Origin of the sequence: Sphingomonas sp. T1, from assembly GCF_902506585.1 — a bacterium.
Lineage (GTDB): Bacteria > Pseudomonadota > Alphaproteobacteria > Sphingomonadales > Sphingomonadaceae > Sphingomonas > Sphingomonas aerolata.
In genome coordinates this window covers 1-45,849 of the sequence record NZ_LR733910.1, presented here as the reverse complement: position 1 = coordinate 45,849, position 45,849 = coordinate 1, and the positions used below count along the sequence as shown (strand labels likewise).

Annotated in this window: 49 protein-coding genes, 2 pseudogenes and 1 other annotated feature; of the genes and pseudogenes, 16 read left to right on the top strand and 35 right to left on the bottom strand. The window is 61.7% G+C overall.

Annotation, left to right across the window (positions count from 1 at the left end):
• Positions 1-162: 162 nt before the first annotated feature.
• The 4 genes and pseudogenes from GV027_RS21980 to GV027_RS20535 all read right to left on the bottom strand — a co-directional run.
• Positions 163-240: pseudogene (locus GV027_RS21980) on the bottom strand (hypothetical protein); the annotation flags it as partial.
• A 9-nt stretch (positions 241-249) separates the two neighbouring features.
• Positions 250-486 carry a conjugal transfer protein TraD gene (locus tag GV027_RS20545; protein ID WP_082446661.1) on the bottom strand — a complete coding sequence of 79 codons (237 nt, stop codon included), beginning with the start codon at positions 484-486 and terminating at the stop codon, positions 250-252.
• Positions 487-499: 13 nt separating this feature from the next.
• Positions 500-829, bottom strand: a complete 330-nt coding sequence (locus GV027_RS20540; RefSeq protein WP_056405867.1) for a conjugal transfer protein TraD — start codon at positions 827-829, stop codon at positions 500-502.
• Positions 829-1,101 (bottom strand): hypothetical protein, encoded by a 273-nt coding sequence (locus GV027_RS20535; protein WP_156360282.1) that lies wholly within the window; start codon positions 1,099-1,101, stop codon positions 829-831. The genes GV027_RS20540 and GV027_RS20535 overlap by 1 nt, the downstream gene beginning before the upstream one ends.
• A gap of 155 nt (positions 1,102-1,256) precedes the next feature.
• On the opposite strand from GV027_RS20535, the gene traA reads away from it, so the two are divergent.
• Complete coding sequence (gene traA, locus GV027_RS20530; RefSeq protein ID WP_159513454.1) at positions 1,257-4,178, top strand: Ti-type conjugative transfer relaxase TraA; 2,922 nt, start codon at positions 1,257-1,259, stop codon at positions 4,176-4,178.
• A 62-nt stretch (positions 4,179-4,240) separates the two neighbouring features.
• Positions 4,241-4,936, top strand: a complete 696-nt coding sequence (locus GV027_RS20525) for a DUF6118 family protein (RefSeq protein ID WP_183937714.1) — start codon at positions 4,241-4,243, stop codon at positions 4,934-4,936.
• A gap of 370 nt (positions 4,937-5,306) precedes the next feature.
• Here the strand turns inward: GV027_RS20525 and GV027_RS20520 are convergent, their stop codons facing one another.
• The 15 genes from GV027_RS20520 to GV027_RS20450 form a co-directional block, all read right to left on the bottom strand.
• The gene (locus tag GV027_RS20520) at positions 5,307-6,224 is read right to left on the bottom strand and encodes an NAD(P)/FAD-dependent oxidoreductase (protein ID WP_159513453.1); all 918 of its coding nucleotides are present in this window, start codon (positions 6,222-6,224) and stop codon (positions 5,307-5,309) included.
• 76 nt (positions 6,225-6,300) lie between these two features.
• Complete coding sequence (copM, locus tag GV027_RS20515; protein ID WP_056060065.1) at positions 6,301-6,675, bottom strand: CopM family metallochaperone; 375 nt, start codon at positions 6,673-6,675, stop codon at positions 6,301-6,303.
• A gap of 59 nt (positions 6,676-6,734) precedes the next feature.
• Positions 6,735-7,421: a ZIP family metal transporter gene (locus GV027_RS20510; RefSeq protein ID WP_056405873.1), complete on the bottom strand. Its 687-nt coding sequence runs from the start codon at positions 7,419-7,421 to the stop codon at positions 6,735-6,737.
• Positions 7,409-7,813: a hypothetical protein gene (locus GV027_RS20505; RefSeq protein WP_056060068.1), complete on the bottom strand. Its 405-nt coding sequence runs from the start codon at positions 7,811-7,813 to the stop codon at positions 7,409-7,411. Before GV027_RS20505 ends, GV027_RS20510 begins: the two co-directional genes overlap by 13 nt.
• A complete protein-coding gene (gene fliE / locus GV027_RS20500) occupies positions 7,810-8,166 on the bottom strand; it encodes a flagellar hook-basal body complex protein FliE (RefSeq protein WP_056405875.1) in 357 nt (118 codons plus the stop codon). Before fliE (GV027_RS20500) ends, GV027_RS20505 begins: the two co-directional genes overlap by 4 nt.
• Before the next feature lie 59 nt (positions 8,167-8,225).
• Positions 8,226-10,709, bottom strand: coding sequence for a heavy metal translocating P-type ATPase (locus tag GV027_RS20495; RefSeq protein ID WP_056405877.1), 2,484 nt, complete (start codon positions 10,707-10,709; stop codon positions 8,226-8,228).
• Positions 10,702-11,319 (bottom strand): cation transporter, encoded by a 618-nt coding sequence (locus GV027_RS20490; protein WP_056060071.1) that lies wholly within the window; start codon positions 11,317-11,319, stop codon positions 10,702-10,704. The genes GV027_RS20495 and GV027_RS20490 overlap by 8 nt, the downstream gene beginning before the upstream one ends.
• Complete coding sequence (locus GV027_RS20485) at positions 11,316-11,693, bottom strand: hypothetical protein (protein ID WP_056060075.1); 378 nt, start codon at positions 11,691-11,693, stop codon at positions 11,316-11,318. Before GV027_RS20485 ends, GV027_RS20490 begins: the two co-directional genes overlap by 4 nt.
• Positions 11,693-12,268 carry an SRPBCC family protein gene (locus GV027_RS20480; RefSeq protein WP_056405879.1) on the bottom strand — a complete coding sequence of 192 codons (576 nt, stop codon included), beginning with the start codon at positions 12,266-12,268 and terminating at the stop codon, positions 11,693-11,695. The genes GV027_RS20485 and GV027_RS20480 overlap by 1 nt, the downstream gene beginning before the upstream one ends.
• Positions 12,255-12,596 (bottom strand): DUF190 domain-containing protein, encoded by a 342-nt coding sequence (locus tag GV027_RS20475; protein ID WP_056060080.1) that lies wholly within the window; start codon positions 12,594-12,596, stop codon positions 12,255-12,257. Before GV027_RS20475 ends, GV027_RS20480 begins: the two co-directional genes overlap by 14 nt.
• Positions 12,593-15,838: an efflux RND transporter permease subunit gene (locus GV027_RS20470; RefSeq protein WP_056060082.1), complete on the bottom strand. Its 3,246-nt coding sequence runs from the start codon at positions 15,836-15,838 to the stop codon at positions 12,593-12,595. The genes GV027_RS20475 and GV027_RS20470 overlap by 4 nt, the downstream gene beginning before the upstream one ends.
• Before the next feature lie 3 nt (positions 15,839-15,841).
• Entirely contained in the window at positions 15,842-17,005 is a 1,164-nt protein-coding gene (locus tag GV027_RS20465; protein ID WP_200912159.1) for an efflux RND transporter periplasmic adaptor subunit, read from the bottom strand.
• Positions 17,005-18,375 (bottom strand): TolC family protein, encoded by a 1,371-nt coding sequence (locus GV027_RS20460; RefSeq protein ID WP_159513452.1) that lies wholly within the window; start codon positions 18,373-18,375, stop codon positions 17,005-17,007. The genes GV027_RS20465 and GV027_RS20460 overlap by 1 nt, the downstream gene beginning before the upstream one ends.
• A 65-nt stretch (positions 18,376-18,440) precedes the next feature.
• Positions 18,441-18,881, bottom strand: coding sequence for a hypothetical protein (locus GV027_RS20455; RefSeq protein WP_156360277.1), 441 nt, complete (start codon positions 18,879-18,881; stop codon positions 18,441-18,443).
• Positions 18,882-19,179: 298 nt separating this feature from the next.
• Positions 19,180-19,437 (bottom strand): hypothetical protein, encoded by a 258-nt coding sequence (locus tag GV027_RS20450; protein WP_156360278.1) that lies wholly within the window; start codon positions 19,435-19,437, stop codon positions 19,180-19,182.
• 56 nt (positions 19,438-19,493) lie between these two features.
• Here GV027_RS20450 and GV027_RS21975 point away from each other — a divergent pair, with 56 nt between their 5' ends.
• From GV027_RS21975 to GV027_RS20415, 7 genes are all read left to right on the top strand, one after another.
• A complete protein-coding gene (locus GV027_RS21975; protein ID WP_156360279.1) occupies positions 19,494-19,868 on the top strand; it encodes a TFIIB-type zinc ribbon-containing protein in 375 nt (124 codons plus the stop codon).
• Between the two features lie 494 nt (positions 19,869-20,362).
• Positions 20,363-20,599, top strand: coding sequence for a hypothetical protein (locus tag GV027_RS21320; RefSeq protein ID WP_082441325.1), 237 nt, complete (start codon positions 20,363-20,365; stop codon positions 20,597-20,599).
• 659 nt (positions 20,600-21,258) lie between these two features.
• Positions 21,259-21,708, top strand: a complete 450-nt coding sequence (locus GV027_RS20435; protein ID WP_056059997.1) for a DUF411 domain-containing protein — start codon at positions 21,259-21,261, stop codon at positions 21,706-21,708.
• A gap of 64 nt (positions 21,709-21,772) precedes the next feature.
• On the top strand, positions 21,773-22,732 hold the full coding sequence (locus tag GV027_RS20430) for an IS481 family transposase (RefSeq protein WP_056059999.1): 960 nt from the start codon (positions 21,773-21,775) through the stop codon (positions 22,730-22,732).
• Positions 22,733-23,037: 305 nt separating this feature from the next.
• Positions 23,038-24,006, top strand: a complete 969-nt coding sequence (locus tag GV027_RS20425) for a magnesium and cobalt transport protein CorA (RefSeq protein WP_062346062.1) — start codon at positions 23,038-23,040, stop codon at positions 24,004-24,006.
• 196 nt (positions 24,007-24,202) lie between these two features.
• Positions 24,203-24,517 carry a hypothetical protein gene (locus GV027_RS20420; protein ID WP_156348781.1) on the top strand — a complete coding sequence of 105 codons (315 nt, stop codon included), beginning with the start codon at positions 24,203-24,205 and terminating at the stop codon, positions 24,515-24,517.
• 108 nt (positions 24,518-24,625) lie between these two features.
• The gene (locus GV027_RS20415) at positions 24,626-24,952 is read left to right on the top strand and encodes a TFIIB-type zinc ribbon-containing protein (RefSeq protein ID WP_082441332.1); all 327 of its coding nucleotides are present in this window, start codon (positions 24,626-24,628) and stop codon (positions 24,950-24,952) included.
• A 454-nt stretch (positions 24,953-25,406) separates the two neighbouring features.
• On the opposite strand, the gene fliE (GV027_RS20410) is transcribed toward GV027_RS20415, so the two are convergent.
• From fliE (GV027_RS20410) to GV027_RS20365, 10 genes are all read right to left on the bottom strand, one after another.
• Positions 25,407-25,757, bottom strand: a complete 351-nt coding sequence (gene fliE, locus GV027_RS20410; protein WP_056060013.1) for a flagellar hook-basal body complex protein FliE — start codon at positions 25,755-25,757, stop codon at positions 25,407-25,409.
• A 118-nt stretch (positions 25,758-25,875) separates the two neighbouring features.
• On the bottom strand, positions 25,876-27,333 hold the full coding sequence (locus tag GV027_RS20405) for a phospholipase D-like domain-containing protein (protein ID WP_159513451.1): 1,458 nt from the start codon (positions 27,331-27,333) through the stop codon (positions 25,876-25,878).
• A gap of 13 nt (positions 27,334-27,346) precedes the next feature.
• On the bottom strand, positions 27,347-27,952 hold the full coding sequence (locus tag GV027_RS20400; RefSeq protein WP_082446657.1) for a DedA family protein: 606 nt from the start codon (positions 27,950-27,952) through the stop codon (positions 27,347-27,349).
• An 83-nt stretch (positions 27,953-28,035) separates the two neighbouring features.
• Positions 28,036-28,539: an MgtC/SapB family protein gene (locus GV027_RS20395; protein WP_082446662.1), complete on the bottom strand. Its 504-nt coding sequence runs from the start codon at positions 28,537-28,539 to the stop codon at positions 28,036-28,038.
• Between the two features lie 49 nt (positions 28,540-28,588).
• Positions 28,589-28,765 carry a hypothetical protein gene (locus tag GV027_RS20390; RefSeq protein ID WP_162235360.1) on the bottom strand — a complete coding sequence of 59 codons (177 nt, stop codon included), beginning with the start codon at positions 28,763-28,765 and terminating at the stop codon, positions 28,589-28,591.
• Positions 28,766-29,169: 404 nt separating this feature from the next.
• The gene (locus GV027_RS20385; protein ID WP_056405860.1) at positions 29,170-29,847 is read right to left on the bottom strand and encodes a carbonic anhydrase; all 678 of its coding nucleotides are present in this window, start codon (positions 29,845-29,847) and stop codon (positions 29,170-29,172) included.
• The gene (locus GV027_RS20380; RefSeq protein WP_236559434.1) at positions 29,844-31,379 is read right to left on the bottom strand and encodes a SulP family inorganic anion transporter; all 1,536 of its coding nucleotides are present in this window, start codon (positions 31,377-31,379) and stop codon (positions 29,844-29,846) included. Before GV027_RS20380 ends, GV027_RS20385 begins: the two co-directional genes overlap by 4 nt.
• 221 nt (positions 31,380-31,600) lie before the next feature.
• Positions 31,601-31,945: a hypothetical protein gene (locus GV027_RS20375; RefSeq protein ID WP_156360280.1), complete on the bottom strand. Its 345-nt coding sequence runs from the start codon at positions 31,943-31,945 to the stop codon at positions 31,601-31,603.
• A gap of 290 nt (positions 31,946-32,235) precedes the next feature.
• Positions 32,236-32,727 carry a hypothetical protein gene (locus tag GV027_RS21620; protein WP_236559433.1) on the bottom strand — a complete coding sequence of 164 codons (492 nt, stop codon included), beginning with the start codon at positions 32,725-32,727 and terminating at the stop codon, positions 32,236-32,238.
• 146 nt (positions 32,728-32,873) lie between these two features.
• On the bottom strand, positions 32,874-33,641 hold the full coding sequence (locus GV027_RS20365) for a hypothetical protein (RefSeq protein WP_236559432.1): 768 nt from the start codon (positions 33,639-33,641) through the stop codon (positions 32,874-32,876).
• Positions 33,642-33,891: 250 nt separating this feature from the next.
• On the opposite strand from GV027_RS20365, the gene GV027_RS20360 reads away from it, so the two are divergent.
• Positions 33,892-34,158, top strand: coding sequence for a hypothetical protein (locus GV027_RS20360; RefSeq protein ID WP_056060022.1), 267 nt, complete (start codon positions 33,892-33,894; stop codon positions 34,156-34,158).
• A 117-nt stretch (positions 34,159-34,275) separates the two neighbouring features.
• On the opposite strand, the gene lpdA is transcribed toward GV027_RS20360, so the two are convergent.
• A complete protein-coding gene (gene lpdA / locus GV027_RS20355; RefSeq protein WP_159513449.1) occupies positions 34,276-35,670 on the bottom strand; it encodes a dihydrolipoyl dehydrogenase in 1,395 nt (464 codons plus the stop codon).
• Positions 35,671-35,798: 128 nt separating this feature from the next.
• Between lpdA and GV027_RS20350 the strand changes: the two genes are divergently transcribed.
• The 3 genes from GV027_RS20350 to GV027_RS20340 all read left to right on the top strand — a co-directional run bounded on the left by GV027_RS20350 (position 35,799) and on the right by GV027_RS20340 (position 40,092).
• Positions 35,799-37,030, top strand: a protein-coding gene (locus tag GV027_RS20350; RefSeq protein WP_409349186.1) for an IS3 family transposase whose coding sequence is annotated in 2 segments (ribosomal slippage) — positions 35,799-36,096 and positions 36,096-37,030 — 1,233 coding nt in all. Because the reading frame shifts where the segments join, the coding sequence is not laid out codon by codon here.
• Positions 36,083-36,199 (top strand) — a sequence feature (AL1L pseudoknot). It overlaps the preceding gene by 117 nt.
• Before the next feature lie 453 nt (positions 37,031-37,483).
• Positions 37,484-38,926 carry a TolC family outer membrane protein gene (locus tag GV027_RS20345; RefSeq protein WP_082441329.1) on the top strand — a complete coding sequence of 481 codons (1,443 nt, stop codon included), beginning with the start codon at positions 37,484-37,486 and terminating at the stop codon, positions 38,924-38,926.
• A 590-nt stretch (positions 38,927-39,516) separates the two neighbouring features.
• The gene (locus GV027_RS20340; RefSeq protein WP_056060027.1) at positions 39,517-40,092 is read left to right on the top strand and encodes a recombinase family protein; all 576 of its coding nucleotides are present in this window, start codon (positions 39,517-39,519) and stop codon (positions 40,090-40,092) included.
• 76 nt (positions 40,093-40,168) lie between these two features.
• On the opposite strand, the gene GV027_RS20335 is transcribed toward GV027_RS20340, so the two are convergent.
• From GV027_RS20335 to GV027_RS20325, 3 genes are all read right to left on the bottom strand, one after another.
• Positions 40,169-40,621 (bottom strand): hypothetical protein, encoded by a 453-nt coding sequence (locus GV027_RS20335; protein ID WP_056060030.1) that lies wholly within the window; start codon positions 40,619-40,621, stop codon positions 40,169-40,171.
• A 63-nt stretch (positions 40,622-40,684) separates the two neighbouring features.
• Positions 40,685-40,999 (bottom strand): helix-turn-helix domain-containing transcriptional regulator, encoded by a 315-nt coding sequence (locus GV027_RS20330; protein ID WP_056060032.1) that lies wholly within the window; start codon positions 40,997-40,999, stop codon positions 40,685-40,687.
• Positions 40,999-41,334, bottom strand: coding sequence for a type II toxin-antitoxin system RelE/ParE family toxin (locus tag GV027_RS20325; protein ID WP_311725824.1), 336 nt, complete (start codon positions 41,332-41,334; stop codon positions 40,999-41,001). The genes GV027_RS20330 and GV027_RS20325 overlap by 1 nt, the downstream gene beginning before the upstream one ends.
• Before the next feature lie 272 nt (positions 41,335-41,606).
• Here GV027_RS20325 and GV027_RS20320 point away from each other — a divergent pair, with 272 nt between their 5' ends.
• The 3 genes from GV027_RS20320 to GV027_RS20310 are packed head-to-tail and all read left to right on the top strand — an operon-like array spanning position 41,607 to position 43,546.
• On the top strand, positions 41,607-42,254 hold the full coding sequence (locus GV027_RS20320) for a ParA family protein (RefSeq protein WP_056060036.1): 648 nt from the start codon (positions 41,607-41,609) through the stop codon (positions 42,252-42,254).
• A gap of 4 nt (positions 42,255-42,258) precedes the next feature.
• On the top strand, positions 42,259-42,549 hold the full coding sequence (locus GV027_RS21845) for a ribbon-helix-helix domain-containing protein (RefSeq protein WP_311725827.1): 291 nt from the start codon (positions 42,259-42,261) through the stop codon (positions 42,547-42,549).
• 43 nt (positions 42,550-42,592) lie between these two features.
• The gene (locus GV027_RS20310) at positions 42,593-43,546 is read left to right on the top strand and encodes a replication initiator protein A (RefSeq protein WP_056060039.1); all 954 of its coding nucleotides are present in this window, start codon (positions 42,593-42,595) and stop codon (positions 43,544-43,546) included.
• A 583-nt stretch (positions 43,547-44,129) separates the two neighbouring features.
• Here the strand turns inward: GV027_RS20310 and GV027_RS20305 are convergent.
• A pseudogene (locus GV027_RS20305) lies at positions 44,130-44,879 on the bottom strand (type IV secretory system conjugative DNA transfer family protein); the annotation flags it as partial.
• A gap of 89 nt (positions 44,880-44,968) precedes the next feature.
• A complete protein-coding gene (locus GV027_RS20300) occupies positions 44,969-45,499 on the bottom strand; it encodes an AAA family ATPase (protein WP_056405863.1) in 531 nt (176 codons plus the stop codon).
• Between the last annotated feature and the right edge of the window lie 350 nt (positions 45,500-45,849).

Here is a 45,849-nt window from a genome sequence, read left to right as displayed (position 1 = left end):
ACCAGCCTCGGCCTCCTTCAGGATGCCGATGATCTGCTCTTCCGAAAACTGCTTCCGCTTCATCTGTCCGTCCCTTTCCGGGGTCGGACTCTAGCTCCAACTGGAGGAAAAAACGGGGGTCACGTCACGGGCAACGTCTTCCAGCGTTCCCATGTCGGCCAGTGCCTGTTCGAGATAGCGGGTGTTCCACAGGATGATCGCGGCGACCAGCAGGTTGAGGCCGGAGGCACGGTAGGACTGGTTACGGGGTCACCCCTCAGCAAGCGAGCCAGAAGGTGCATCGGCCTCAGAATCGAACGCGCGTTTTCCGCGTCTTTTCCACAGCGCCAGCATATCGCCAGAATCGTCGCCGCGACCACGCCCGGCGAGATCAAGCAACGCGCCGTAAAGGGTGGCGCGATCATCGTCTGTCAGCTCGACCAAGCCAGCTTTCTGGACCAGTCCGCCCAGCTCAATCAGGTGGCGTGTTCGTTCGCGACGTTGCACGACCCAGCTCCTGCTATCCGTTCGCCGTTCCGCCGCTTCCGCTCGCAGCGTCGCCGCCCGGTTCAATCGTAGCGCCCGATCCGTCGATTGCAGCAACGCCGCCACCTTTGCGCCCACGCCGCTGAAAGAACGCCGCGCCCTTCGATCGCCACGCCTCCTTTGCCGCAGCGTCTTTCGATCCAATCGCATCGAGCAGGACGCCGGTAAGGGTTTGCGCATCCAGCGCATCGGCACCTGTAGCGGCAACGAGCTGGCCGAGCTGTTCGACCCGCTTCGCCTTGAGCGACCGAGCCTTGTCGTTCAGCGCCCTCAGCTCGGCATCGTAATCGCGAACCTTACGCATCACGAGTTATCCTCATCCAGTTCCTCCAACGCAGCTGGAATATCCGACCACAGCGAACCCGCTGTGCCATCCACATCGATGCCGGGCGGTGCTTTCCCCTCCCAAACAATGCGCCAGCCATAGATTACCCCATCTTCACGCCATGCCGTTGTGACTGGTGTTTTCGTCACGCTGAAGGGGTGCTTCCTGAGCGTACCCACATCGATCCCCAGCGCATTGGCAATATGCTCATTGCGATGATGCTTCATCGCACCCTTATGGGGATGGCTCATCAAATTCTCTCCCTGCTGTAGGCAGTTTGCCAGAGTGTATGGAGAGATCAAGCAGGAAGCAGCACGAAGTCAATCATGAGGAGCGTAGCGAGTGATGAGTGCGCGCTTATACGTCGTTGCCGACGTGCGCTAAGTAAGGCAATGTGCGGAGCATCATGGCGATCTACCATTTTTCCGCCAAGGTTGTGAGCCGCGCGAACGGATCGAGCGCCGTTGCGAGCGCCGCCTATCGTTCCGCGTCCGAGCTGCACGATGACCGTCTGAACCGCGATCACGATTTCAGCAACAAGGCCGGTGTGATCCACTCCGAGGTGATGTTGCCGGAGGGCGCACCGGAGCGTTTAAACGACCGCTCGACCTTGTGGAACGAAGTGGAGGCCGGTGAGAAGCGCAAGGACGCGCAGCTTGCCCGCGAAGTGGAGTTCTCGATTCCGCGCGAGATGAACGAGAAGCAGGGTGTCCAGCTCGCACGCGATTTCGTGAAGAAGCAGTTTGTCGATCGCGGGATGGTCGCAGACCTGAACGTGCATTGGGACAAGGCGAAGGACGGCACGCCGAAGCCGCACGCGCATGTGATGATGACGATGCGCGACGTGGGACCGGACGGCTTCGGGAAGAAGAACCGGGACTGGAACAGCACCGAGCTGTTGAAGGACTGGCGCGAGGCGTGGAGCGCGCACGTCAACGAGCGCATGGCCGAGCTGGGGCTTGAGGGTCGGATCGATCATCGCTCCTATGAGGCGCAGGGGATTGGCCTGGAGCCGCAGCACAAGATCGGACCCGCAGCATCGCGCCGGCCGGAGCAGGGACTTGAGGCGGAGCGGATCGAGGATCACACGCGCATCGCCCGTGAGAACGGCGCGAAGATCATCGCCAATCCTAATGTCGCGCTGGACGCGATCACGCGCAGCCAAGCGACGTTCACCACCCGCGACCTTGCGACGTTCGCGTTCCGCCACAGCGACGGCAAGGATCAGTTCGACCAGGTAATGGGGGCGGTACGGGCGTCGCCCGAGCTGGTCGCATTGGGGAAGGACGGGCGGGACCAGGAGCGGTTCACGTCGCGCGACATGATTGCAGTAGAGAACCGGCTTGAGCGGGCCGGCGACGAGCTGGCGGGCCGGGGCGAACACAGTGTCGGCGATCGGCAGCGTGACGCCGCGATCGGCGCGGCCGAGGCGCGGGGGCTTGTCCTGTCCCGCGAGCAGCGCGACGCGTTCGATCACGTCACCGGCGACGCAGGGCTGGCGTCCGTCGTCGGCTACGCCGGCAGCGGCAAATCTGCGATGCTGGGCGTCGCGCGCGAGGCATGGGAGGGGCAGGGCTACACGGTTCGTGGCGCGGCATTGTCGGGCATCGCGGCCGAGAACCTTGAGGGCGGGTCCGGCATCCGGTCCCGCACCATCGCCAGTCTTGAACACGCATGGGGGCAGGGGCGCGAGCAGCTAGGCCCTAGGGACGTGCTGGTGGTGGACGAGGCCGGCATGATCGGCTCGCGCCAGATGGAGCGGGTGCTGTCGCAGGCGCGCGATGCCGGGGCCAAGGTTGTCATGGTCGGCGACCCCGAGCAGTTGCAGGCGATCGAGGCGGGCGCGGCGTTCCGCAGCGTCACCGAGCGCCACGGCGCGGCCGAGATCACCGAGATCAGGCGGCAGCGCGAGGACTGGCAGCGCGACGCCACCCGCGCGCTGGCGACCGGGCGCACCGGCGAAGCGATCCACGCCTATGACGGCAAGGGCATGGTCCACGCGGCCGACACCCGCGAGCAGGCGCGGGGCGAACTGGTCGACGGGTGGGATCGCGCGCGCCAGGCCGAAGCCGGAAGCACCCGGATCATCCTCACCCACACCAACGCCGAAGTGCAGAGCCTCAATGGCGAGGCGCGCGACCGGTTGCGCGCGAGCGGCGACCTTGGCGACAACGTGACGGTGAAGGCCGAGCGTGGCGAGCGGCAGTTCGCGACCGGCGACCGCATCATGTTCCTGCGTAACGAACGGGGTATGGGGGTGAAGAATGGCACGCTCGCCACGATCGAGCGGGTATCGCCCGAGGGCATGGCGGTGCGCCTCGATGACGGGCGCGGGGTCGCGTTCGACACCAAGGATTACGCCCATGTCGATCACGGCTATGCGGCGACGTTTCACAAATCGCAGGGCGTGACGGTCGATCGGGCGCATGTCCTCGCCACCCCCGGCATGGACCGCCACAGCGCCTATGTCGGCATGTCGCGGCATCGTGACGACGTGCAGCTCCATTATGGCCGCGACGACTTCGCCGATCAGCGCCAGCTTGTCCGCACGCTCAGCCGCGAGCGGGGCAAGGACATGGCCGGCGATTACGCCAAGCCCGAGCAGGACCAGGCCCGCGCGTTCGCCGATCGGCGCGAGATCCGGTTCCCGGAACGCGCGCGCCAGATGGTCGAGAAGGTCCGCGACAAGGCCAGGGGCATGTTCGCCGGCTTCCGGCCGAAACCGCCGCTGGAGAAAGCGGCGTCGCCAGTGCTTGATCGCGGCGGGCTTTCGACCGCTGGCAAGCCCGACCAGGCCAAGGCGATCGAACGCTATGCGCGTGCCGTGGGCGATATAGGCCGGATGCGCGACAAGGGGCTGCCGGTGCTGCCGCATCAGGAAAGCGCCTTGCAGAAAGCCGGTGAGACGCTGGACGCGAGCCGTCCCCATACCGCGCGTGATCTTGCATCGGCGTTGGCGCGCGACCCGAAGCTGATCGAGCAGGTGGCGGGCGGCAATACGACCGGTGCCGCGCGCGCGATGGCCGAAGAGCAGCGCGTGCGGCTCGATCCGGAGGCGCGCGCGGACCGGTTCGTGGAGGGTTGGCAGAAGATGCAGCAGGCGCGGGCGGGCATGGAGCGGGCCGGCGACAGCGCCGGTGCCGAGCGGTTGCGCGAGCGGATGGAGAAGGCCGCGGGTGGCCTGCACCGCGACCCACAGCTCGAATCCGCGTTGCGCGCCCGCGCGCCCGAGCTGGTACTGAAAACCGAGCGCGAGCGGGCGATCGGCGATGCCCTGTCGTCGTCGCTTGATCGCGGGCGCGATCGGGACCGGGGGATGAGCCGGTGAGAGTTCGTGCCTTCGGGTATGATCCGGTTTGTGCTTTCGTGCGGTAAAAGGAGAAGCAATGCATGGGTGACGATCACGAACTAGATGCCGCAGCGGAGGCGTTCGAGGGCGTGCGTGGCGAGCTTGCATTGATGCGCCGCGCCGTCGAGCGACTGGCAGCTGAACGTGCCGAAGTGCCGGAATTCCCCGATTACAGCGAGACGCTGGGGAAGATGGCGAAAGCGCTTAACGCGACCATGCAGAATGTCGGCGTGCTGGCGAAGGCGGCCGAGGACAATGTCGCGCCGCGCTATGTCGCCGACAGGATCGTCGCGGCCGGCGCCCATGCCCGTGATGAGGACCGGCGCTTGATCGCGACCGCCGGCGAGAAGATGGACAAGGCGACCACCGCCTTGCACGGCATCGGTGGTTATGCCCGCCGCGCGGACGAGCAGCGCCGGACCCTGTGGCAGGTCGGCGCCGGGGCGTTCCTGGGCGGGGCGCTGCTATGGATGATCGTGCCGGGGATCGTCGCGCGCGAGTTGCCGGCGAAATGGCAGGTGCCCGAGTGGATGGCGGTGCGCACGCTCGGCCTGCCGAAATGGGAAGCCGGTCAGCGGCTTATGCAAGCCGCAGCACCGGATGCTTTTGCTAACATCGCGGCGGGTGACCGGATTGTCACCGCCAATCGCGTTATTTTGCAGGCGTGCAGAAAACGCGCGAACAAGGGGCGCACGCCGGTGCGATGTACGATTAGTGTTGATCCGTTGAAACAATGAACTGGTACTGGCGATTGGATGTCAATCTGCAGGACCCCGTCGGCGCCGTAGATACATTACAGCGTTTAGCGCCACTTGCTTCCTAAGTGCCGCCAAATCCGGAAACCAATGCGAAAAAATCGACTCGATAATCGAATAAGCAAAAATATAGTATTTGGATGCCGAAATCCTGACCGGCGCAACGTGCGGGCACATGCCAATAGCATCTTCGCGCTGGCAATCCATACGCCGGCTGGGACCGCCAGCTCCCACCAGTGGATGGGATGGCGGATGAACGGAGGCGAGTATTTCATTGTCAAATTAGACAGTTCGCTGATCGACACAACATAGCCTCATTCCATGGCAGTTATCAAGGACTAATAATCTTATTTCAGTGGGTATGGCCATCGAGCTTGCGTAGGTCGTTATGTAAAGCGGTTGCGGCGATAGCTGCATGACCCATGGCGACGCTTATCTGATCTAGCGCCATAACGATGTCACCAGCAGCGTAAACACCCGAGATGCTAGTGCGCTGTTTGGTATCAACTACAATACAGCGATCATCGCTAAGCTCGACCCCGAGCTGCTTCGCAAGAGCATTATTGCTGTCCGAACCCAACGCCGGGTAGATCGTATCGAACTGCATTTCGGTCGCATCGGCTAGACGCAGCGTTACGTGTTCTCCAGAAAAGTCGATTTGTTCGAGTGCACTTGGCGCGAAAGCGATGCCTGCCCCCTCCAGCGCGCCGCGGTCGGAAGCGTCGAGTTCGAAATCCTCGTTCGCCACCAGTGTTATTCGGTCGGAGAACGTGCGAAGGAACAGCGCCTCAGCGACGCCATGCGTGTCCGCACCGATGACACCGATAGCCTGGCCAGTCGCTTCATAACCGTCGCAGATCGGGCAGTAGCGCAGCAGGCCGCGATCCAGTGCGTCGCGATGGGCCGCGGCGTCGATCGAGGGGCGACGGTTCTCGACACCCGTTGCGATCAGGATCGATCGCGTGGACAGGGTTATTCCCACCCCGCGAGCGTCGAAGTCATTGGCGTTTTGCGCTACTGCATCAATGCGGGCAGTCACAATCGTAGCACCGTAGCGCTCGGCCTGTTCGCGCATCCGTTGTAGAAGATCATCACCAGCGATCCCGTCCGGAAAACCGGCGTGATTGTGCGAACGCGGTATCCATTTTGCCCGGCTATTTCCCTCATCGACCACGATGACGCGCCGATGACAGCGTGCAAGGTAGATTGCGGCAGTCAATCCCGCTGGTCCGCCGCCGATGATGAGCGCATCGCATCGAGCTTCTGTCACGCCATCCGTCCCATCGGAGCCCGAGGGGCAGAGGGCGCGAGGGGTAGCGAAGCGTTGTCGAAATGACTGCGAGCCGTCATCGAGAGCCCTTTTCAGAAGCTTGCCGTTCGGCAAGCCAAGTCTGCATCGTCTTGATCTCTGCCTGTTGGGTTCGGATTACTTCCTCCGCCATCGCACGAATTTTTGGATCTGTTCCATTAGCGATTACGGCACGCGCCATCTCCACTGCACCTTCGTGATGGGGAATCATGCCTCGCAGGAAGTCGGTGTCCGGATCGCCCGTGGATGGCACGACCATGCTTGTCTTATCGTGCGGAGGGTTCGCCCCGTGCATCGCATCGGTCAAACCCAACTCTTTTGACGCGAACTGGTAGGGAGGCTTTTCTGCGGAACAGGCGGACAGAGCCATAGCAACACTGAGAATGAGCCAGCGCGCCTTGATGAGCGACATTCTTTTTTCCTTATTAAAATAGTCGGTTCCTGGATCGAACCCGCGTGAACGATGCCTACTCAAAGTGCGATTTCCTCGATGAGAAGAAGCGTCAGGAAGCCGACGAAGAACATCGCACTGATCAGCGGCGTGTCCGGCTTCTCGTGTGCTTCGGCTAGCAACTCTTCGGTGACGAGGAACAGAAGCGCCATCAGGCCGAAGCACAGGAAGCCGGCGACCACCGGGGGTGACAAGCCAGCGACCGGGATCGCCAGCAGCGCGCCGATCGGCAGCAGCAGCGCGAGTCCCACCACGGTAAGGATGATCCTGAGTTTAGAGGTGATGGATTCAGCGAGTTCCGTCGTCAGCGTCACGCCGAGGAACAGCACCTCCAGCGTGAGCGCGACGGTGAGCAGAACGCCCGCCTTGGCGCCGGCGACGAACGCAAGGCCCAGCACCAATCCGTCGACGACGATGTCGATCCCGACCGCGGATATCAATGTGACCGGTCCGGCCGCGCGGGCCTCGTATGCTTTCAGTCCCAGCATGACCGCGACCCCGGCCGATCCGCCGATGAACGTCGCCAGCGGCGACCCGGCGTGCAGGACCTGAGGCAGGATTTCGGTCGCCGCAGCGGCGAACACGACACCTGCCGCGAGGTGCTGCATGGCAGATATGAACGCGTCGCCCGGCCTGCGCCAAGTCGCGAACGCACCGCCGAGGATAACCGCGAGGACCGGAATGATGGTATAGCTCAGCGCCAGCATGATTTTCCCCTGAACGACAGATGTTCGTTGCCACCCTTTTGCCCGATCCGCTCGAGGTGGAGCAGATCCTTGCCGATCGCGACCGTCAATCTTCCATCGACTGCGCGCGCACGTCCGCGTGGCACGGTCAGCGTTTCACGGTCCTCTGGCGCTGAACCGACCAGATCGACAACGAAGCTGTCGGCACTCAAGCCAGTTAGGATCGATGATCCATCCTCACAGGTGAAGACATGCATCTGCATCTTGGAACCGGGCGCCGAGGTGTTGTGCGCCTCGCCATCGGCATCCGCATCTGGGGACGAGCACGCCGCGGCGAGCAAAGCGATTAGCACCACGCCCGCACGCCTGACGAACACGCTTCCAGACAGGATTCCACGGCTGATCTGTGTCATCCGAGTGGAATGCTCATGATGTCCCTGTAGGCCGACAGGAGCTTGTTCCTGACCTGAAGCGTCGCCTCGAATGACACAGAAGCGCGGTTCTGCATCAACGCTACAGTGACGATGTCAGTGGTCTCGCCCCGATCGTAGCGCTCGGTGGCCACATCCTCCGCTTCCTGCGCTTCGTTCACCTTGCCGACGATGTTCTTGAGGGTGTCCCCGAATGTCGCGGGCGCTTCGGTCCGCGGCACGGCCGTAGCTGCACCCGGCGCCGCAGCAGGCGACGCCAGGCGGTTGAGCGTCTGACTGCGTGCGAGGATCTGCGCACGAACGGCTAGGACGCCGGAGACGGTGGTATCGGACATCTCAAACGGTCCTTCCTAACCTGCGGAGACCGCATCGGATGGACGCGGTCTCCAGGACATCAGGCGGTCCGCGACGCGGCGAACCGATCGCGATAGGCGAGCAGCCGCAACGCGTTCACGACGACAAGCAACGTCGACCCTTCGTGCATGGCGACGGCTGCCCCGATCCCGAGACCGAAGATCGTCGCGGGCACCAGGATCGCCACCACGCCCAGACTGACGAAGACGTTCTGCCGGATGATCGACCGGGTCTGCCGCGACAGGCCGACCGCAAACGGGAGATGGGCGAGGTCGTCCGCCATCAGCGCCACGTCGGCAGTCTCCAACGCGACGTCGGAGCCCGCCGCGCCCATCGCGATCCCGACGGTCGCATTCGCCATCGCGGGCGCGTCGTTCACGCCGTCGCCGACCATCGCCACCTTGCCGTCGCTGCGCAGCTTCTTGATCGCCTCGACCTTGTCTTCCGGCATCAGGTCGCCCCATGCCTCGTCGATACCAACCTCGCGGGCGATTGCCTCAGCGACCGTCTGGTTGTCGCCCGAGATCATGATCATGCGCTTGATGCCGAGCGTGCGCAGCATCGCGAGCGTCGCCTTGGCTGCCGCACGGGGCGTATCCATCAGCCCGATCACGCCCAGATCGACGTCACCGCGTCGCACGACCATTGTCGTCCGCCCGCCCGCGCGGAGCCGTTCGACCGCGGCCATCGTTTCTTCGGCCAATGCAGCGAGACCGTCCTTGCCGAACATCTCGGCCTTGCCGATCGTGACAGGATCGCCCTCCAGCGTCGCGCGGACGCCACGGCCGGTCAGGCTTTCCAGATCGCTAGCCTGTGGCAACGCGGCGTCGTTTAGGCGTGTCTTGCCGTCCTTGACGATCGCCGCAGCAAGAGGGTGATCGCTCAGGGCTTCCACGGCGACGGCCGTGATAAGAAGCCGGTCATCGGCTACCCCCGCCATAGCGACAACATCGGTGATCCGAGGCTGGCCTTCCGTGAGCGTGCCGGTCTTGTCGAAAGCGATGGCGGTCAGCGAACCGAGGTTCTCCAGCGGCCCGCCGCCCTTCACCAGCACACCGCCGCGCGCGGCGCGAGCGACACCCGACAACACGGCGCTCGGCGTTGCGATCGCCAGCGCGCAGGGGCTGGCGGCGACGAGGACTGCCATCGAGCGGTAGAAGCTGTCGCGGAAGGGTTCATCGATGACGACCCACGCGAACAGCAGCAGGACGGCCAGACCCAACACCACCGGCACGAACACGCGCTCGAACCGGTCGGTCATGCGTTGCGTCGGTGACTTCTGCGTCTCAGCCTCGCTGACCATCTTCACGACTTTGGCGAGCGCGCTTTCGGTCGACAAGCGCGTGACCTCTATCTCGATCGCCCCGCTACCGTTGATCGTGCCGGCGAACACACGGCTGGCGGCATCGACGCGGTCGGGATCGGCCCGGGCCTGATCCGCATCGTCGACGGCGGTCTTGTCGACCGGGATACTCTCGCCCGTCACAGGCGCCTGGTTGATACTGCTTGAGCCCAGTGTCAGGAAGCCGTCGGCGGGCAGCCGCGCATTGGGTTTGACAACGACGATGTCGCCCATCACCAGCGTATCGACTGAGACCTCGCTGATCCGGCCTTCCCGGCGAACCAGGGCTGTTTTCGGCGCCAGCTCGGCCAGTGCCTCGATCGCTCGCTTGGCGCGGCCCATCGCATAATGTTCGAGGGCATGGCCAAAGCTGAACAGGAACAGGAGCAGCGCGCCTTCCGCCCAGGCGCCGAGCGCGGCCGCCCCCGCCGCGGCGACCAGCATCAGCGTGTCGATCTCAAACCGGCGCATTCGCAGATTATCGATCGCCTCGCGAACGGTGAAGAAGCCGCCCAGAACATAGGCGATCAGGTAGCAGGCGAGCGGCAGCCAGGACGGTGCCCCGACAACCAGTTTCTCGATCGCGAAGCCGACGCCGAGGACGGCACCGCAGCCGAGCGCGAAGAACAGCTCGGTGTTCGGTCCGAGGATACCGCCATGACTGTGGTTGTGTCCCTCCTTGCCGTGATCGTGTTCGCCCGGACCATGATCGTGACCCGCGTGATCGTCGTTCGAGGTTTGGGAAGCGGGCGCGTCACGATCGGCAACGGCGCTGCGGATGGTGGCTTCGTCGGTGCGTTCCCGGTCGAACTCGACCTGCACACGACCACCAGCAGCGACATCGGCTTCCAGTACTCCAGGCATGGCCTTTAATCGATCGGCGAGGGTACGCGCGCGCCGTTGATGCATGGCCGCGATGTCGAACATCGCGTGACCATAGCGCGCACCGATTTGCGCGCCTGCGCCAGACGCTACCTTGCGAATGCGAAAGAGTGAAAGCCGGTCTGGATCGTAATGAATGCACAATTGCGCCGGCGTCTCGCCGCTGGCGGGGACGACATGGGCTTCGCTGACGCCTTCGCGGTCTACCAACCTCTGTACAAGCCGCGTGACGCAGGCGTCCGCGGCATCCGGCACGTCGGGCAGGATGACGGCAAGGTCGAGCCTGGTTTTCTCAGCCATTCTGATTGTCCTTGGTTAGGCGCGCATCCTGTTTCGCGTCGCGCAGGATCTTGATGCCGCCCCACAATTGGATGGCGGCCGTCGCCAGCCCGACCACGAGGTCCGGCCAGTTCACGCCCAGCCACATGACCAAAGCGCCGGCGATGACAATGCCGCCGTTCGAGATGAAGTCGTTAAGGCTGAAGGTCGTCGCCGCGCGCAGGTTGACGTCCTTGTTCTCCAGCTTCTGCAGGAGGCGCAGGCAAAGATAATTGATTATACCCGCGACGATCGACATGCCGATCATGGTCGGACCGATCGGATCGCTGCCCTGCGCGAAACGGCGCGCGACATCGATGAGGACCGCGACCGCGAACAGGAGCAGCATGATGCCGGACACCCCGGCCGCGAGTTGCTTCCAGCGTGCGCTGCGCGTCAACGCGACGATGCTGAGCCCATAGACCGCGGCATCGGAACCGTTGTCGAGACCATTGGCGATCAGCGCACTGGAATCGCCGATCAGTCCCGTAGCGACGAATGCTACAGCAAGCGCCGCGTTGAGGATCAGGACGATCCAGAGCGTACGTCGCTGACGATCTGTCGCGCCGGCATCTAGAGTGGGATCAGTCATAACTGGGTCGCTTTCTGGCAAAGCATCGGACGTTTGCCGGGTGCCTCGACTTTGATTTGGTTGCCCGAAAACGTCGCAGTCTCCGCATCTCCGACGTATTGGAGGCCCTGCAACGGTGCCGTCAGAACGGCCGCGGGCGCACTCGCATCGCGCCGTAACTCGATGGTGAGCCCCTGATCCTTGAAGTCGACCAAGAGCGTCTGATCATCGTCGCATCGATAAAGGTGGCGACCTGGCGTACCGCTTGTCACGGCACTGTCGCGGGCGTGGGTCTCCTGCTCGGTTGGTGGCATCTTCGGGGATTGTTCAGAGCAGGCAGACAGCGCCATCATCGAAGCCAAGCTCAGGGTTGCAACCTTGCTGCAAAGTGGCATCAATTATGCCTCCTGGTTTTCTTGCCACCATGCCGGACAGGTAAGAGCCGTGGTTTCGGATTTGGCCGCACTGCTAGCGACCGAAGCCGCCGGTCCAGGCATCGATCCGACTGGACAAGCCCTGCCTGCAGCTTCTTACGCAGGAGCGCCGTCCATATGCCATTGAGTAAACCGTGAAAACGCAAGCTATGTCGCAGGCGAGTGCCAGCCGGATCGCTTTCTAGTTCGTACAGTTCTTCGAATAACAGCACTTTTGCTACACCCGCAGTCCACGCAAAGACGACGGGCTTTTCGACACGGGTGATGTCAGCCGTCGTCGTGACAGGCTTCCCAAGCCCCCCGATGCGGAAGCTGTACGTTGCCTCGCCGCCCTCGACCGCTTCACCCGCGAGTTGAACAAACGGCTTCCATTGCGAATGCGCGGCGAAGTCCGTGAGGACCGACCAGACGCGCAGCGGCGATGCCGTCAGGATCACGACATTCTCGATCGCGGCGCGCGCGGCATTCGCCGGGCGCGCACCATCAGGCGAAGCGCCAACTGGACCGATCGCGCCGCCATGCTCAACGTCCGTCATCGTCCGCGTCCGCGTCGGCATGGAGGTCGATGATTTCCACTGCCTCCAGCGTTATCAGGCCGATTCCCTTCAGGTCGCGCAAGCCCGTCATGAAGGTCCGAAGTTTCGCGTCGTCGTCGACGATCTCGATCACCACCGACCGGTCGTTCTCGAGGATATGACGACGGTGTGTGTGCGCCGATCGCCCGATCCCGATCATCGCCTCGATCACCGTCGCACCGCCGAGACGGGCGTCGCGCGCCCGCTCGGCAATGAGTTCGAAGACCTTGCGGTCCCCAAAATACGCATTCTCGTCGGTATATACCCGCAGCAGCTTCATCATGGTCATGCCGTGGCCTCCTCGTGTGCGTCGGTCGGTCGGTCGTCATCCTTTGTTCGTTTGCCGGACGTCGCCCCCAGGACGACCTTGGCGATGGCTGGAAGCACCAGCAGGGTCAGGATGGTCGCGGCAACGAGGCCACCGATTACGGTCACGGCGAGCGGCTTCTGCACTTCCGCGCCGGTGCCGTGAGCGAGTGCCATCGGCACGAAGCCGATGGCGGGCACGAACCCGGTCATGATCACCGCCCGCATCTTCTCGGCCATGCCGTGTCGGATAGCCTCCGCGACGGGTAGTCCGGCTTCGCTGCTTTCCCGGATCGCGGTCATCACCACGAGGCCGTTCAGGACCGCCACGCCGGCGAGACAGATGAACCCGACGGCCGCGGACACCGAGAAGTTGATCCCGGTTAAGGCGAGCGTGAACACGCCGCCGGCGAGCCCCAGCGGCACCGCCAGGAACACAGATGCCGCCCGCCCGAACCCGCCGAGCGCCATGTAGAGCAGCCCGAAGATTGCGAGGAAGCAGAGTGGTACGACGATCGACAGCCGAGCCGAGGCCGCCTGCAGGTTCTCGAACTGCCCCCCCCATTCGAGGTAGTAGCCGGCCGGCAGCTTCACTTTCGCGATCTTTGCCTGCGCTTCTGCCACGAACGAGCCGGCATCGCGTCCGCCAAGGTTTACCTGGACGACAACACGACGCTTTCCGTTCTCCCGGCTGATCTGGTTCAGCCCCTCGGTCAGCCGGATTTGTGCTACCTGCGCAAGCGGCACCTGTGCCCGGGGACGTCCTTCGACTTCCGGCAGCAGCACTGGCAGCGACCGAATGTCGTCGAGGTTGGCACGCGTCGCCTCGGGCACGCGCACGGTGACGTCAAACCGACGATCGCCCTCGTATACCAATCCCGATTCACGTCCGCCCAGGCCCGCCGCGATCGTATCGGATACATCGCGCACCGTGAGGCCGAGCCGCGCGATGGCCGCACGGTCGAGCTTCACGTCGAGCGCCGGCGCGCCACCGACCTGTTCGGCCTTGACGCTTGTGGCACCAGGGATGGTCTGCAGGACACGCACCATCTCATTCGCAGTCTGCGACATCTTGTCGAGATCGTCACCGTAGAGCTTGATCGCGACGTCGCCGCGGACGCCGGCAATCAGCTCGTTGAAGCGAAGCTGGATCGGCTGGCTGACCTCGTAAAGGTTACCGAGCAGTCCGCCCGTCGCTTTTTCAATCTTGGCGACGACATCGGCTTTGGTTGTGCCCTTTGCCCATTCCTCTGATGGTTTCAGAATGACGAAGCCGTCCGAAACGTTCGGCGGCATCGGGTCGGTCGCGACTTCCGCAGTGCCTGTCTTGGAGAACATCAAGGCGACCTCGGGGATTTTCGTTACCGCCGCCTCAACCTTGCGCTCCATCAAGAGCGATTGTTCGAGACTGACCGAGGGCACGCGCGTGGACGCGAATGCCAGGTTTTTCTCATCAAGCTGAGGGATAAATTCCGATCCCAGCAACCCGAACGCAGGGATTGCCGCCAGGAAGAAGGCCAGTCCGCCGATAATAAACGGCCACGGCCGCGCAATCGCCTGATCCAGCAGTGGAAGATAGCCCGCCTTGGATTTGCGGATCAGCCACACGTCCTTTTCCGCGACCTTGCCGCTGATCAGGATAGCGACCAGTGCGGGAACAAGCGTGATCGCCAGCAAGAATGCCGCCACCAGCGCGAGCATGATCGTGATCGCCATCGGCGAGAACGTCTTGCCTTCGGTGCCGGTGAAGGTCAGCAGCGGGGCAAACGCGAGCAGGATGATCGCTTGCCCGAAGACGGTCGGCTTGATCATCTCCTGCGCCGCCCGCATCGTCTCTTCCAGCCGTTCCCGAAGCGCGAGCAGCCGGCCTTCATGTTCCTGTCGATGCGCCAATCTGGCGAGACAGTTTTCGATGATGATGACTGCGCCATCCACGATCAGACCGAAGTCGAGCGCTCCCAGGCTCATCAAATTGCCGGGGACGTTGAACGCGTTCATTCCCATGGCCATCATCAGGAACGAAAAGGGGATCACCAGCACCGCGATCACCGCGGCACGCCAGTTGCCCAGCAGCAGGAACAGCGCAACCGCAACAAGGATCGCGCCCTCGGTCAGGTTGCGCTGCACCGTAGCCACCGTAGCGCCGACCAGCTCGGCGCGGTTCAGCACTACCTTTACTTGTATCCCGTTTGGCAGGGTCTTGGTTATCTGATCGAGCTTGGTCGACGCCTGCTCGGCAACGACGCGGCTGTTCTGTCCGATCAGCATCAGCACCGTGCCGATCACCGCTTCCCGCCCGTTCATGCTACCCGCACCCGTGCGCAGATCGCCGCCGATGCGGACGTTGGCGATCTGGCCGATCGTAATCGGCGTTCCGCCCCGCGTTGCCGCGACGGCATTTTGGATTTCATCGACGGTTCGCACGCGGGAGTCGACGCGGACAAGATAGGCTTCGCCGCCCTTGTTATAATAGTTGGCGCCGACCGCGAGATTGGCGTTTTCGAGCGCCTGCCCCAGCTCGCTGTACGAGATGCCGAAGCTGGCGAGCTTTGTCGGATCGGGCTCGACCACGAACGTCTTGGCAAAGCCGCCGATGGAATCGACGCCTGCCACGCCTTTCACCGAGCGAAGCTGCGGACCGATGATCCAATCCTGCACGGTGCGCAGATAACCGGCTTTCTTGACAGCGTCGGTCAACCGTTCGCCTTCCGGCGTCAGGTAGCTGCCATCGGGTTGCCAGCCGGGTTGGCCCGCCACCTTCTTCGCGCCTTTTCCGTCCGGATTGGCGTAGCCGACCGTGTACATGACGATCTCGCCGAGGCCGGTCGTTACCGGTCCGATCTGCGGTTCCACGCCGTCCGGCAGGTTCTCGGCGGCCTGTCGCAGGCGTTCACCGACCTGCTGCCGCGCGAAGTAAAGGTCGGTGCTGTCGGTGAAGATCGCGCTGACCTGGCTGAAGCCGTTGCGCGAGATGGAGCGCGTCGTCTCCAGGCCGGGGATGCCGGCGAGCGATATTTCTACCGGATAGGTGACGAGTTTTTCGATCTCGACCGGTGAAAGCCGCGGATCGACCGTATTGATCTGAACCTGTTTGGTGGTGATGTCGGGCACCGCGTCGATCGGCAGCTTGGTAAGCTGCCACACGCCGAGGCCGGCGATGACGAGGAACAATGCGAGGACCGTCCAGCGGGCGCGGACGGAGAGCGCCATGAGGTTGGCTATCATGGTCTATTCTTCCTCGCCCGCGCCCTTGCCGAGTTCGGCCTTGAGCAGGAATGCGTTCTTGGTCGCGACCTGGCTGCCAGCGGGCAGCCCCTTCAGGATCTCGACGCGGCCATTGCTGCGCTGTCCGATCGTGACGTTTTGCGCGCGGAAGCCCTTGGCGGTCCGTACGAACACGACATCGCGCCCTTCGACCGTCTGGACCGCATCTTCCGGCACCACGATCGCATTCGACGTGCTGCCCCGGCTCGGGAGTAGACGCACTCGCACCGCGAGACCCGGTTGCAGTGTTCCCGTCACATCAAGGACCGCGGTCGCCGAGCGCGTGTCGTTGGCAAGGCCCGGCGTGACGGCGCGTACCCGCGCCTCCACCGTCCGGCCATCAGGCAGTTCGATGATCGCCCGATCGCCAGCAGAAAGCCGCTGTGCATCAGCCGGTCCGACCGCAGCTTCGACCTGTATCTTCGACGCATCGGCAACACGCATCAGTTCGGTTTCCGGCTGGACGAACGCGCCCAGGCTGACATTCTCCGAGGTGACGCGGCCTGAAATCGGGCTCGACACCAGCACGCCGCGTCCATCGGACGTGATGCGCGCGGCACCCGCCGCGACGCTGGCGCGTCGCGCTTCGGCCGCGGCCGAGGCGGCTTCCGCCTGTGCCTGTTCCAGCTCGACGCGGGCAGAGACCTTCTGGCGATACAGGTAACTTTCGCGAGCGAGCGCCTTCTGCGCCAGCGTCGACTTGGCAGCGGCAGCGCTGCGGTCAGCCGCGATCTGCGCCGCATCGCGGCTTTCGACGATCGCCAGCGTCTCGCCGGCACGCACCGGGTCGCCAAGCCGCTTCATCAGCCGCGTCACGGCACCGGCTGCGCGGGCGTTGACGATCGCCTCGCCTTGCGGCGATGCGCTTACCGTCGCTTGCGCAACAATCTCCGCGCCCAACCCGCCGGGATTGATCGTCTCGGTTGCGATGCCGGCCTGCTCGATCGCCTGCGCGGTCATCGCCACCGTGTCTGGCGTTTTTTCCTCCTCGGCCGGGGCTGCGGTGTTGCCGTTCGCCGCTTCCGTGGGAGCAGGTTGATCCGAGCTACAGCGTGCAACACCGAAACCGCCAAGTGCGGCGACGAGCGCGACGGCCGCGCCGCCGCCAAGCAGGCGCTTATCCTTCATCATCGTTCATCTCCGGAAATCGTGGGGGCCGGCGTCGTGAGCCGATCGAGCCGAGCCTGCGCGTCGTGATACGCGGCGAGTGCATCGACATAGGTCTGGCGGGTCTGTGACAGTGTGCGCTCGGCATCGAGGAGCGCGATCTGGTCGAACTTGCCCTGGGTCCAGCCGATCCGCGCGATGCGGGCGGCCTCCTGCGCGGCGGCCAAGCCGGGACCACCCGCCGCCCGTGCCGTGGCGGCAGCATTCGCTACCTCGGTCTGCGCACTGGCGATCTGCTGACGGGTGTCGACGATGGCCAGACTGCGCAGTGCTTGTGCCTGGGTTTGTTCAGCCTGCGATTGCGCGACGAACGCGCTGCCGTTGTTGAAGAACGGCAGCGGGATCGAAAGGCCGACGACGGCCGCGGTATCGTTGGTCGCCGCCAGTCGCCGCGCGAACGCGCTGACCGTCAGGTCCGGAACACGTAACGAGCGGGCCACCCGAACCTGCGCGTCGGCGGTGCGGACATCGGCTTGTGCAGCGACGAGCGCCAGCGTCCCTTCGATTTCGACAGGGCGCTGTGGTCCATAGCCATCGATGCGCTCAAACCAGGCGCGGTCGAGCGGTCCGGTTACGGCTGCATTGAGCAACGTTTCGAGATTGGCCCGTGCCGCTTGCGCCTGTCGTGTCGCGCTGTCCGCGGCGATCTGTGCGTTGATGCGCAGTACCTCTGCGCGTTGCATCTCAATCGGGCCGACGTCGCCTGCCTGGACGCGTTCTCGGGCGATGCGCAGCGCGTTGTTGGCGATCCCCGCCTGTTCACCCAGCACTTCCGAGCGACGCTCGGCCGCAGCAGCCTCGATGTAGAGTTGTGTGACCCTCAAGCGCAGATCGGCCCGCGCGATCTCGGCCTGGATCTGTGCGCGGGTCAGCCGGGCCGTCGCCAACGCGACACGCGCGGGGCGCTTGCCGCCCAGCTCCAGCGGCAGCGCTACGCCAACGGTTGTCTCGGAACTCCTGACCCCCCTGTAGGCACCACTGCCGCCGATATTCTCAACCTGCGTTTGTAATTCGGGATTGGGGCGCAGCCCCGCTACACGCCTTGCGGCGGTTGCGGCCGCGACGTTCGCGGTCGCCGCTCCGATCGAAGGCAGCGCGGATTGCGTGCTCCCGCCGGGACCGGACGCCGCCCCGCCTGTTGTGGTGTCTGTTGCCGTCGTGCGAGAAGCCGATGGCATGCCGGCAGCGCCGAGCGCGGCATCGAGCGAAAAGGCGGGCGTCGCCTGTGACGAGGTGGTCGCCGCCGGAAGACCCGGCGGCGGTGATGTCTGCGCCTCGGCCGCACTGGCCAAGGACGCCGCGACCATGAAGGTCGCGATTGTACGATGCATCGATGATGACTCCTGACGAACCTAGTTCGCCCCGCGCGGCAGCAGCCGGCGGGGTTAACGGGTCGTCAGGCTTGTGGCGGCCTCAATGCGGGATCGGCCGTGGACAGAGGCAGCATCGATCGGCCTGCGAAAACGGGGGCAAGGCGGAGGTCGCGCGTGACGGCGGCATTGGCGATCTTGACCGGCGCCGCGACATGATCGCCGTGGCACCCACCGTGGTGATGAGGATAACCCTTGTCGCCATCCGAGGGCACCTGATCGGCGTCGCCGGGCGTGTGCCCTTCGGCGATTTGTTCGCCCGGCGTCTCGCTTGCACTGATGCTGGCATCCGGCCGTTCGAACACATGCGCCGCTGCCGTCGTCTCAAGAGAGAAAACGAGCATTAGGCAGGCAAAAATGTTCAAGAGGCGTCGCACGGATTGCGCCGTAGCATCAACGACGATGAAGTGATAGTCCGGATTGCAACGGCACCCCTGTGCGACCGATCCTGTTGCCGAAATTTTCAACTTTCGATGTTTGCGAATTTCTTGACCTCAGTACGCCGTCTTATCGGCTTAGATATAATGCCAATCATAGGTACAGTTTTATGCAAAGATATGTAATATTGTACCTCTATGAGTATTCGCTTCCGGTAGTATTACCTTTTTTTACTCATAATATCATATAAGTTGAATTGTGAAATTTTTAGTCGCTTTGCAATGGAGTTATTTATTAAAGTAATATTATTTTAATTTTTGCGGTCATTGCCTTTTTGACCCCGGCTGCGACGGCCCAATCCTATGGCGGTTAGGGTAGAGGCCAAGTTTACGGTGACCAATACCGCGCAACATTGGGCATGATTGCTCTTTTGGCGATCGTGATCGTGATCTTGGCTATAACCAATCTTGGCGTGGCAATGGCGGCTATTATCGTGGCAGCTACGGCTATAATGGTCGGCAGGAGCATCAGGAGCATCGCGAGCGCCGGCATGAGCGTCGCGAGCATAATCAGCGTTACGGCGGGTATAGTTACTAACATCAAAGCGACGCCCGATACGCAGTCGCTCATGTCGACGTCGATCAACCAGGGGGCTGCACCATGACGGACGCCGCACCGGTAACCACGACCACCCGGATACAATGCATGTTTTGTCCCGTGTGCCGGATCGACCTCATGCTTGCGGACAGGCAGGGGGTGAGATCGAGTGTTGTGCGCAATGTCGGGGTATCTGGCTGAATCGCGGCGAACTCGACAAGATCATCATCGATAAGAACGCTTTGTTCGAGGCGACGGCGAGGCCGGCACCCGATTTCCGTTACAGCCGATTGAGCCTGGATACGCCCAGCCTACTCTTTGGGGCGGATACAATGAGAGACCTTATGGCGGTGGGCACCGTGACAGCCAGCATGGCCACGGTGGTCATGCTGCCTATCGCCCTGGCGACGTCCTTGGCGGTCTGTTCCAGCATTGATCGGCAATCGGCCGCGTGTTCTAAACAGATAGGTGTCTCATAGTCGTGGTGCATAGAGGAAGATAGCGTGACCAGAAGATGCGGGCTCAAGCTCGTGGCCTTATTAATCCTTGTCAGATGGACCACAGCGTCTGTCAGCGCGCAGGTCATATCCCATGGCGCTGGCGTCAGTTGGAGCGGTACGCATGGCGGTGTCAACTGGGACGGTAGGCATGCCTATGAGGGAGGAAGCTACGGAGACTACCCTCGCTCTTCTGCACTCCGTCCCGCCTACCAAATGCCGCAGCCTTCGCCTTATTCCATGCAATTACCTCGCGCGCCACACGCCCAAAATAACAGCAGCGATCACGCTGTCCGGCATAACGATCGTCGTTCATCGGAACAGGCGGTTCTGGGTTTCGACCCAAGTGATTGATCAGTCAGCAAATTGCTCGTTCACCACCACCCCGGCGTACAGGCCTTGATAGTAAACAAGCTTCAAACCAAATTGGCCCTCAGTTCTTTTGGACACCCCAACATCAGAAAAGCGATATTTCGATGATTGACAGGACACGTTTGACCGTCACCTTTGCCGTCACGCTTGCCTTATGTGGTTGTAGTCTGATCACGCCGCCCGACGAGGGATATTTCCGCACTCATGCTAAAGAAGCCAGATTGATCGTGACACGCTGCGAGCGCGGTCAGGAAAGCGGCAATGACTGTAAGGCGGCAGCGCGGGCCGTCGCTGCGCTGGATAAGGCTACCAAGGACGCTTCCGCCAAGGGGGTTCGCTAGCAAGAGTTCACTGACTGAATAAGCACCGAGAAATTGCCCGGCCAATTCCTGAACGCAATCAGGGTTGGCAGACGTCGCCATGCCAAAATCTCCGTCGAGCAAGCGGCAGAACCGCATGTCAAATGCGCTCTTAGCCAGGCCGATGTTCAATCACGCAAGTGATGGTACGAGATTTATTCGGATCGGCCTTCACCGGAGTAGATTCCGACTCCGCCGCATTTGACGGGATCGGTTCCTCACGGCGCGCGCCGGGGGTGTTGCAAGAAACATGATCGTAGACAGACATGGCTGAGTGGCGGGGGCGGGCAAGGGGACCAGTGCATGCGGTGAGCGCGCACACTGAAAAAGCCAATGTGGATATGGCAGGGAGACGCATCTTAACCCTTTCTGTCTCTTATATTTGCCTTACCGTAGTGGTTGTAGGCTAGAATAATAGCCATTCCGTTGAATACTACCTTTTGCCTTCGCGGCTTTCCGAATGTGTGATGGAAAAACAATGTGAGGATAGGGTCGCGGGTAAGATTGAAGCGAGGTACTGCGATGTTGTTGCCGTTTCTTGTGCAGCAGAAAGTATGTATCTGGCGTTTGTTAATTAGCGATTTTGGCCGTGGCAGCAGCCTATTGCCTCAAGAAGGAGAAGCCAGGTGGCAGCATCTGACATGAAATATCGAATGGCTGGTCTCGCCGTCCTCCTGTTGACGGTCCTTCCTGGCGTAGCATCGGATGCAGCCGATATTGCCATGCACCGTGACCCAGGTTGTGGCTGCTGTGAGAAATGGGCAGATCAGGTCCACCAGCAGTTCGGGCGCAAGGTACAGATCTTGGACGACGCAAACCGGGCCGCCTTTCAGCGCCGTGTGGGTGTACCGGCGCAGTTCGGATCCTGCCACACCGCCATCATTGATGGCATGGCATTTGAGGGGCATGTGCCGATCGCCGACATGAAGCGCGTGCTTGCGCAGCATCCAAAGGGCGTCCACGGCCTAGCCGTAGCAGGAATGCCACTTGGTTCGCCGGGGATGGAGGTGCCAGGCGCGAAGCCGCAACCCTTCGACGTCATCGCGTTCGGCCCGGCTGGCCAGCGCGTTTATACCCGTTACGGAGGCTAGGTGTTAGATGTTTGATCCCACGGTTTGATGGTGCGATCCTTTCGTTAGAATGGAAGGAAGCCGTATGGGACAGGTACGTCACGGGAGCGCCACGACCACGCACGCCGTCAGAGCAGCAATACAGCGATCGCAAGCTTCGCTCTCGGCGCTGAGCCGAGAGCTTGGGATCAACCCTAAGACGGTAGCGAAGTGGCGTAAGCGGGCGACGGTCGAGGATCAAAAGACCGGGCCGAAGGCCCCTCATTCAACGACCCTGACCCAAGCTGAGGAGGCGGCCGTCGTCGCGTTCCGGCGTCACACATTACTGCCGCTCGACGATTGCCTCTACGCGTTGCAGCCCTCGATCCCGCAGCTGACGCGCTCAGCGCTGCACCGCTGCCTCCAGCGTCATGGCATATCCCGTCTGCCGGACATCGAGGGGGACAAGCCGAAGCGACAGCGCTTCAAGCGCTACCCGATCGGCTTCTTCCACGTGGATATTGCAGAGGTGCAGACCGCCGAAGGCAAGCTCTACCTGTTCGTTGGCATCGACCGCACCAGCAAGTTCGCCGTCACCCAGTTGGTCGACAAGGCTGATCGGCGAACGGCGTGGGAGTTCCTGGAACACCTGCTAAAAGCTGTACCTTACCGTATCCACACGATCCTGACCGACAATGGCATCCAGTTCGCCGACCAGCCGCGCAACCGTAACACCGCCTGGTCGCGTCAGATGCGCTTCGATATGATCTGCGAAGCGAACGACATCGAGCACCGGTTGACCAAGCCGAACCACCCTTGGACCAATGGTCAGGTCGAGCGGATGAACCGCACCATCAAGGAGGCGACCGTCAAACGCTTCCACTACGAGAGCCATGACCAGCTACGGACGCACCTCGCTGACTTCATGGCTGCCTATAACTTTGCCCGCCGGCTCAAGACGCTCAGCGGACTCACACCCTACGAATACATCGCCAAAATCTGGACGTCAGAGCCGGATAGGTTCATCGTCAATCCGATCCACCAGATGCCGGGACTAAACACCTAGGCCGGCTGCTAGCTCACTTAACGTAAGCCCCGCTGATAGATCGAGGACGCGATTAGGCGTCGGCGGATTGCTTATGACCTTAGCACTGATGCTTTTTGCCGTTGCAATCAGTTGATATTCTGATGCGGTTGGTTGCCCGAGATACCCGATCAGCCACTACCGTGATTCCATGTCCTGATAATGTACAGGGGCCGTGAGGAAGCCCCAGGCATGTCTGAGGCTTCAGCAGTGGGGATAGGCGTTCGCAGCGACGTAAGGATCGTCTCCTGTTAGGGCGATTGTCTATCAATGTTTAGAGGGGCCTGATGAGCGTTGTTGCTGCTTCCCTTTATCGCCACGGCCAGCGGGTCCGGTCGCTTTCGATCGACGAGCCGACATTCTGTTCGGACGACAAGGCGGAGTTCGTCTGGATCGGCCTGCTGGAGCCGTCCGAGGAGGAGCTTCGGAAGCTCCAGGAGCACTACGGCCTTCACCCGCTTGCGGTTGAGGATGCTCTGAAAGCCCACCAGCATCCGAAGGTCGATGTCTACGGCGATCAGCTGTTCGTGGTCGCGCTGACTGCCCGGCTTGAGGATCAGGTTATCGCCTACGGTGAAACCGCGATATTCGTGGGTCCCAGTCATGTCATCACCGTGCGGCATGGATCGGCACGCTCGCACAGCACGCTGCGCGGCCAGCTTGAGGCGGCGCCGTCACTACTCGCGCATGGTGTCGACTATGTTCTGCACGCCATTATCGACTTCATCGTCGATGGCTATCTGCCGATCGGGGAGGCCATCGAGGAGGAAGTCGTCATAATGGAGCAACGGGCGCTTGACGCTTTCCTGGCCCGGGAGGAAATCAGTCGCATCTTCAATCTACGACGTGAGCTAATGCGGTTCCAACGGGTCCTTGGCCCCATGGGCGAGGTAGCGAACAAACTCACCCACCCCGACATGCCTTGCATCGACCGGGAGGTAATCCCGTATTTCCGAGATGTGCTAGACCATATTCATAGAGTTGAAACCACGGTGGGTGGCCTTCGCGAAGTGCTCACATCGGTCTTTGAGGTCAGCAATCTGCTCGAACAGCAGCGCACTGGTGCGAGTACCCGGCAGCTTGCGGCCTGGGCGGCCATTCTGGCCGTGCCGACTGCCCTCGCAGGCATCTACGGTATGAACTTCGAAAACATGCCAGAGTTGAAAACCAAGTATGGATATTTCGTCGTACTCGCGGTGGTCGCTACGGTGTGCAGCATGCTCTATATCAGGTTCAAGCGCGCAAAATGGATCTAGTCGAGGGTACAAGTGCCTTGAGACACTTAAAGGTTCGATGAGATAATTTTATGCCATGACTCTTACCTGACTACGCAATTAATATAATATCATCTCTTGTTAGTGAATGTAAGCTGTCGATCGCATTCCGCCTGCATTCAATATCGCGGTCCTATCTACTAGACGTGACATTCGGTCACGCTTGATGGAGGTAGTCATGAGAGGATCCTTGATCTTGGCCGCGGCGGCGCTGGCGTTTGCTGCGCCGGCCGCGATGGCCCAGTCCCATGGCGGTTACGGCGGACATAATGGCGGCCCGTCCTACGGCAATCAGGTCCGAGGACACGGCGGATATGGCGACGCCTACCGCGATCGAGGCGGTGGCCATCAGCAGTCCTGGCGCGGTAATGGTGGCGGCTATTACCAGGGCGGTTATGGCTACAACAATCGCCATGATCGCCGCGAGGAACGTCGTGAACGGCGGCATGAGCGCCAGGAGCGCAATCAGCGCTACGGGGGTTATGGCTATTAAGATGAAAGCAGCGCTTCCCGGGCAGACCGCCCCAGCGGTGCCGACCAAAGAGAGGAATGCACCATGACGGATGCCGCAACAGTACCCGCGACCACCCGGTTGCAGGGCATGCTCTGCCCCGTGTGCCGGGTCGACCTCGTGCTCGCCGACCGGCAGGGGGTCGAGATCGACTATTGCCCGCAATGCCGGGGCATCTGGCTGGACCGCGGCGAACTCGACAAGATCATCGAGAAGAACGCTTCGTACGAGGCGACGTCGAGGCCGGCACCCGATTACCCGCCACAACCGACTGCACCTGGATATGCTCAGCCTGCTCCCTGGAGCGGGTACAATGAAGGATCTCATGGCGGTGGACGTCATGGTGGCGGGCATGACCGTGGTGGCCACGGCGGCTATCGTCCCGGCGGCTTTCTTGGCGGTCTGTTTCGGCATTGATCCGCACTCGGCTGGCGTTCTGAACAGGCAGCCGTTTCATGGTTGTCGGTGCATGGAGGGAGAAATAGCGTGACCAGAAGATGCGGGCTGACACTTGGAATCATGATCCTTGCCGGCTTGGCGGCAGCGCCGGCTGGCGCGCAGGTCATGTCCCATGGTGCCGGCGTCAACTGGAGCGGCACGCATGGCGGGGTCAACTGGGATGGCGGGCATGCCTATGAGGGCGGAAGCTACGGCGGTTACCCTGCCTCGTCCGCACCCCGTCCCGCGTACCAGATGCCGCAGCCTACGCCTTATCCCATGCATGAACCTCGCACGCCATACGCCCAAAATGACAGCAGCGATCACGCCGTCCGGCATGAAGATCGTCGTTCATCACCACCGGCGGTTCGGAGTCTTGACAGCAGGTGAGCCATCCCGCGGCCATCGGGCACTCGATGGACGCAGGCTGTGATCAGACGGCCATGCTCATGATGTCCTTGTAGGCCGAAAGAACCTTGTTCCGGACCTGCAAGGTGGCCTCGAACGAAACCGAGGCGCGTTGCTGTATCAGCGCCACGGTCGCGATATCGGTCGTCTCGCCTCGTTCGTAGGCTTCGGTCGCGACATCCTCCTGTTCCTGGAGCGCATTCACCTTTTGAAGCGCGGTCTGCATCGTCGCGGCAAAGCTCGTCGATGGGGCAGTGCCATCCGGTCCCCGCAGCGCATTCGGCGACGAAGCCGAGCCGACATCCCTCAGTGCGGCGTTTCGTTGAAGCACCGCGTTGCGCATCGCCATGACATCGGCCACGCCGTTCACATTCATGCCTGTCGACCTCTCACGCGAACGATAGAGCGCGCATCTTCGCGCAAGAATGATTAGAAATCGTTAAGGATGTTTGTTCGGGACTGGCCCCCGGTCCTTCTGGTCGTGGCAGTACGGGTCACGGATGATGGCGGTGTCGGTGCCGCAGGTGAAAGAGCAGACCTCGGCGTCGCGAAAACGGCTCGAACATCTCGTCGGGTCCCTCGGGGTCGAGCAGCTTGCTGTCGGCCAGCCATTTTTCCATCGAAGACAGTTCGGGCAGCTCGTACTCGCGTAGCGAGCGACCCGGTGCCTGCAACGCCGCGATCGTTGCGATCAACGAGCCGGTTTCGGCGAACTTCGCGATGACCGCGTCCTTGTTGGCGCCAAGGTGCTCGGCGAGCAGACCGGCGCGGATGTCGGCTATCTTTCGATGCCCATCGGCGTCGGATGCCCCGGTCGTGTCGATCGTCACGTCGCATTCGCTGTCGAGGCGCAGCGACCGGTTGTTGAAGTTGGAGGATCCCACCCGCAGCACGACGTCGTCGATGATCGTGACCTTGGCATGGACATAAATCGGTGCCCCCGCGGCGGTGAACGGGTGATAAAGCCGGAAGCGGCCGTGCACGTCGCGCTTCCGGAGTTCGGCAACCAGCCGGGCACGGGCCGTATCCATCGCGATCGGTTCGAGCCAGCCGTTCGCGGTCGTCGGGTTGATGACGACGATTTCCGGACCATCGGTCTCGTCGAGTCGTCTGGCGATTGCCTCCGCGACCCGCCGGGAGGCGAAATACTGGCTTTCGGCATAGATCAGCCGCCGCGCCCGCGCGATGAGCGCGACATACAGCGCCTCGATCTCGTGGACCGGTTCCTGGTCGGCGAGCTTTGGCAGCGTGCGCGAGATCCCGACGGGCACGTCCCTGAAGTCTGCCTCGAGCCCATCAGGCCAGCAATCCGCGCCATCGGTCACGGGCTCGATCGAATACCCGCCGGCGGCATGCCACCGCTCCCGACAGGCGTCACCGAGGGCGCGTGCCACCGGGCCCTCCAGCGCCATGGCCGCGTCATGCCACGGCCCGTGCGGCGTGCCGTCCGGTCGGACGCGGCGCGGTTCCTCGTCCTGGTGGTCTCGCGTGTCCCATCGTTCGCGGGTCATGTCGATGCCGCCGCAAAAGGCCATGCAGTCGTCGATCACCACGATCTTCTGGTGATGCGATCCGGCGACCGGATGATGCCCGTCGAGTTTGAGGTGGATTTGGCGGTCGCGCATCCAGCGCAGGATCGTGAACAGGGTTCGGCCATGGAACAGCGTCTTGAGCGCACCGGTATCCCAGCGCAGTATGTGAATATCGAGCAGGGGACTGCGCTTGACCAGCCAGCTGATGAACGCTCCGACCGTCGGCGGACCCTCGTCCTGCCCCTCCCCGGCGAACTGGATCCGGGCGTCGAAGTCCCAGCCGATCAGCACGATGCGCCGCTTGGCCTTGAGCATCGCGGAGCGGGCGGCCCTGAAATAGTCATCGGCGTCGACGATGACGGCCGCACGGCTTGCCGTGGCGGTCCGCCAGAACGCGCGCCGAATGGTGGCGTCGCTCATGGGCTTTGGCACCTCAACGCCCATGACGACGCCCCCACGTGGCTACCCGCCAAGCGTACCAGAGCACGAGCGCGATGATGATCGCTGTCGAGACCGGACCCACATAGCGCTCGACCGCCCCATAGCGCTGCCCCAGCAGATAGCCGGCGGCGGCCAGCATCGCGGTCCAGGCTGCCGTGCCGATCGTCGACCACAGGAGGAAGGGTCCGAGTGGCATCCGCACGAGCCCGGCCGGGATCGATACGACCGATCGCACCGTGGGGACGATCCGCCCAATGCAGACGAACGGGCCACCGTGGCCGTGGAACCAGGTCTTCGCGCGCTCGACCTCCTGCCATTCGAGCGTCAGCCATCGGCCGTGCCGATCGACCAGGCCATGCAGCCGCTCGATGCCAAGCATCCTTGCGACGGCGTACCAGCAGAGATTGCCCGCCATGGCGCCCGCCGCTCCGGCGGCGACCACGCCCGGCAGCGACAGTGCACCGCGCGAAGCGCGCAGGCCGGCAAGCGGCATGATGACTTCCGAGGGCAGCGGCGGGAACACGGTTTCGGCGAACATCAGCACCGCGACGCCAAGATAGCCGAGCTGGTCGACGAGCTGCTGGATCCACTGGCCCAAACTGCTTCTCCTTATCTTATGTGGGTCGAAACCATTTGTCGTCGCGTAGCGCCCGACCTTAATCCGATCCGCGCAGCAATCGACTATCCTGAATCCGGTTCCGGTCGGGCGTTGGCCCCGCCTGGCAGTGCCGGTGCGCTATCCACGTTGTCGCCCTGTTCGCCCGCGGTTTTCTTGAGTGGACGTGAAAGTCGAAGAGTCAGGAAGGTGACAGCGCTGATGATGATGGCGATATCGTACAGCGAATATCCGACCGCGGCACCAACGGCCCCTGTCGCCCACAGGCTCGCCGCCGTGGCCGTCCCTGATGTTCGACTCCCTTGCTTCAGGATCGCTCCGCCGCCGATGAACCCGACGCCGGTGATCAGGCCTTCAAGGATGCGAGCCTGACCAAGCGACTCCCGACCAAGAACGGCTATCGCTATGAGCACAAAGCCACAGCTGGCGACGGCAACGAGTGGAAAGGTGCGAATGCCGGCGCTTCGCTCCTCTTTTTCTCGATCCCAGCCAATCGGAAGAGCCAGAACATAGGCGATCAGAAGACTGAGAAGGTGCCATAAGGCTTCTGAGAAACTACTGGTAACCAAGGTCAATAGTGATCACCCTTTGTTTGATTGTGACGGAGATACGGAGGAACTAGAGAGGCGCGCGGTCCTGTTTAGCTCTCGACAATCTCAGCTCGACCAGCCTTTCAAAATAGGCGTTAGCCATTTTGCGATGGGCGTCGATCACTTCTGGTTTGGTAGAGTTCTCGGCAAGCTCGACCTCAACCTGCGCTCTGTGTTCGAAATATAGAATCTCATCATCCGACATAGAAAGTTCCTTGAGCGGGTCGTCAGATATCATCGCGATCGGTATTTCGGCCCTCGTTCGACTACGCAAGTCGGCGTTTTGGGCCTTGCCGAGCCTGACTGGGCGTCAGGTCGATCAGATCCTCGAGAAGCCGCGCCGAATTCGACCGGCTCTTCGAGCCGGGCCCCTGGGGTGCGGCACGGCACGTGATCATAGACGGGAGTGCTGATGACAGGCTTTTGCGAGAACGGGAGCGTGCAGGCCGCGAGCCCGCCGGGTAACACGGTGAGCATCAAACAGTTCACAATACGCATGGCTCGTTGCCTCCTACTTGATGAAACACTCGATCACACGTGCGTCCTGAAAAGACGGTGGCGCGCCGATGCTCGTGTTACTAATGACACTTTCTATAAGCGTCCTTTGTCCTAATCCAAAGAGATGCTGTTTTTGGTATGATCGGGATGCGAGAAAAGGACGCTATCTGGGCGGCCGACCTCTTCCAAGGAAGCGTCTGCATCCAGTTCCATCAGCGGTTTGATATGACCGTCGCGAATGTCGTAAATCCAGCCATGCAACCAAAGCGGTTGGCCGTCTTTCCACGCGCTTTCAACTATATCGGTTCTTGCCAAGTTGATCAGCTGATCCCTGACATTCATTTCAACGAGTCTGTTGAGCTTGGCTTCCTCACCATCCAACGCTGCAAGTTCATCGGCATGATCGCGCACAACGCTACTCGCATGATCGAGCCACTGCCTGAGTTGACCGGTAGCTCCTCCTGCGAATGCCCCCCTGATGCCACCACACCCATAATGACCGCACACAATGATGTGCGGAACCTTGAGCACCTGGACTGCATATTGCAGCGCCGCCATCAGGTTGAGATCGCTCGGATTAACAAGGTTGGCGACGTTGCGGTGAATGAACATACCTCCCGGAGGAGTCATGGTCATCTGTTCAGGGCTGACCCGGCTGTCCGAGCAACCGATCCACAAGAACGCTGGCTTCTGGCCATCGGCTTGTCGCGTGAAGAAGTCCGCGCGCTCGTCGATAAGTTCCTGCGACCAAGCCCGGTTGGCGAGAAGAAGCTGTCGATATTCTCTCATGCGAATCTTACTCCAACTACGGGGGCGTTGATCAAAGGAGATGTCCGTTCGGCAAGATCGCCACGAACGACCACATCTACCGACTTGAATCGAGCGGCTTTGATAAAGGAGTTAATAATCTCGACATTATCGAGATCAACATAGCTCGTCGCGGAAAGATCAATCAGAAGCCGGCTATTTTCGGGAACGCGGTTTAGTTGCTTCTGAAGTTCATATTTGTGGATAAAATACAGGTTACGCCGTGCACGGATGAGGCAATCATTGCCCTCGCATGCAAACGTTACGGCAGATCGAAAATTACGCGCTATGACGAACACGAACCCAATCACAAGGCCGATCAGGACGCCTTCGAGCAAGTTGGTGAACATGATCGCGATCACGGTTACTACGAACGGGATGAACTGGGTCCAGCCTTGTCGGTAGCGGTCCAGGAAAAGCTGGGGCGTGCAAAGCTTGTAGCCGGTTGCGATCAGCACCGCCGCGAGTGCCGCTAGCGGGATGAGGTTGAGCACCATGGGGATCAACGCGACCGACAACAGCAGCCATAGCCCATGCAGCATCGTCGACGCCTTGCTCTGCGCGCCCGCACCGACGTTGGCCGAGGAACGCACGATCACCGAGGTGACTGGCAGCCCTCCCAGCAGTCCCGACACGATGTTGCCGCCACCCTGGGCCATCAGTTCCCAGTTCTTGTCAGTGGTGCGTCGTTGCGGGTCGAGCTCGTCGATGGCCTTGATGCTGAGCATCGACTCCAGGCTAGCGACGATGGCAATCGTGGCTGCTGCGATCCAGACGGCACTGCTCCCGATACCCGAAAAATCGGGAAGGGAGAAAAGCTGAGCAAATTCGGCCGGGCTTTTGGAGACTGGCACCTGAACAAGATGCTCCGTGCCAATCTTCCAGGAAGGTAGAAACACACCGAGCAGCGCATTGCCGATGACGCCGATCAGGACGGCCACCAAGGGGCCTGGCAAGAAACGGAGCGGACCCTGCTTGGGTTTCGCGCTGTTCCACCAGAACAGGAAAGCAAGGCCCGCAAGGCTGATGATCAGCGCGCCCGGCTCAAACTTGCGCCTCAGGAACACGAAAAGGTTGGTGAACGTGTTCCCGTTGCCAGAGGAGAACTGAAAGCTACCCTCAGCCTCGCCTTCATAGCCGATCGCGAACGGAATCTGCTTGAGAACAAGAATGAGTCCGATCGATGCCAACATCCCCGTGATCACTGAGGACGGGATAAATTCGCTCAGGATCCCCGCGCGAGCCGTAGAAAATGTCAGCTGCAACGCGCCCGCCAAAACCACTACCGACAAAAAGATCGGATAGCTCGGTAGAGAATTGATGGTGTCGAGTACGATAACCGTAAGGCCCGCGGCAGGACCGCTGACGGACAACGGAGACCGGGACAGGCCGCCGACTACGAGGCCGCCCACGATACCTGCTATCAGGCCAGAAAACAGGGGTGCTCCCGAAGCGAGGGCGACGCCCAGACAGAGCGGGAGCGCGACGAGCGCGACGACGATGGATGCGGGCACATCTGTCCGCAAGGACGCAAGAGGATGTCTCGAAGAGGACACAAGGGTACTCCGTAACTGCATGCAGGATTTGGCGAGCGGCGAGCAAAGCAGGGTTGCCGCTTATCTTGAGTCGGAAGCGGATCGCCCCGACGTCCAAAATCGGGTGAAATCGCGTCGCGAAGTCACCCTTAACAGCGACCATGCCGGCACTCAGCGACACAGTCGGCCGTTGCCGAGGCTTACAGTTTTGGCGGTCTCAACGTTGGCGCGGCGGTCATGCCTTCGCTGATCCGCTGCTCGATCGCCGAATAAGCGTCCTCGGGCTTCATCTGCGAGATGATCGCCTTGGCAGGCACGATCAGGTGATCGCCGTGGCATTCACTATGAGCATGTGGCAGCCATGGGCTAACACCAACAGGCCTTTGATCCCTTGTTGGCTCGCTCACGCTCGCCATCGAAAGGACGAGGCCAGGCGTGGCGACGCGACGGGTACTCGATCCTTCGTCACTTACGTGGAAAACTGAACCCAGTCCCAGGAGCGAGGCCAGCATCAAGCCGATCAGGAAAGGAAGCAGGCGGCTCATCGAACGGTCGCGTAGCGATCTTGCACGTTCAAGGCCACTGCCTTTTCCTATCCTTCCCCAAAATGATCACTTCATCGCGGCGCGCAGGTTGTCGATCGACGCGGTCGCGACGATGGCACAGCCGTTCCCTTACCTCGCGCAAGCGCCTCGCTCGCCATACTATCAAAGCAGTATCAGCGCCCCTTTTTGCCGAGCACAACGATCATCGCTCATCCGACTGGGTTAGCCCGGGTTCTCAGCGTCGATGAGCGACCCTCACACTGAAGAAGTTCCGTTCAGCAAGCGTCACGTCAATGACGTCGGCCATGCCCTCCGCCGCGGTGCCCCCCTCCGAGATGACCTCCGCTAAAATGGCCGCCTCGGTAGTGGCCGCCACCAAGACCAATCCCGATCCCGAGCGATCCGTAGAAGGGCGAGCCGTAGTAGCCGTAGGGGCTTTGATAACGATAGGGATAGCCGCCGCCATAGTAGCCAGCGCCGCGCCAACCGCGCCCGCGGTCAGCGACCGCGATCAGGCAGTCGCTTGCGCCCGCTTGAGCCACGCTGCCCGGCGCTGCGGGAACGGCCGCTTGCGGCGGAACGGGCGCCGGGAGTGCAGCGGATGTTCCCCCGGGCGGACCATCCGGCGGAGAGATCGGTACTGCCCGGATCGCACCGGGAGTGTCGCACGGCACGGCGAAGTAGGAATAGGCGGAGGGCCGCGGCGCATAGGTGGCGCAGCCGCCCAGCAGAACCGCCCCGGCCAGCGGGACGATGATGATAGGCTTGCGGATGTTCGGCATGGTGCGTTCCATTCGTTCTTGGTCGGCAGTTGGGCTGCCGGACCGAATATATATGGTTCGGCTCTCGAACATTGCACGTCGCCGCCTGGGGCCGGGACGCAGCCGGTATCGGCCTCGGTCATTCACCCGGATAGGCGCTCAATCGTTCATGACTGCTCGCCTGCGGCGGGAGCGGCGCGGGGCGGATGGGCTTCAGGGTGGCTGGCGAAGAGACCGACCGCAAACAGATGTCCAAGCGACTTTGCGTTCGTGGCCACGACGATCGCGGAAAGCGCCAGATACCCCCAGGAAAGCCACGTCAGGCTGGCGATCGTTCGCGCATCGTCTCCGAGAAAATTCAGCGTCAAGCCGACCTGAAGGGCGAACAGGCCGGCAAGCGCCAGCGCACCCCACACACCGAGCCTCAACCGCAACAGCAGGGCAATGCCGAACAGCGATTGCGCGGCAGTGAGAAAGAACTCCTCATGCTGCCGCGCATCGAGCGGCAGAGCGGTGAGTCCGCCTGCCCCGAGGCTCATTGCTAACGGCAGCATGCCGACCAGCAGGGTCCATTGGTTGATCTTGTCCGAGATCATCGTTGCAAGGCCGTTAGCCGCCCGCCCCGAGAGCACGAACAGTACCGCGATGGTCACCGCAGACGCCTCGCTGGCGAGTGGCGCGAGCCACTGGATCAGCAGGAACTCATCGATGCCGACCGAGCGCCCTGAGTCCACCATTGCCTCGGCAAACGGTTCAGCCGAGACCAGGATAACGGTCGCCGCAACGACCGTTAGCGCCGCCATCGCGGCCCACTGACGCGCCGACGACAGCTGGCTAAGCGCGGCTGCGGGGCCAGGTTCGTCGTCCTCGTCTTCTTCCGCCTCGGGGAGATAGCTGACGCGCCAGACATAGGCGGCGAAGATCGCGACCAGCAACCGCATACTCCGGCAGCACGGTGACGAGCGCGATTGCCGCCACGATCAGCCCTTGGCTGACGCGCTTCTCTGCGGCCTCCGCACCCCAGGACAGCATGAAGCCCGCTGCGAGGATCGCAATGCCGAAGAGCGCGGCGACCATAAACTCAGACTGCGTGCTTCGTGCCCCACGCTTAGGGTGTCATTCCGCCCTCAACCGGAACCGACCCCACCGCTGCTAAAACCGCACACAAAACATGAGGAAAGAGTGATGCACGAACGCGATCCCAACATCGTCACCTCGAGCCTGTCTGGTTTCGTCACCGAACAGGGCGTCACCGTGAGAGTGAACATCATCCGGTTGGAAAATGAGCCGGGCTGGTCGCTTGAAGTCGAAAACGAGCATGGAACTTCTACGGTCTGGGACGACCTGTTCGCGACTGATGATGCCGCGCATGCTGTTTTTCGTCAGACCGTCGATGAAGAAGGTATGCGCGCCTTCCTCGACCATGCCGTCGTCATACCCTTCCGACGTTAGCACCGTCAGCGTTCGCCGTTCGTTCGGTCCTAGCGTACGTAAACTTCACTTTCGTGCAGTGACCCCTTGGACAAGACGCCCTGCGGAGAGGAGGCTGGGGCAGCCAAAGATTTTGCCTCACATGTGAATTGGCTTGCCCGTTACCGCCATCGCCGCTTCCTTGAGCGCCTCCGAGTGCGTGGGATGGGCATGGCAGGTGTAGGCGATATCCTCGCTAGTTGCGCCAAATTCCATCGCCTGGGCAGCCTGAGCGATCATCGTGCCGGCGAGTGTGGAGATGATGTGAACCCCAAGCACGCGGTCGGTCTTGGCATCGGCAACGACCTTGACGAAGCCGTCGGTATCTCGGTTGGTCTTGGCGCGGCTGTTGGCTACGAAGGGGAATTTGCCGATCGTGATTTCCCCGCGTGTTTTCGCCTCCTCCTCGGTCAGGCCGACGCCCGCGATCTCAGGATGGGTGTAGACAACGGATGGTATCACCGCGTGATTCACGATACCGATTTGCCCCGCAATATTCTCGGCGACCGCAATTCCCTCGTCCATCGCTTTGTGCGCAAGCATAAGGCCAGGAACGACGTCGCCGATCGCCCAGATGCCGGGAACAGCGGTTGCAAAGCGGTGGTCGACTTCGATCTGCCCCTTCTTGTTCAAGCCAAGCCCGGCTTTGTCGAGTCCCAGGCCTCCGGTGTTAGGGCGCCGTCCGATCGCGACCAGTACCACGTCGGCCTCGATCGTTTCAGCCTCGCCACCGGAAGAGGGCTCAACCGTAATGGTTGCGGTTGAGCCGTTGCGTGCGACCGCGGTAACCTTGGTGCCGAGCTTGAACGCGAGCCCCTGTTTGCCGAAGATGTTGCGCGCTTCCCTGCGCACTTCGCCGTCGAGGCCAGGAAGAATTTCGTCGAGATATTCGATCACCGTCACTTTGGCGCCAAGCCGCTTCCAAACTGAGCCGAGTTCAAGGCCGATCACGCCGGCACCGATGACGACGAGATGTTCGGGGACCTTGGGGAACGCCAGCGCGCCTGTGGAGTCCACAACCACTTCGCCGTCCACCTCGACACCCGGAAGGGGTGTCACCGACGAACCGGTAGCGAGCACGATATTCTTTGCGCGCACGGTCTTGCCTGCGACTTCGACGCTGTCCCTGCCGGTGAAGGTGGCCAGCCCTTTGAGCCACTCGACTTTGTTCTTCTTAAATAGGAAGGCGATGCCGCCGGTCAGCTCTCCGACGGCCTTGCTCTTCTCGGAATGCATCTGCGTCAAATTCAGGCGAGCGCCTTCGATTTCTACTCCAAACTTCGCAAGAGCGCCCGACTTGGCTTCCTCGTACAGCTCGGAGGCGTGGAGCAGTGCCTTCGATGGGATGCAGCCGACGTTGAGGCACGTTCCGCCAAGGGTCTCGCGCGCCTCTACGCAGGCTGTCTTCAGCCCGAGCTGCGCCGCGCGAATGGCAGCGACATAGCCGCCGGGACCGGCACCTATGACAAGAATGTCGTAGTCGTAGTCACCCATTTAAAACTCCGTTCGGCCTGATGGCGGGACACCGCCGTTTGCTCAGGAGCACGAACACTGACAACTGACAATGGGTTATGAACCGCCCCGGGTTTGTCGGAGGCTCCAACTCCTGAGAAGGTGGAGCCATGACGAGCAAGACGACGAACAAGTTTGCGCCCGAAGTCCGCGAGCGGGCGGTACGGATGGTTTTCGATCACGAACGGGATCACCCGTCCAGATGGGCTACCGTGGTATCGATTGCCGAGAAGATCGGCTGCGTTCCGCAGACGCTACATGAGTGGGTGAAGAAGACCGAGGTCGACAGCGGCAAGCGCGGCGGTGTCCCGACCGAGGTGGCGGACAAGGTGAAGGCGCTGGAGCGCGAGGTCCGCGAACTGCGGCAAGCCAACGAGATCCTGCGCAAGGCATCGGCATATTTTGCGCAGGCGGAGCTCGACCGCCCGTTCCGGAGATGATCGCGTTCATTGACAATCACCGCGATGCCTATGGGGTCGAGCCGATCTGCCGTGTCCTGCCGATCGCCCCATCCACCTACTACGAGCACGTCGCGCAGCGACAGGATCCATCGCGTCTGTCGGCACGGGCGCGTGAGGATCTGATCCTCAAGCCCGAGATCGCTCGCGTGTTCGCGGAGAACTTCGCGGTCTACGGCGTGCGGAAGGTATGGCGGCAGATGATGCGGGAGGGCTTTGTGATCGCCCGTTGCACCGTCGAACGGCTGATGCATGAGATGGGCTTGGCAGGCGTGATCCGGGGCAAGCCGGTGCGTACGACCATCAGCGACAAGGCGGCACCGTGCCCGCGCGATCACGTCAACCGCCAGTTCTTCGCGCCAGCGCCGAACAGGCTTTGGGTGTCGGACTTCACCTATGTCGCGACCTGGGCAGGGTTCGTCTACGTCGCCTTCGTCATCGATACCTACGCCAGACGGATCGTAGGCTGGCGCGCCAGCAGGACGGCACACGCCAGCTTCGTCCTGGATGCGCTCGAACAGGCGCTCCACGATCGCCGTCCGACCCATCGGGGCGGCCTGGTCCACCACAGCGACCGCGGATCGCAATACGTGTCTATCAAGTACACCGAGCGCCTCGCCGAGGCCGGCATCGAGCCGTCAGTCGGCAGTGTCGGCGACAGCTACGACAACGCTTTGGCCGAGACGATCAACGGCCTGTACAAAGCCGAGGTGATCCACCGGCGCGGCCCCTGGCGCAGCTTCGAGGCCGTCGAGTACGCCACGCTGGAATGGGTCGATTGGTTCAACCATCGTCGGCTGCTGGAGCCCATCGGCAACATCCCGCCCGCCGAAGCCGAAGATCAATTTTATGCTGCCGCGGACAACATCGATATGGCAGCATGACTCACAACCCAAGGCCTCCGGCAAACTCGGGGCGGTTCATTATGCAGGAAGGCGGAAACGCGACTTGCCAAAGCAGGAAATCTAGAGTTAATTCCATCAACCGGAGAGGAGTGACTTGACTCAGGTCCCATTAAACGACTGCGCATGGGACCGGTGTTGGAGGACCGACCAGATGGTGCAACTTGTAACGTATGTTTCAACAAGCCATGGTAAGCTCAGAGACTATGATCGGTATTTTGAATAGGGTCGTTCCCCCAATCGCACGGTTTCTACTATCGGAATCATCAAATTTCCGTGATTGAGCGCAAAGGCTCGCTATTGCCCTTTCTATTCTTTGCCGGTCTGATCGGCCCCCCGTACAAGGCTGGGGTAACGTTTACCTGAATAGTACATCAACCAAGCCCGTGAGTCCCATTCAGGCATTTATGGGGAGAACAACGCACGGGAGTGCAAATGAAGTACGCCGCCCTTTATCCATGCGCGATCGCAATTCTTTTAAGTACGACTGTTCCGGTTCGAGGAGACACGCTCGGCGAGGCACTCATAAATGCCTATCGCACGAACCCAAGCCTGACAGGTGCGCGAGCGGGTTTGCGCGTGACTGATGAAGGCGTTTCGATTGCAAAGGCCGCCGCGCGGCCGACCCTGTCGGCAACGGCAGATTATCAAGAGTTTATCGTTCGTACCGCTAATAGCTTCTCTGCACCACTGCGAGCCGCTAATGCGGCGGCGAATGTGTCGCTGCCGCTTTATCAAGGCGGCCGTGTCAAAAACGGCATTCGCGCGGCGGACGCTCGGGTGGATTCCGGCCGGGCAAACCTTAGAGCAACTGAAGCGGACGTTTTCACCGCTATTGTATCAGTCTACATGGATGTCATTCGTGACCGCGCCATTGTCGGTTTAAACACCCGTAATGTCGAAGTTCTTGAAACCAATCTTAGCGCATCCCGTGATCGCTTTCAGGTCGGTGACCTTACCCGGACCGACGTTGCTCAGTCGGAGGCACGGCTCGAGTTCGCTCGTGGGCAGCTCGAACTTGTAAAAGCACAATTGGTTACCAGCCTCGAGAACTACATTCGGTTTGTTGGTGTTCCAGCACAAAATTTGGAGAAACCGCCGAAGTTTCTGGGACTGCCGGCGAACGTAGAGGCGGCGCTTGTGACGGCATTCCGCAACAACCCACTGTTGATCGCTGCGAAGTTCGACGCTGCGGCGGCACGCTACGACATCCGTGTAGCTAACGCCGCCCGGCTGCCACGGCTAGCGGCTGTGGGTTCAAGCAACTATAATAACTATCTGGGCACACTAACCAGCACGATTCCCGGTCGGGCGTTCCTCCAATCCCAGCGAACTGCTACAGTCGGGCTTTCTGCTACGATTCCGCTCTACCAGGGTGGTCTGCCCGCTGCTCAGGTTCGACGAGCACAGGCTTTGTCCAGTCAATCACTAGAACAGATCGTGTTTGTTGAGCGCCGGGTAGTTGCGGAAACACGCGCTGCTTTTACCCGGCACCGCGCGACGGAGCGGGTAATCCGGTCATCGCAAGCAGCCGTAGCGGCAAACGAACTGGCGCTTGAGGGTGTTCGCGCCGAAAATAGCGTCGGCACGCGCAACGTACTCGATGTACTAAATGCCGAACAGGAACTGCTCAATAGTAGAGTCCAGTTGGTAACTGCTGAACGGGACGCTTATGTGGCCGGTTTTGCCTTGCTTGCGAGTATGGGACGCGCAGAGGCGCGGGACTTGGGATTGTTTGGCGGTGGGTTGTATCAGCCAAGAATTCGTGATCAGGCGCCGGTGCGAGATCGCCGCTTTGATAGCAATTACGGACCTTCCGACAATATTGAGCAGGGTGAGCAGCCTTTCAACGCCTCATTATCGTCCACCGAACCTTAGGGTAAAAGCCTATTTATTTTGTCGGCCCGTGATCTAGGGGAGCGGATGATAATTCCGAGCGTGAACGCGACCTTAACTTGGCGATCGTCGTAACTATTTGAATTTCACTTCAACAGCCAAATTTATAATCAGTACTATTTTCGGTTGCTATTACCGGAACTAGCAAGACGTGCCTTGCAAGTGCCATTACCGGCAAATGGTGCCCGCGACCGCTACTTCACACGATCGACTGAGTGAACCGGCTTGAGGAGGAAATCCGCCTCGGCGAGGCCGGTACGTTCGCAGCTCGGCCGTCACGCCTTGAGGTCGTGATGCTCGACGAGCTTGGTTATCTGCCGTTCGCCACTCGGGCGGGCAGCTGCTCTTCCATCTGGTCAGGACCGCGATCAACACAAGCGAAAAGAACAACCGGGCAGTGACCATCGCCGGAAGGTAGAGATCAACAAATGCTCTCGCAAACGGTCGTTCGCGCGACAGCCGGGCCGATCGCGGCGGAAGCCACTAAAACGGCCCATCTGACTTCCTAAAACCGTCCCTTGTTTCCTTCTCCGAAATCCGGCTAGGTCGTGTCGAGTTTTCGGAGAAGCCCCTTGCTCGTCGGCTATGCGCGCGTGTCCACCAGGGATCAGTCCCCTGCCCTACAGCTTAATGCGCTCCGCGAAGCCGGGTGCGAGAAGGTGTTCACCGAGAAGGCGTCGGGCGCGCAGCGCGATCGGCCGGAGTTGCGTGCCGCGCTCGACTATCTCCGCGCCGGCGATACGCTGGCGGTGTGGAAATTGGACCGGCTCGCACGCTCCGTCCGGCAGCTCGTGGAGACGGCCGAGGATCTCGCCAAGCGCGAGATCGGCCTAAAGGTGCTAACCCAGGCGATCGACACTACCAGCCCCGGCGGGCGGCTCGTGTTCCACGTCTTCGCGGCCGTCGCCGAGTTCGAGCGGGAGTTGACCTTGGAGCGCACCCATGCCGGGCTTGCCCAGGCGCGGGCCTTGGGGCGGCGTGGTGGGCGCAAGCCGGCGATGGGGCCTGCCGAGATCAAGCGAGCCAAAGCGATGCTCGCCGATCCGACCATCACCGTCGAGGAGGTCGCACATCAGATTGGCGTGCAGCCGTCGACGCTCTATCGCCACATACCGGGCGGGCGCAGCTCGCTTAGCCAACCGGCTTAGGTGGAGGCCTTCGTTCGACGGCCGCGTCTTTGTCCCACCCACCCAACCGTTAGCGCCTGGCCTTGCGGCCCGGCAGTCAGGCGAATAGGTCGCCGATCGCACGTAGCCGGAAGGCGTTGAGCCAACGGCGTCGGCGATGTTCAGTGGCGTCGTGGACCATGTGGCAGCGCTGGCAGAGCGCCGCGAGGTTGCGCGGCCGGTTGTCGCCGGGATCATGGTTCAGATGCGCGCTGGCGAGGGCCACGCGCGTGATCCGAAGATGAGCAGGCGGGTCGATGCCGGCGAGACCCGGTTGCGCCCGCGCCAGCTCGTCTGGCGACGGCAGCCGGCGAAGCTCCCTGCCCTGCCCGTCGCGCCAGGTCGCGGCGTCCGCGTCCCACCAGACGCCATTCCCTAAGTGCAGCACGTCGCGGCCGTGGGGGCGACGGCAATGCTCGCAACGCCCCTTCGCGCGCCGGAACCGGATGAGGTTTGACAGTTCGCGCCAGTCGATCGGATAGAGCCAGCGATGTTCGCGCGCGATCGGCATGACGATTCTATGAGTCAGACAGCAGCAGAACGAAAGAGGAAAGTTACCGCTTTCGGGTTCAAATTACGTGGCGCGAACTTCCAGTGTTACACCCGATGCGCGTTGCAGTGTGCTGATGACCGAAAACAGATTGTCAGCAGCGGGATTGCCCGCCGGGCTGAACATCCGCATCAGGCTCTTGGACGGTCGTCCGGTTTGTTCGGCCAGTTCCTCGAAACCTACCGTCGCCTTGATGTAGTCGCGCAAGACCGCCTTTCCCGTGTCGATATCACCGAGGAGGAAGGCATTGACGGCTTCGGTGAGGAGCGCCGAGCGAAACGCCGAGTCCGCTTGAACACGGGCGCGCACAGTATCCTTGAAGTTGCGAGTGAGAGCCATCACGATCTTCCTTTCCTCCGCGCCTTGTAGTCCGCCCACAGCGACTTGGCGGTGTCGATGTCACGCTGCTGCCGCTTCTTCGTGCCCCCACTCAGGAGAATGACGAGGGTTTGGCCGTCCATGCCGAAATAGACGCGATAGCCAGGCCCGAAATCGATCCTGTATTCCGAGACGCCCTCTCCCACCGGTTTGACGTTGGAAAGCGCGCCACGTTCGACCTTGTTCAGCGCCACCGTCACCTTTGCGGCGGCTACCGCATCCAGCGCGGCAAACCAGAGTCCGAACGGGCTTCGCCCTTCCCCGTCCTTATACTCCTTTAGCACCATCGGTTTCATATATGTTACCATTGAGCCGATCGTCAAGGGTGGACGCGCCCGAGCGGGCCGCGCTCTATCTCCGCTTGGCAGCTCCGATCGAGCCGCCATGCTGGCGTCTCGCCCCTGACGGGCTACGATCGCTCGCGCGAACAGAGAGGCCGCCGAGGCGGCCGTGTTGTTGTCCCGCCCGCCCAGCCCTGAGGCCGGCCTTTTAGACCGGCTACAAGAAAGGTTGTGCGATCCTGCCAATCTGCATATTATCATGTCTTCAATATTGAAGGTGTGCACACGTGCATATAATCACACTTGCAGCGCAAAAAGGTGGCGTCGGCAAAACGACGCTTGCGGTCAATCTGGCGGTTGCGGCGCAGGCGGCAGGCATCAGGACGGCCCTGTTCGACCTTGACCCACAGGAAAGCGCGACGGCGTGGAGCGAGCGCCGCGAGGCCGAGCTACCCCATGTAGAGCCGATCAGCGCGCGCCGCTTGAACCAGGCGATCGACGCGGCCGAGGCAAACGGTTTCGACCTCACCATCATCGACACGCCCCCGGCAGCCGGGGCCGAGGCAGCCGCAGCCGCGCAACGAGCCGATATCGTGCTGATACCGTGCCGCCCTTCCCTTATCGACCTCGACGCGATCAAGCGCACGGCCCAGCTCATCATCAGCACCGGCAGGACCGGCTTTGTCGTGCTCAATGCGGCTCCGCCTACGGCAACGACGCTACTGTATGACGCGAGGACACTGGCGGAGGATACCGGGCTAAAGGTCGCGCGCGCAGTCATCAGGGAGCGCAGCGCCTATCGCGCAGCATGGCCCTACGGGCTTGGCGTGACCGAGCATGAACCGTCCGGCAAAGCCGCCCAGGAGATTGCATCACTTCGCCAATTCCTGTTTCATGAATTGCAGAATTGCACACCTGCAAATGTGAAGGCTTGATATCATGGCACGACGATCATCGCTCCTCGCGCCCGCGGTCGCCACAAAGGCAAAGTCCGAGTCCGCCTCGCCTGAGCGTGTAACGTCCCCACCGGACGCGCGCGCTCCCCGGTCGAGCGGGCAACGACCGGGCAAATATCACTTGGGCGCTTACTTCGATCCGGCCGACCCCACCGCCGAGGCGTTCCGAGTTCTGGCCGCGAGGACACGCCGCAGCCATCAGGAATTGCTGGCCGAAGCGATCGCCGAGCTGGTCGCCAAATACGACGCCGACAAGCAGTTCGGACGTGCTTGAACGTGTGCACATATGCACAACTGCAAACGTGCAGGATTGAACCATGAAGAAGCGGCGCGACCCTAGCCCGGAGTTCGACCTGTTCCTGCCGATCATGGGCGACCTTCCGCTCAAGGATCAGCGTGAGACGATGGAGCGGCCGTTCTTTTCCTTGCAGAAACGCAAGCGGGTCAAGCCGATCGAATATACCAGCCCGGACGGCGCGACCTGGGTGAAGATCGAGGCGATACCGGCCTACGGCATGGCGACGATCTGGGACGCCGATATCATCATATGGGCCACGTCGGCGCTCAATCGGATGCGGGAGCAGGGGGGCAACGACCTGCCCAGGACGCTTACCACCACGTCCTACGACCTTTTGCGGGCGATCAAGCGCAACACCAGCGGTCGCGCCTATCAAGATCTCCAGGCCGCCCTACAGCGGTTGCAGACGACCTCCATTTCCACGTCGATCCGCGCGCCCAAACGTCGCAGCAAGGCGGGCTTCAACTGGCTCGACAAATGGACGTTGGAGGTCGACCCCGAAACGGACCAGCCTCGCGGCATGACCATCACCCTGTCGGATTGGGTCTATGAGGGAATCATGGCGGAGCGGTCGCTTCTGACCATGCACCCCGACTACTTCCTGCTAACCGGCGGGCTTGAGCGGGCGCTTTATCGTATCGCGCGCAAGCACGCTGGCAATCAGCGTGGAGGGTGGACGTGCCGGGTGGAGGTGCTGCGCGACAAAACCGGCAGCGACAGCAAGCCAAAAGAGTTCAACCGGATGCTCCGCAAAATCGTGGAGACCAACCAACTTCCCGATTATGCGGTGGAAATGGTGGCAACGAACGACGGTAGCCCGGCCATTCTATTTCGGTTGAGAGGGGAGGCAGAAGCCTTGGCACTCTCCGAGCAGCTCCAGGCCGAGCAAGACCGGCGCGACCGCATGGAAGCCGATCGACGGCGCACCGTAGAGGTCGATGACCTGATGGACCGGCTTTCAGGACGCTCCTAACTATCGTGTTATCACACACCGCCGCCCTCGGAAGCGATGCAGCCCCGTTGAGATCAGGAGCCGACAAGGCCAACAGGACACCCGCGATCGGCATTTTCGAGCCGTTTCTATCGTGTTTTCACACACCTTTGATACGTGTTTTCACACACCGCGCTATCGTGTTTTCACACACCGAATCACGTGTTTTCACCCACCGCCGACTTATGCAACCCATTGATCCTAAAGGAGGAAATGGCCACTTTTTGCGGCTTAACCTACTTAACGATTCATATTTAACAGATTCTTTTAACGTCAGCAGTACGCCCAGAACCCTACGAGAGAAGGTCAAATGGAATCGGCCTATGGCCGATCCGCCTTCGTTTCGTGCCGCCTTCGGCATCACAAGGGCGGCGCAAGCGCCGCTGGCTAAGCGGGAAAGAAGTGGGCGAGGTAGCGGCCAGAAGGTTGCACAGCGACCGTCAGGAGCGCGGTGGAGGGCAGGGAAAGGGCCTTCGACTATCCCAGGTGCTGATCGCAGTGAACGTCACCAGCGGGGCTTAAATCAACCCGTTGGTTTGCGGCCGAACAAGCAGGCCGCGACCGGTCACGCCGGATCGAACCGCCCGGCGAACTCGCGATCGTCGTAGTAGCGCAGCTTGGCGGCGATGATCGGGCGCTGCCCGGCGAGGAACAGGAGCTGGCGATCGGGGCGCAGCGTCCGGACTTCATCGGGGGTGAGGAGGGCGCGGCCGACATGCTGCTGCCCGTAGGATAGGCCGCTTTCTTCCGCGTCGATTGCGCGGCTCATGGTCTCGAACACGACGGTTTCCTGCCCGGCCAGATCGGAGACGAGTTTGGCGCTGTCCTGATCGTTGACCCCGAACACTTGTAGCACCCCTGCGTTAGACAGGAAGGTGCCGGCCCGCTGCCCGTATAGCGCGCGGAGCTGGTGAACGTCCTGGAGGATCGGCCAGAGCTGGACGCCATAGCCCGCCATCAGTCCCATCGCGCGTTCGACCGGTTCGAGACGGCCGAGGGCCGCGAACTCGTCGAGCAGGAACAGCACCGGCCAGGGCGGGCGACCCGGCGCGCGCGCCAGCTCGGTCAGGGCTTGCGCGACTATCAGCCGCAGCCAGCGCGCATAGCTGGCGAGCCGATCGGGCGGCAGCACGAGGAACACCGTCGCCGGCGCATCCTTCAACCCGGCGAACGTAAAATCCGAGCCGCCCAACACCGTCGCCATGCGCGGGGAGTCGAGAAAGTGGGTATGGCGTTGCGCGGCGGACAGCACGCCGGCCGCTTCGCGATCGGATTTGCCGAGCTGGCGGTTGGCGGCGCGCGCGACCAGGCCACCTTGGGGTCACTGCACGAAAGTGAATTTTACGTACGCTAGGCGCGAACGAACGGCGAACGGCAGGAGTTGTTGGAAAGCGGTTTGTCCGCTCATGGCGACGGCGCTCGATCCTCGGCTATCATCTCAAGCCGCTGTTCAATCATAGCAACAGCCTCCACGGCGCTGAAAAGGGCCGTGTCCACTATCAGGCGGGGTTCGGTCCACGGGACGTAATCGTGCGATGTGACGGACGACCACGTAGGAAGTCTGAAACCTTCTATGTCGGGTGCACGACCCTCTACCCGGCGCTTATGTTCGTCTACATCGCTACAGATGATTCCGACCTCAAAGACGCCTGCTCCGTCAATGGCTTGCGCCACACCACGCCAGCCTTGCCGACTTTCGGGGACGGGATTGACGCTATCGGCAACAACCCAGTTGCCCAGCTTGAGGTTCGACGCTGCGATGGCGAAAGCAACGACATAGCCTGCGGCACCGATATCGCCGGCAAATCCTGACTGTTGCCTCAGCACGTGCTCGATCTCATCAACACGGACATAGGCTGCCGATCGTTTGGTAACCAACGCCTTCCCAATAGTCGTCTTGCCGGTCCCGGGCAGACCGCTAAGCACGATGAGCATAAGACCTCCGTTGCCAAATCACGTTTGCTTACAGGAATTGCCGGTTAGGTCGAGAACGGCCGCAACTGAGTGATTCTGGTCCCACAGACGGTTTCAGGCGGCCAGTAATGAGGGCGATGTGCGAAGCGGCCTTAGCTGACCCAGCCCCGGCCTGTCGCCCCGCTCCCAGCTATAGTCGCCCGTGAGCGCGATATGCTCCCAGCCCAGCGGTGCGATATGGCGGGTGACGTGACCCCCGCCTTTCATCCAGCTGCGACCAGAGACCGACCGTTGTTGTCGCGCAGGAGCGCGGGTGAAGCAACGGTCAGGTTTAAACCCGACCGTTGCTTTTCGAGTTCTGCGGCGAAGGC

Coding starts and splice junctions, on each gene's coding strand:
- GV027_RS20540 (WP_056405867.1), bottom strand. CDS start 829: ATGCGTAAGGTTCGCGATTACGATGCCGAGCTGAGGGCGCTGAACGAC.
- GV027_RS20535 (WP_156360282.1), bottom strand. CDS start 1,101: ATGAGCCATCCCCATAAGGGTGCGATGAAGCATCATCGCAATGAGCAT.
- traA (WP_159513454.1), top strand. CDS start 1,257: ATGGCGATCTACCATTTTTCCGCCAAGGTTGTGAGCCGCGCGAACGGA.
- GV027_RS20525 (WP_183937714.1), top strand. CDS start 4,241: ATGGGTGACGATCACGAACTAGATGCCGCAGCGGAGGCGTTCGAGGGC.
- copM (WP_056060065.1), bottom strand. CDS start 6,675: ATGTCGCTCATCAAGGCGCGCTGGCTCATTCTCAGTGTTGCTATGGCT.
- GV027_RS20510 (WP_056405873.1), bottom strand. CDS start 7,421: ATGCTGGCGCTGAGCTATACCATCATTCCGGTCCTCGCGGTTATCCTC.
- GV027_RS20505 (WP_056060068.1), bottom strand. CDS start 7,813: ATGACACAGATCAGCCGTGGAATCCTGTCTGGAAGCGTGTTCGTCAGG.
- fliE (WP_056405875.1), bottom strand. CDS start 8,166: ATGTCCGATACCACCGTCTCCGGCGTCCTAGCCGTTCGTGCGCAGATC.
- GV027_RS20495 (WP_056405877.1), bottom strand. CDS start 10,709: ATGGCTGAGAAAACCAGGCTCGACCTTGCCGTCATCCTGCCCGACGTG.
- GV027_RS20490 (WP_056060071.1), bottom strand. CDS start 11,319: ATGACTGATCCCACTCTAGATGCCGGCGCGACAGATCGTCAGCGACGT.
- GV027_RS20485 (WP_056060075.1), bottom strand. CDS start 11,693: ATGCCACTTTGCAGCAAGGTTGCAACCCTGAGCTTGGCTTCGATGATG.
- GV027_RS20480 (WP_056405879.1), bottom strand. CDS start 12,268: ATGACGGACGTTGAGCATGGCGGCGCGATCGGTCCAGTTGGCGCTTCG.
- GV027_RS20475 (WP_056060080.1), bottom strand. CDS start 12,596: ATGACCATGATGAAGCTGCTGCGGGTATATACCGACGAGAATGCGTAT.
- GV027_RS20470 (WP_056060082.1), bottom strand. CDS start 15,838: ATGATAGCCAACCTCATGGCGCTCTCCGTCCGCGCCCGCTGGACGGTC.
- GV027_RS20465 (WP_200912159.1), bottom strand. CDS start 17,005: ATGAAGGATAAGCGCCTGCTTGGCGGCGGCGCGGCCGTCGCGCTCGTC.
- GV027_RS20460 (WP_159513452.1), bottom strand. CDS start 18,375: ATGCATCGTACAATCGCGACCTTCATGGTCGCGGCGTCCTTGGCCAGT.
- GV027_RS21975 (WP_156360279.1), top strand. CDS start 19,494: ATGCATGTTTTGTCCCGTGTGCCGGATCGACCTCATGCTTGCGGACAG.
- GV027_RS21320 (WP_082441325.1), top strand. CDS start 20,363: ATGATTGACAGGACACGTTTGACCGTCACCTTTGCCGTCACGCTTGCC.
- GV027_RS20435 (WP_056059997.1), top strand. CDS start 21,259: ATGAAATATCGAATGGCTGGTCTCGCCGTCCTCCTGTTGACGGTCCTT.
- GV027_RS20430 (WP_056059999.1), top strand. CDS start 21,773: ATGGGACAGGTACGTCACGGGAGCGCCACGACCACGCACGCCGTCAGA.
- GV027_RS20425 (WP_062346062.1), top strand. CDS start 23,038: ATGAGCGTTGTTGCTGCTTCCCTTTATCGCCACGGCCAGCGGGTCCGG.
- GV027_RS20420 (WP_156348781.1), top strand. CDS start 24,203: ATGAGAGGATCCTTGATCTTGGCCGCGGCGGCGCTGGCGTTTGCTGCG.
- GV027_RS20415 (WP_082441332.1), top strand. CDS start 24,626: ATGCTCTGCCCCGTGTGCCGGGTCGACCTCGTGCTCGCCGACCGGCAG.
- fliE (WP_056060013.1), bottom strand. CDS start 25,757: ATGAATGTGAACGGCGTGGCCGATGTCATGGCGATGCGCAACGCGGTG.
- GV027_RS20405 (WP_159513451.1), bottom strand. CDS start 27,333: ATGAGCGACGCCACCATTCGGCGCGCGTTCTGGCGGACCGCCACGGCA.
- GV027_RS20390 (WP_162235360.1), bottom strand. CDS start 28,765: ATGTCGGATGATGAGATTCTATATTTCGAACACAGAGCGCAGGTTGAG.
- GV027_RS20385 (WP_056405860.1), bottom strand. CDS start 29,847: ATGAGAGAATATCGACAGCTTCTTCTCGCCAACCGGGCTTGGTCGCAG.
- GV027_RS20375 (WP_156360280.1), bottom strand. CDS start 31,945: ATGAGCCGCCTGCTTCCTTTCCTGATCGGCTTGATGCTGGCCTCGCTC.
- GV027_RS21620 (WP_236559433.1), bottom strand. CDS start 32,727: ATGCCGAACATCCGCAAGCCTATCATCATCGTCCCGCTGGCCGGGGCG.
- GV027_RS20360 (WP_056060022.1), top strand. CDS start 33,892: ATGCACGAACGCGATCCCAACATCGTCACCTCGAGCCTGTCTGGTTTC.
- lpdA (WP_159513449.1), bottom strand. CDS start 35,670: ATGGGTGACTACGACTACGACATTCTTGTCATAGGTGCCGGTCCCGGC.
- GV027_RS20345 (WP_082441329.1), top strand. CDS start 37,484: ATGAAGTACGCCGCCCTTTATCCATGCGCGATCGCAATTCTTTTAAGT.
- GV027_RS20335 (WP_056060030.1), bottom strand. CDS start 40,621: ATGCCGATCGCGCGCGAACATCGCTGGCTCTATCCGATCGACTGGCGC.
- GV027_RS20330 (WP_056060032.1), bottom strand. CDS start 40,999: ATGGCTCTCACTCGCAACTTCAAGGATACTGTGCGCGCCCGTGTTCAA.
- GV027_RS20325 (WP_311725824.1), bottom strand. CDS start 41,334: ATGAAACCGATGGTGCTAAAGGAGTATAAGGACGGGGAAGGGCGAAGC.
- GV027_RS21845 (WP_311725827.1), top strand. CDS start 42,259: ATGGCACGACGATCATCGCTCCTCGCGCCCGCGGTCGCCACAAAGGCA.
- GV027_RS20310 (WP_056060039.1), top strand. CDS start 42,593: ATGAAGAAGCGGCGCGACCCTAGCCCGGAGTTCGACCTGTTCCTGCCG.
- GV027_RS20300 (WP_056405863.1), bottom strand. CDS start 45,499: ATGCTCATCGTGCTTAGCGGTCTGCCCGGGACCGGCAAGACGACTATT.